Origin of the sequence: Rhizobium album, from assembly GCF_003122325.1 — a bacterium.
GTDB classification, from domain to species: domain Bacteria; phylum Pseudomonadota; class Alphaproteobacteria; order Rhizobiales; family Rhizobiaceae; genus Metarhizobium; species Metarhizobium album.
Genome location: NZ_QFBC01000016.1, coordinates 115,344 through 168,537, shown reverse-complemented (window position 1 = coordinate 168,537; position 53,194 = coordinate 115,344). Strand labels below are relative to the sequence as shown.

The following is a 53,194-nucleotide window of genomic DNA, read 5'->3' as shown; positions in this document are numbered from 1 at the left end:
CATCTTGGGCTTTCATTCCCGCTTCACACCACGCCGTTACCGACGTCGCATGGGGAAAGTGGCGACAGAGTTGAACACTACTCATGGACCCATGGGTCACTCCTTTCATGCGACTTTCACGTCGCACCGCTTGCTTGAAGGTCATCCACACCGGAGAGGCGAAACCCCTCGCCATCCCCTCGGACCATAGAAGGAGAACGTTCATGCCCGAATAGGGCTGCCCGTTATGCCGTAGCGGCCGCGTAATCCGGCCTTGAGTGTTGGCTGCGTTCCACGGCTTCATCCAGGGACGAACCCCTTTCTCCAGATCAGCAACGATCCGGTCGGTGATCCTCGTGTAGATATCGCCGCGCTCGCCTTCGGTTTTCTTGCTCACGTCTCAAACCTCCTATTCCGAGCCGCGCCTATCGCGGCCCGTCGCGGAGGTCCGAGGGCAGGAGCGGAAGGGCTTGGAGCGCACCGGAACGGCCGAAACAGCGTGGAGGACGGCGAAGCCGTTGCACCTCACAAGCCGGCTCCTGCAGGACCGCCGACAGGGACGGGCCGCGATAGGCCGGTTCCTCATTTCCTTGCCTGTTTTTCCCCGGGGCGGCGCGACATGCGAAAAGGCCGGCCCCTCTTGGGAGCCGGCCGATGGAAGCTGGAAAGATGAGGGTAGGGCGGCACGTGGGCGCCGCCCGGGCCGCTTTACCCGAGGGCGGCCATTTGCGCCTCGGCCGCCTTGCGGTCGAGATTGGCGCCGGGGTTTTCGACCGGGCGATCGAAGGGCTTCCAGGTCTCGCCGACGACCTGCTCGTAGGCTGCGACGGCGCCCTCGGCCGCCATCCTGAGCGAATGAGCCTGGATACCCATGTCGGCTGCGAATTCGCGCTTGCGCTGGGCGGCGCCATCGTAGCCGACCGGGCCATCGAGATCCTCGTCGCGGGCATCATTGGATGCCTTGGCCGTGGCGTCGCGGGCTTCTGTGACCGCACGAGAGTAGAACTGCCCGGCGCCATGTGCCGATCCGACGAAGGCGCCGACGATGCGCTGGAGATGGATCTGCATCGCCCGTTCGCCGAGGCCCTCCGCCAGGCTGTCGGCAGTCTCGACGATCAGTCGCTCATGCAGGTCGCGGATGCCGTCGCTGTCGACCAGTGCGGTCCCGAAGCTTTCGGCGATCTTGAGCGCCTGGGCGCTGTCGGGGCAGGTGAGGCGGACCATTTCGAGGTTTGCGCCCTTGCGGAGCTGCACGACGCGGGCGGAAGAGCGGTTGGGGGTCGCGGGCTTGGCCATATCGGTTTCCTTTTCGGTTCCCTCCGAAGCGGTTCCGGCCCCGTGCCGGTCTGCCCTTCGGTGCGGTCAAAAGGAACCGGCGAGGGACGGGCGATTTCAGAGGTCCGGAGCGGCTGAGTGAGCGGAGCGGGCTTGCGACCAAGCGGGGGCACCCAGCGCGGGACGCGGGTTCGCTTTGCGCAGCGAGGCTGTTTCGGCCGCCCCGCGGCGCGACAGCGGCCTTGAAACGACCGGCCGCCGGTTCAGACCGCAACGAACACGAAGGGCAGACCGGCACGGGGCTGAGACTCTCCCCGAGGCCGAATTTGGGAAACGATGGCCATCCTCGCAAAGCCCCTCATCGAACACGCGGGCGCACTCCGCCAATGCGCTACCGTCGACCGCCTCTCACGCAGCCTCTCGCCAAGCAGAATCGCCGCGTTTCTGCCGTAACGTGGTGATGGCGCGGTCCTGACGCTCCAGCTTTCGGGTGAGCGCCTCGAGTTCGCTGCGCCGCTCGAATGACAGGCGATCGACGTGATCTTGAAACAGCATCTCATCGGAACGGGTCCATCGTGAGCCGGAGCGCTTGTGCGTGCGGTTTCTGGCTTTCGCCTTTTCGGTCACAGCCAGGCGCTCAGCGCGTGCGGCAATCTGCCGATGGATGAGATCGAGGTGATGGCGCGTTTCGCGCCGCGCCACCTCCATGCGGGCAAGGAGCACCCACGGACTGATCGGGTTCATGTCCCGGTCCTCCTCCGCCGCCAGCCGATGAAGTCCGAAGGACCGTCATAGACGGCGTGACGTTCACCATCGATGACGAAGCCGAACGGCCCACGGGTTGCATATTCGGCGCTCGGAACAAGAAAGCGCCGCTCGTCGGCACGTTGGTCCCGCACGCCGCCGCGCGTGGCGACCACCTCCGTCATATCGGCATGGTGGCTGGAATAGATCGCCGAGACGACGACCCAGTCGCCGGCATGCCTGCGCTCGAAGGCTTGCCGGTCCTTCCTCCAGGATTGGCCGGACCCGAGTTCGCGCCCGTGGATCTCTTCCCATGCGGTCGGCCAGCTGTTGCGGAATGTCTCGTCCGCACATTTGCGCTCGTATGAGGTGAAGAGCTCCGGGAAGGAGAGGGCGACGATGGCCCATTCGGCATCCTCCTCGTACCAGTGCGAGGACTTTCGCAGCAACGGGGAGACGCGAAGATTCCGTTCGGCCGACAGATGAAACCCGCCATGGCCAGCCGTCATATGGGACACGATCCCCTCCGCGTAGACGGTCGCAAGCTGCGACGGTCCCCAGGGCGTACTGGCCGTCATGCGGGTCTGGATCCGCCTCAGGGCGGATAACTCGCGCTTGTGCTGGGCCGTCTCGAAGACCCGGGCGCGAAAAGCCGCCTCATCCTCGAGGCGGCCATCATGACCGTAGAAATCTGCGCGCGTCAGCTCGGAAAGCGGACGGTTAAGCCGCCAGGTGCTCGCGAGGAAGCTCGCGCCATCGCGCGCCGGCACCATTGCCAGATGCGTATCGCCGATCCGGGCGACCGGAAATCCCTCGGCGCTGATGCCGAATTCTACTCCCATCGTCTCAGAGATCGAAGGCGTTTCATCCTGACGTTCGGGGGCATTCATGCGGCCGCCCTCCCTTCGACATGCGCAGCCGCAACCTCGTCGGCGGTCACCTCTTCGAGCACAGCGTTTGGATATCCATGCTCTTTAAGCCAGGCCGCAGCCGCCTCGCGATTGTCGGCGAGGTGGACGAGTTCGGCACTCGATCCGGCGCGATCGAAGACGCGGATCGAACCGAGGGCGGGGCGCTCGAGCACCTTGAAGGTGAGATCGGAATCGAGGCCAAAAGTTCGGTGGATGCGCATGACGATGGTGTTCCCGCTGCCGAAATCCGCCTCGTGCAGCGTGAAATATGCCGGCGAGGTGTAGTTTCCGGATTGGCGCGGACCCTCTTTGCGGATCAGCCGGCCCTTGCTGTTGCGGGTCAGCCAGGCCGCGAGCTTCTTTTTGAAGCGCTCGGGTGGGCGGGGCGTGCCGTCGGACCAGGTAACGATGGAGCCGATCGGGGCGCGGTCGTAAATCAGGGACGCAGACATTGGACATCTCCTCGAAATTCTGCGGTTCATGGAAACGAACCGCCGCCGGTGATGGTCGGCGGCGGGGGTCGATCGGAAAAGTTGGAAGAGCGGCGGCTATTCTGCCGCGATGCCGTAGGCGGTTTCGTCCTCGTCGGTGGCGCGGTCATCGGCCTCCGGATCAGCGACATCAAGATCGGGCGCCTCGTCGGCGAGGCTGCCATCGGCAAGCTCGCCTTCAAGACCATCTGCTGTTTCCCCAGTGGCGGCAGCGGCGTCATCCTCCACCGCCTCGCCTTGCTTGATCAGCTCGGCGAGATCCCTCGGATCGGGGGCGAACAGGGCCGCCGCATGGACGAAGTGCCCGTCCTTGAAGTGCTCGACCAGTGCGGCACGGGTCTCGCGGACCTTCGGGCGCGGGAGAACCGAGGTGCCTTTGCACGAGGCTTCAAGCGCCTGCCGCGACAGGCAAAGCAGGAAATCCTCCGTGCCCATGTTCGGGAGATATCCGTCCGCACCGATGGCGTCGCCGGCTATGCGCGAGACGATACCGCTGTTCGACATGCCGCGGCGGCACGACAGCACATCGACCAGCATCGAGCGGGCGGCAATCCGCAAGGTGTCGCGGTCGAAGGCGAGCTTGCCGTCAGCGTCGAGCAACCGAGCCACATGGCGGGCGAACCGCTTCGCGCCGAAGACGTGGTCGTTTGCCCCGGAGTCGACCCGGACATTCATGCCGGCAAAGGCGAGGACAAGGAGGGCCATCAGCGTGTCGTCCTCGATCGGTGCGCGGGCGAGCGCCTCGTGGAGTGCATCGGTCCTGAGGTCACCGATCATGTCGTGGCCCTTCTGCGTGACGTCAGGACGCTGCTTCGGCGCGTCGATCACATCATCGCCACCGGCGCCGCCACCTTCGGCGACCGCTCCCTTGCCCTTGGCCTTCTTCTCCTCGGGCATCCGGTAGTGCACGGTCTGAACCTTGCCGTTCCGATCCAGATACATGGCTGTGTGGTCGCCCTTGCCTGGCTTGCCATAGACGCGGCTCGCCTTCTGCGGCAGCTTGGCCTCGCCCCATTGAGAAACCTCGGCGATCATTCCCTTCTTGGGCAGATTGTTCGTCATCCACTCCTGCTGGGCGCCGAGATATGCTTCGACATTGGTGGTGTAGCGGCTGTCCTCATCGGCGGGAGCGAACAGATCCTCGATCCATGCGATGCCGTAGGCTTCCCGGAGTTCGTCACCGAAGCTCGCATCCTTGGCATACATCCGGGTCTTGGTCAGCGCATTGGCGATCTGCCACCACTGGGCAGGCTGGCCCTTCTTCGGCTTCTGCGCCTTCCAGACTTCCTTCTGCTCATCGAGATGTGCTGCCGCGATCGTGCGGAGCTGTTGCTCATTCGGCATATCGCCGAACGCCATCTGGTCGAGCATCGCCGGAAGGACGTTCGCAAGGAGCCTCAGCTTGCGGATCTGTCGGACGGGCAGGGCAAGTGCCACCGCGATTGCTTCCTCGGTCCAGTCGAGTGCGACGAGGCGTTCGATGCCGCGCCACTGGTCTACGGGGTTCAGAGGCTCACGTGCGATGTTCTCGACCATCGATCGCATCGCGCCATTGTCATTGGCAGCTTCGACGACGAGAACTTCGATTTCCTCGAGGCCTGCGGCGATCGCCATGCGGGTGCGGCGATGGCCGGCTTCGATGACGTAGCCGTTGCCACCACCGACCTCTGCAAAAATGACGGGCGGCTGGATGATGCCGACCGCCTTGATTGTGGCGAGCAGCAACGCATCGGCCTGCGGCGTGGACTTCGACTGGCGGGTATTGTCGGGATTGTCCTTCAACGAGCGCGGATCGACCTTCATGATGTGCATGAGATTTTCCTCTTCCGGGATGCGGGGACGCGGCCTCTTGCCGGTCCTTCCTGTCTTCATTTCTTTCCGAAGACATCTCCCGGACCGCAGGACGGGCGGACTGGCGCAACTGCGGCCGAGCATCCCTGCTGCGAAGGACAAGCGGGGCTCTTGAGCCCTGCGCGGGACGAGTGGCCGGGATGCGGAGGCGGCGGTTGAGCGTAAGCGGCGACGGGACGACCGATCTGCGAGCGGTTCCTTCCCTCGTCCTTCTCCTCCCTTCTTCACTCACACTAGTTCCGTGCGACCGGGCGGAGCCGTAGACAGGCCGCAGATCAGGGAGATTTACGATGCGCGCTGCGAGAGAGATATTCGCCTTTCACGTCGTTCCGGGAACGGACGAAATCCTGGGATTCGCCGAGACCTTGGGGATCGCCCGCCAAGAGGTGTCACAGCATTTCGAGGGGCTGAGAGCCATGGAGGCGAGTATCGATGCCGGAATTGCGATCTACAAGGTCGGCCTGAAAGATCCGCGCCTTTCCGACATCGTGGCTATCCTGAACAACCCGGAGGATGCGAGCGACCGGTTGATCGAAACGATCGAGCGTGTCGAGACGATTTCATGTGCGCGGCAAAACCACGGAAAGACATGATCGTCATGGGCGATACCGACGGACGGAAATCAGGGCAAAAAAAGAGGGCCACGAGAAACTCGGGCCCTATAGGTATGAAGGTAATTTAAACCTCCAGAGGGGAACAGCTGCTGCGGCGGCACTGGGAGGAAAACCGCCATGTGCATCAGCTGTGTGCGTTATGATCGATTTTTGATCAGCGGGGAATGATTTTTTGTGCAACGCAGCTATGCAAATGCTGCGCCGCATTCAAATGACGCTCCCGATCAAGCAGCTTCTGCCGGACCGTCGGCGCACTCGACCGCCGCGGCAGCGAGCGCATCATCGACATCGCGGAGCCGCCGGCGCTTGTCGGCAAGTTCGTCGGCAAAGGCGAAAACACCGCCTTCACGCGAGCGATAGGAAGCAAGCCTCCGACGCGCTTCCTCCAGATGACGGCGAGTGCGTTCCCTTTCCTCGTCGAACCCGCCGAGCGCATGTTCGAGCCGGGAAATCGCGCCGAGAGGCGTCACCGTCACCGCAAGATCAATCTCGTAATCCGCACCGGTGCGCTGCAGCGTGGTGGCGTAACGATACCCATCGCCCTTTCCGAAGCGCTCGCCTTCATAGACGAGATCGAAGCCGCCGATGCTCGCCAGATGAACCTCACCCTCCTGCTGCAGCTGGAGAAGTGTCAGGATCTCCTTCATCAGCGCGCGGCCGGCGTCCTTGCGTTCCTGGTAGGCTTTGCCGAGAACGGTGATCGAGAACGCGTCGCCCGTGGTCGGCACAAGCCGGTCTATATCCTGGCCGATCTCCGCGATGCGGCGGGTCGAGACCTCGATGTCGCGCTCCGCATCGCGCGTCTGTCGGCGCACCGCATATTGGTCGTCGTCGTGGGCGGCGCGCAGCCGTTCCAGCCGAGCGATGTCGGCCTCCAGTCCCGCTTTCTGCATCAGCCGTTCGTCGCCGGAGGCAATCGCCTTGGCCATGGCGAACTGGTTGGCCTGCCCTTCACCGAGATCCTCAAGCCGGCGGATCGATGTATCACCGCTGAGCGCTGCCGCGATGAAGCGGGCCTTGCGCTCGTTGTTCTGCCACATGGAAGCGTCAAGCGACCCTTCGGTGGCATAGGCGAAGATATCGACCACATCGTGCTGATTGCCCTGCCGGACAATACGGCCCTCGCGCTGCGCGATGTGAGACGGCAGCCACGGCACATCGAGATGGTGCAGTGCTTTCAGGCGCAGTTGCGCATTGACGCCCGTTCCCATCGTCTCGGAACGGCCGATCAGGAACCGAACCCGGCCGGCGCGCACATCGCCGAAGAGCCGCTGCTTGGCCTCGGTCTTCTTGAAGTCCTGCATGAAGGCGATTTCGCAACCCGGAACACCGAGCCGGACGAGCTCGTCGCGGATCCAGCGGTAAGCGGAAAAGCCGCGGGTCTTCTCGACATTGATGGTGCCGAGGTCGGAAAAGATCATCTGCGCCGCACCTGGCAGCTCGTAAGCCTTGCCGTCCGGGCGAAGATATCTGGCCTCGCTGGTCTCCTGCCAGATCCGGAAGGCGTTGCGGACGAGAAGGTTGAGCTTGTTGTCCTCCTCGTTGTCATTGGCCGGGATGACGAGGCGCAGATCGATCGCCGCATGGCGGCCGTCGGTGATGACCGAGAGCAGGATATCGTCACCAGGTTGCACCGGTCCCTCGCGCATCTCGATCGCCTTGATGCGGGCATCGAGGATCTGCTGATAGGCCTTGAAGGCCGGCGTCGGCTTGGCGGTGAGAATCTGCCGCCTTCCGGTGGAGATTGTTGGTACCCTGACATATTCGCGAAGATCCTCCGGCATGACGACGTCGGCAAAGGCGCGGAACATCGCGATCAGTTCCGGCACATTGACGAAGCTCGCAAAGCGGCTGACCGGCTTATATTTGCCGGAGGGCTGGATTTCGAGCTCGGTGGTCGTGTCGCCGAAGCACGATGCCCAGGCATCGAATTCGTGCAGGCCACGTTCGGCGAGCGCTGCGTGCCCGAGCAGGCGCTGGATAGAGAACATCTCGCCGAGCGTGTTGGTGATCGGCGTGCCGGAAGCGAGCACCAGCGCCCGGCCGGGATTCTTGGTTTCGATGAAGCGGGATTTGACGTAGAGGTTCCAGGCGCGCTGCGAGCCGTTCGGATCGATACCCTTCAACGTCGACATGTTGGTCGCGAAGGAAAGCTTCCGGAACTCCTGCGCCTCGTCGACAATGATCTGGTCGACACCGATTTCCGAGATTGTGAGAAGATCGTCCTTGCGAGTCGCGAGGCCCTCCAGGCGTTCCTGCAGACCCTCTTTCAGTCGTTCGAGGCGCTTGCGCGAGACGCGATCCTCGCTGTCGACCTTGGTCAGCAGATCCTCATAGAGCTCGAGCTCGTCGTGGATCATCTGCTGTTCAAAGGCCGACGGCACAGCGATGAACCTGAACGCCGAGTGCGTGATGATGATCGCATCCCAGGTGGCGGTCGCCGCCCGGCTCAAGAATCGCGCCCGCTTGTCCTTGGTGAAGTTGGTCTCGTCCGCTACCAGGATGTGGGCATTGGGATAGAGCGCGAGAAACTCGCGCGCCGCCTGCGCAAGGCAATGGCCGGGGACGACCAGCATCGCCTTGGCGATCAGCCCGAGCCGACGCTGCTCCATGATGGCAGCGGCCATCGTCATCGTCTTGCCCGCGCCGACCGCGTGGGCGAGGTAGGTCGAGCCGGAGGAGATGATCCGCCAGACGCCGCGTTTCTGGTGCCCATAAAGAGAAAAGGCGCCCGAGGCGCCAGGAAGTTTGAGATGGGAACCGTCGAACCGTCGGGGCGCGAGATTGTTGAACCGGTCGTTATAGACCCGCGCCAGCCGGTCGGTGCGATCGGGATCGGTCCACACCCAGTCCTGAAAGGCTTGCTTGATCTTCTGCAGCTTGTTACGCGTGGCCTCGGTATCGATGACGTTGAGCACGCGCCGTTCGCCGCCGGCGTCCTTGAAGACGTCGAAGATCTGTGGAACGCGGCTGTTCAGCGCATCGGCGAGCAGCTCACCAGCGTCGCGTCGGCTGGTGCCCCATTCGAATGTGCCGGCGGCACTGTAGCCAAGCTGCCGCGCCTCCACGGTCCAGCTGCCAAGCTCCGGCATATGGTGGATCCTGATGTCTGCGCCCATCATCTGCTTGACGAAAGCCACGACATCGCTCGCCGGAATCCACGGCGCACCGAGACGTGCGGTGATGTCGGAGGGGCGAAGGTCGGCTGGTTGGACCGCCTGAAGCGCACGAACGTTGCGCTCGTAGGCCGGATCCAGTCCCGCGGCGGCTTCCGCGATAGAGAGCTTGGTGCGGACCGGGCCGGCGAGATAGGCATCCGCCGTCTGCCAAGAGCCATCGGCAGGATCCCGGAAGATCGCATCGCCGAGTTCGTCGACCACCGCATCGGTATATCTGTGCAGCAGTTCGGCGATATGGTCGATATCGACGCGGCCGCGTTCGTTGAGCACCACGGCCAGAGCGTCCGCGGCGCTGGTGATTTCGGGCGGGGCAGGAGGCGAAATCACCCGCTCGGAGAAAATCGGCCCTGGTTTTGCGGTGTCGGTGTCGAGATCGTAGTCCTCGATCGAGGCGACCAGCCAGCAATCGGGGTCGTCAAGAAAGGGCTGCAGGTTCGGGCGGCGATGCGTCTCACGCACCTCGCCGGTTTCTTCATCCTCGCTGATCGACACGGTGGTGTGGTTGATCGGCCCGAAGTCGCGCACGAAGCTCGACCAGGCGATCCTCAGGCGCACTTGGCAGTCGCGCCAGGGCCGATCCTGTTCCTGGGCCTTCAGCACATCGCGCACGGCATCGCGGATCGGGATCAATTTCTTGATGATGCGGACGTGCTTTTGCGGCATGCCGTCGCCGGTGCGGCCCTTGCGCACCTGGACTTCGACCGGCGCGCCGTCGACCATCTGCATGAGACCGCGCCTGATGTCGATGAAGAAGCTACCCTCCCGGACCTGTCGACTGTCGGGGCGAAGGTCGACGATCTCGCCGAGCTCGGTCTCGAGGTCGATGTCGATCTCGGTCGGCTCACCGTCATAGCGGCCTTCGGGAAGCAGGCGGACGGCTTCCTGGAGCGCTGCCTCAATCTCCTCGCCAACACGTGGTCGGCAGGTGTAGGTCTCACCAAAGGGGCCGGAGGTCAGGGCATGATCGCCGAGGACGAAATCAGGATGCCGCGCAAACCAGCGGTTCACCCGAATTGCGCCGTCGTCTTGCGTCGCCGGTCGCACCTCCTCAAGGTCGAGCCAGGAGAGGTCTCCCTCGGCCTCCCCGGTCTTGCGCTTGCGGAAGAAGAGCAGGTCGACCACGACATCCGTGCCGGCTTCCCGTCGGAAACTGCCTTCCGGCAAGCGGATCGCGGCGATCAGGTCGGCGGTTTTGGCGATGTGCTCGCGTGCTGTCGCATCCGCCTTGTCCATCGTGCCGGCGCTGGTGACGAAGGCGGCGAGCGCGCCGGGTTTCAGGAGATCGATCGAACGGGCGATGAAATAGTCATGCAGCCGCAAGCCCAGCGAGCGATAGGCCCGGTCGGATCGGACGGTCCGGTCGGAGAAAGGCGGATTGCCGATGGCGAGATCGTAAATCGGCGCCAGATCGGCGCGCGCAAAGTCGCCGTTGATGATCCGCGCCTTCGGCTGCAGCAGGCGGACGATCCTGGCGGTGACAGGGTCAAGCTCGATACCGGTGAAGAAACTCCGATCGCGCAATGGTTCTGGCATCAGCGCGGGGAACAGGCCGGTACCGATGCCAGGCTCGAGCACGCGGCCGCCACGCCAGCCCAGGCGCTGCAACCCCGCCCAGATGGACCGGATGATGAACTCCGGCGTGAAATGCGCATACTGGGTGCATCGGGCAAGGGACGCGTAGTCTGCCTCCGAAACCGCACTCTGGAGCGAAGTGCCAAGCTCGCTCCAGCCGGCGCGGAAGTCTGGCTCGCCCGGACGACGGAATATCGCGTTCGCAAGTTCCGAGGCGCCAAAGCCTGTAAAGCGGATCAACCGCTGCTGCTCTTCGCGAGTGGCCGGCCGGTCCTGTTTCTCGATCGCACCGGCGACCAGGATCGCGGCGACGTTGATGCGCGCCCGGTCCTTCCACGTCGCCGTAAGATCGCGATCGGCATCATCTAGGTAGAAGTTGGACCGGCCGCCCTGTCGCCGCGGCGCCGGACGCTTTGCCGTCGCGACCGGCAAGGCCGGTGCAGAAGAGGGCGGTGTCGGCTCCGGGTCGTCGTCATTTGCCGCGACGGCATCGAAACCGCCAAACGCTGTGACGCCGAGGCCAAAGCCGGACGACAGCGCGCTGCTGCCGAACATGTCGAGAGTGAAGGGATCGTTGCTCATGAAGTTCTCCTCGGGAAACGGCGAGCGTCAGCGCCCCGCGGGAAAGCATGCGGGATTGAAGTACGCTCTGGTTCAGGGATTGGTGGCCTGACGGGGCCGGTGGTCTCAGTGGTCAGGACTTCGCGGTCAGGGTGAGCTGCATCGAGTCCTGATGAAATACGATGCGAAGGTGCGTCGCCTCCGGAGCCGCCGCCATCATCGGTTCCAGCTGTTCCGCGTCGATGAAATCGACGCCATCGTCGCCGCCGAATGTCCGGCGTTTGACGTCGAACCAGTCGTCATTGGTGCTGGGATCGCACTCCTCGGCATAGACGACCAAGGGCTTGGCACCATCGAGCAGCTGGCCATTGGACATCAGATAAACGCCGTGATCGCCGACGAGCCAGAGGCCCGGCTTCTGGTCCTTGCCAGGGCGCAGGCCGTAATAGGGATCACGAAAGCCACCATTGGCCTCCGCGTCGGTGCGACCGCGGGCAATCGCGTCGCGAACGGATGTGAGAGGAAAGGAAAGCATGGCACGGCCTCCTTCATGCGGCGATCGACGAGGGAAGGTGGCGCAGCTGTACCGGGAGCTTGGCTGCGATTTCATCGTCAGAGAGATCGTCCAGCAGCTTCAGGGTGCTGCCCGTCTGGCCGCCGTAAAGCATGATCGTACGCTTGCCGCGCGACTCCTCCGGCCAGCGATCGCCGGCATAGCCACGATAGTCATCGGCCGTGATGCTCCAGATATGCTCCAGGCGTTCTTCGCGTGTCATGGCGCGCACCGGCCGGCTCTCCCGCTCGATGATTTCGACCCGCATGCGTTCGACGGCCTGGCTGTCTGAAAGATCGCAATAGCCATGGAAATGCCGGATGACGCCGTCGATCCGCATCGCGAAGAACACCGATGTCACCGATCCGGTCAGAAACTCGCGCATCGCGAACATCGATCCGCGGATCCAGAGCGGCGGCAGGATTTCGAACATGTAGTCATGCTCGGTATCGGCGATCTCGAACCATTCGCCGGCATAGAGCGGGGCAGCGTCATCCTCCCAGCGGTTCGGACGCCGGGCGTGGCGATCGAACATCCGGAACATTTGCTGGCGTGAGGCGACGCCCTGGAAGACCTTGCGGATTGCGGAAGAGCGGTTCATCTGCGGCTCCTTCGGAGTGGTCCGGACCGAAGCGCGGCACTGTCCTTCCGACCTTGCCATCCTCTTCAGTCCTTCATGACATCTCCCGGGCCGCCGGCATCGCGACCGGCCGGGTCAAGGGCCGGCTCTGCCGGGCGAAGCTTCCCTTGACGCGGGCGGCGGGAATGCGGCACGCCGCCTTCTTTCCTCTCCCTCCTTTCTTTGTCCCTGATTTTCAGGGCCTCGTTCCAGTCGTCCGCCGGCGGGCGAAGGCGAGACCAGTTGCAGCCGACGTCGTCAGCGAGCGCCCGTAACCGCTCGGCAAACATCTCGCCTTGCGGATTGGCGTCTGTCGCCGCAACCAGTAGAGCCTCGGGCCGCGATGCCATCTGCCGCAGCGCCGCCTCCGTCGACGGCGACCATCCGCCGCCGGTGCTGAGATAGAGCGTTCCATCCCGCAACCCCTCGATGGCGGCGAGGCTCATGGCGTCGATCGCAGCTTCCGTGACAGCCATGCGCAACGCCGTGTCCTGCCCCAGGCGGAAGAGAACCTTCGTCCCTCCGGAGGCAAAACCGCGATACTCGGGACCCCGCGCCTCCCAACCGGTGACGGCTCCGGCGCTGTCGGTATGCGCTGCCCACATGCTGGCATATGGCCCCTCGCGCAGACGATCTTGCCGGATCGCGGCGCGAAGCAAAGATGCCGGCAGGAAACGCTGACCATCGAGATAAGCCCAGGTCGACGAACCGGGCCATGGACGGCGGCGTGTTTGCCATCGCTCGGATAAAGAGAGGTCGTAGTCTTGCTCCATCTTTGGAGACCGCCATTCCGGTTCCGTGATCGAAAAACCGACGAGCGCGGCAACACGTCCGGCGCATTCGAGAAAGTCGACATGGTCGAGATGCGCGACGAGACCGAACACGTCGCCCCTTGCATCGCTGAGCGGATCGAACCATCCGCGCCCCTCATGGGTGACGATGACGATCTCGCTCCCCCGTCGAAACTTCACTGCCCGCCGCGTGCTTTCCTTCATATCGATGGCGAAGCCCGTCTGCTCGAGAACGGCAGCACACTTCACCCGTTCGCGGAGCGCCTCTATTTCTCTTCTGTCCATGCCTCTTCTTCCTCGCATTTCCTTGCCCGTCTCTTCTCGGGCACGCTTCCACCAGCCGCGAAGAGCAAAGGCCGCCAGGGCGCGGCTGACAATTGTCGGATCATGCAATGCCCGGGTCGGCCGCGGCGAAGCCTCCCTTGCGGCCTGCCGCTCGCAAGCGGCACTCAGGAACGGCGGCTCAATGAGCCGCCCATGGGAAAAATTCATGGACGATCTCCAGATCGTCGTCGGCGTCGATTTCGTCGGACGGAAGGACGCCGTATTCGCCGTCGACCGTGAACAGAGTGACCGGCACCATCAGGTCGCGGGAAAGCTGGAATGCGTGGGACTGGGCGAGAGAAAGATCGTGCGACATTTGAAGTGGCTCCATCGGGAGCGGGCCAATTCCCGCTCGATGGCTCCTCACAAGGCCCGGGGACGGGCGCGATCACCGCGAAGCGAAGCCGGAGCGGCCGCAGCTTGCTAGCGGACCCCCTGCGGGTTGATCGTGGAAGATCCGGCACCGGGCCAGGACGCCATCCAAAAGAGCGGGATTGGTTTGCTCCAGCTGGAAACGCTTTGTTGGGTACGGCATTCGCACTTGAGCCAGATGCTTCCCGCGGCTCTCGGCAACAAGATCGCTTCCGTTTTCAAGTCAAGAGCGGGCGTCGGGAGTGATTTGCCCCTCAATCGGGGTTAGGGAGGTTCGCCTTCTGGAGCGCCTCCGCAATCGATTTTGCCTCCAGCGTGCGTAAAGCGCTTCGCAGGCAGTTTTCGATATCAACAACGCTCTTACCCTCAAGGGATGCGATCTCGGCGACGGTTCTGCCTCGAGAAATCCATCGGATGGAGGTCTTTTCAAGCGGCGAAAGTATCCATTCCTTCATGACAAAAATCGCGGTTGGTTGCGCCGTGGTCGGCGGAGGGTGTGGCACCGAGTGCCCCCATTGAAACATCGGTGGGAGGCGAGTTGGCGACGCCCCAAGAAAAAGGGCTGCCGCCGGGACCTGGTCGACGGCAGCCAGTTGCCTCGGGAGGAGGCTGGGAATCTGAAATCTCTTCTTCGGCCCCTATTGTGTTATGTTATAACAGATCACATAAGGCGATTTATGGAACTGATGGTGATCATAGATGGTGCCGGCAACTCTCGACCGCCAACAACCGCTGGGTTGGCCTGCTGCTTCTCCTTTTTCCAGCCCGGGATCCTTGCGAATTCCGTGGCTTCGCGAGGCTGTCTTTCGTTTCATTAAACAAGTCGCGGTTCCGAATATTGGCAGCGCTTATGATCCATCACTATCCACATTCCTGAGCATCAATTGCGGTGGCCGGAGAATATCTCGGAGCGCCTTATACTTGAAATCGATAGATCAAATATGTAGACATCTATCCTATGGATTTGCACGGAATTGACCTCAATTTGCTTGTCGCGTTTGAAGCGCTCATGGCGGAGCGAAGCGTGACGCGCGCCGGAACCAGGATCGGCCGCACACAACCTGCCATGAGTGCGGCACTGTCTCGGCTCCGTTCTCTCTTGAATGATGAGCTGTTCGTCAGGGCGCCGAACGGTCTTCAGCCCACGGCTAGAGCGTTGGATCTTTCAGAACCGATCAGCCGCGCATTGTCCGAGATACAACGCACCCTCGAGTTTACGCAGATCTTTGATCCGACTACCTCGACAATCTCGATCTCGCTCGGATTATCAGATCACCCTGCGTTCGCCTTTTTGCCCCACTTGGTAGCATTGCTAAGAGAAAAGGCCCCTGGAATGCCCCTCAGCGTTCGAAACTTCGTTGATCGCAACGATGCTGTCGTCATGTTGGATGCCAACGAGGTCGATGTCACGATTGGTGTTCCCCCAGCGGCGTCCGCCCGCATCATCAATGCGAATCTTTTTCATGAGCGCTTCGTCTGCATCGCGAGAAAGGATCACATTATCGCGGGAAAGCCACTTGATATGCAGACGTTCCTTGAGCAATCACACTTGCTTGTATCACCCGAGAATGAACGCTTCGGAGTTGTCGATGCCGCGTTGGCCAAGATGGGGCTAAAAAGGCGGCTCGGCCTTACTCTCCCTCATATGTATGCTGCCCCGGCCTTGGTGGCGTCGTCTGACATGATCTCTACAGTGCTAGAGGGAGTTGTCAAAGCGTCGGGGCATGCGGATAAGCTTTGCGTCATGACGCCACCAATCGACCTTGAGCCGGTGCAGTTCACTTTATCCTGGCACCGTCGCAACGACACTCACCCTGCGCAGCGCTGGCTAAGAGACCTTATTTTAGCTGCTGCTCCATCATGAAGCTGCTGCAACCTGTGTTTTAAAAAATCTCCTCCTATCGAACGGCACCTAATTGCCTCAATGGGATTGAAAAAGGCCGTCCACCTTCTCATCGACGTCTGCTCATCACCCTTTTACGACGATGCCCCAAAACAGTCTCCTGTGCGCGCAACGCCAGCGCCATTTTATCGATGGATGAAAGCATTGTTCTGCGACGAAGGCAGGCTGAAAGATCATTCCCTAAATACCTAGGTTTCAGGGTTTCGCGGCAACAGATCCTTGGTTCACCGGCAATCGGCTTGAGAAGCGGCAGGTTTTCAAAGGTCGCCCCGTTCCCCTCTGGACGGAGCACGTTCGCACCGCCATGGGTACCGTGGCTTTGGCGGCATCAAGCGAAGTTGCAGCCGCCCAAGAATTGGACACGCCGTTGCTGCCTCCTAAGAAGCCACTACCGACAGTGGACGCTCGCTTTCCCGTTGAGGTGGCGCCAGGAGTTTTCGTCCTGCTCGACAAACGAATTCCACTTGTTCCCAACATTGGGATCGTCGTCGGGCGTGAGACCGTGTTGGTAATCGACTGCGGCCTCGGCATAGACAGTGCGGAATCAGTCTTGGCACTGGCAAAAAAACTGGCCCCCGGTCGCCAAGTGGCACTGACTGTCACACACGCCCATCCAGAACACGGCTTTGGCGCGCAAGTTTTCAAGTCCGATGCCCGAATCTATTACAATTCCCTGCAGCGTGACTACTTCGCGCAGTCGGGACAAAAACTCTTGGACGGCTTCAGGGCAGGCGTGCTACCGGCGGAGCAAAAGCATTTGCTCGATAACGTGGTCTTGACACCACCTCATCAAGTTTATGACCAGCAACGTGTCAAAGTCGATCTCGGTGGACGTGAGGTGGAACTGAGAACATGGGGTAAAGCGCATACTCCAGGTGATCAAATTGCCTTTCTCCCCGCCGAACGAATCGTTTTTATGGGCGACCTAGCGGAAGAAAGGATGTTTCCGATCGTACCGCTTTTTCCACCCATGATCACCGCGGAAGATATGAACATCGCTCAGTGGGAGGTCGCGTTGAATGACGTTCTCCGGCTGCAACCAAGTCTAGTTGTGCCGGGACATGGTAGCCTGGGCGGACCAGAGACAATCTCGGAAGTGTTGGGCTATTTCCAGGAGGTGCGGCGGCTAGTCCAGTCAGCAAACTTACCGGAGCGGAGACTTCTGGAAGTGATCCGGGCTAAATATCCAACTTGGGAAAACCCCGAATTCATCGAGCCAGCGACCGTATACTTCTCACAAGAAACATAAGCACGGGCGGTTGAATGGTGGGCGAGTTGTTAGAGAGCTACTCGCCCACCATGAGACGGAGGCTCGGCAGCGAAGCGCACAAACCTCCGACCCAAGCGCCGACGGATTGGCATTGTCCGAACGACGTATGCCATTGCATTTACGCCAAAATCCCCCTGCACCAACCAACGCCACAGAGGTGCCATATGCGGCGCTTTTCGTCTGGAACGTAACCCAGGCTTGCACATGAGCCAAGTCGCCAAATTCTCTCCATCAGCAGTGTAAATGATTCGACATAACACATATCGATTTCCACCACTTCGGTCGCTGGGGTAACTTCGCAATAACTTTTCAAGCAATCAGAGCTGTACGATGTCGCTTTTGAAAATTACCGGGGGTATCTTGGCCGCAATCATCTCCTCGGCCTCCGCCGCCGAAGCGCAGACCACTATTTCGCAGGAACAGGCCGCGGCGTTGGTGAAACCAATATATGCGGCCTTAACGGCCACTTCGTCGTCGGATATGCGTGCCTTTTTGGAGAAAGCAACCACGGAGGATTGGCAAAACTGTGCAACCAACGACAGTTGCGAGACCAGAGATGAAACAATCGCACGCTGGAGTGGGCGCATAACTCGCGTACCCGACTTTACCTTCGAAATCCAAGAGGTTTTAGTAAGCGGCAGCAAAATCATTGTTCGCAGTCAGGCGACGGGCACACCCTCTGATCCGTTCATGGGTGTCGCCACCGATGGGCGCTCCTTTCATCTAATGACGGTAGATATACACGAGGTATCGGACGGAAAAATCATCAGGACTTATCACGTAGAGGACTGGTCCAGAGCTTTGAGACAGCTCAAAGGGGAAATGTAGCATCCCCCGACTGGCTCTCGCAAATCCGCCAAATAGGACTCGCTGACAATTGAGAGCCGGGATCGTTCAACGAAATGCGACGAAAGCTTCCGGAATGAAATCGCGTTCTGACAAGCATATGGTCTTCGGTAGAGAGCCGCCAATAGTCGATGCTCGTTTCCCCATGGAGATATCATCCGGTGTTTTTCTTATCCCGGATAAACGGATCCCGCTGATTCCCAATATCGGAATTATTGTTGGGCGTGAATATGCACTCGTCGTCGATTGCGGTTTAGTGGTAGACGGCGCAGAAAGCATATTGGCCGTCACACGCGATCTTGCGCCAGGAAGAAAAAACATCCTTACGATTACGCATGCGCATCCAGAGCACGGATACGGTGCCCACGCGTTCAGCAAAGATGCCGTTATATTTTATAATGCTGCGCAAAAAGACTATCTGCTTTCCTCTGGTTCACATCTACTGAAAGCTTTTCGATCATATTTTCTGCCCACCTCCCATCACTACTTGCTTGATGGAATCGAAATCACTGAGCCGCACCAAACATACGCAGGGAGCGAAGTTTCGATAGATCTGGGTGGACGAACCGCGCTACTACGGACATGGGGAACCAGTCACTCGCCAGGGGATCAGATAGTTTTTCTTCCTGAGGAACGTATTCTCTTCGCTGGCGATCTGGTTGTGGAGCGGATGTTCCCGATCGTACCATTTTTTCCTCCTTTGATTGGTGTGCCCGACATCAATCTTGCTCAATGGGAATGTGCACTTGAAGAAATGGTCGAAATGGCGCCGAAATTAGTCGTCCCAGGACATGGAAACTTGGGAGATACTGATATTGTCGAACAAGTGATTGGATATTTTCCGCTCCTGCGAAGACTTTCGCAAGACACGAAAAAGACGGCCGCTGAGAAAGTTGCGAGCATTCGGCAATTTCAGCCGACTTGGGAAAATCCGGAGTTTATCGGCCCGGCACTAGGGTACCTGGATCAAATGACCAAATCAGTACATCCCGTTCAATTCTTATAGTTAGTTCAACCGTCGACCAAATAATTATCGTGCCGCGTGGCTCGTCCGCGTCGCTGTAAATTGCATGCAGCGCAAGCACAAGAGCACTTGCGCCGCCAAAGTCGATAGAAGTGAACGATGTTTACCTTATCGCATGTCATAAGACCTTATGTCCGTTTTCGTGGCTGAGGTGGCTTGCCTACCGATCGTCCGAGGGTTGCTCGGATAACCGAACCGATCCCGATCACATTAGGACAGCCAATTCCATGTTATCAGCTTAAGAATGCGATAGGCGATCAACGGAACGGTCATTCGTTAGCGGGATCGGTTCTCATGCCCAAAGCATTGAACCCGGACATCAGAGAGGTGTTTCCCTTGCGTAGTGACCAACGCGCTGGGCAGAAACGAACACTGCCACTCTGATAGACGGCAGGAAGAACGCACCAGTAGCGTTATTTCGGCCGGGGCATTTCGCTTTGTTTCAGCGTCGGCTATGGGTTGGATGAACGCTTATGCAAAATGGGCAGAAATATTGATAACGGGTCACCAAGCCGGTCCTACACAAGAAGACGCTTCGGCTCTCGCCGAGAAACTACGACATACGCTTGGAAAGTTTGTCCGTGCAATCCGATTGCAAGCTGAAACACCGACGACGTCTCAGTCTGAGACGCTCGCCCTTTTAGAAAGTAATGGTCCTTTGAGCGTGGCAGAACTAGCAAGCTTCCGCAACGTCAGGCATCAAAGCATGCGCCTTGTCGTCACGCAGCTGGAAGGGAACGGGCTCGTCGGCAGATTACCTAACCCTGCGGACGGTCGCAGCCAGCTCCTGTCCATCACCGCGAAGGGGCAGGATCAACTGTCCCAATCCAGGGGAATCAGGACTTCGAAGATCGCGGCCCTCATCGAAGAGAGGCTGTCCGACCAGGAAAGGCAGACACTTCAGGCCGCAATCGCTATCCTAGACCGGCTATCCTAGAGCATTTCCAGATGAAGCGAGATCGCTTCATCATCGGACAATGCGGAAAAAACAAAAGGATAGAGCATTTTAGTTGATCCGGTTTTCACCGGAAATGCTCTAGTTCCCAAGGTCATGCCTTTGCCAGAGCAGCAACGACATTGGCCAAGGTGTTGAGCCCCCAATGCTCTGCATACTTGCCGTCCTGAACACGCACGATATCGATGACGCTGATGGCGACCTCTTTCCCCGTCGGCGCAACGCCCATCAATGTGCCCGAATGAGTGCCGCTGATGGTCTTACGGGTCGTCACCTTGTTTCCTTCGGCGATCTGATCGTGGATTGTTACCTTCAAGTCCGACAATGCGGGACGGAGAATTTTCTGGAATGTGCTCCACATGCTCTGTGGGCCGTTCGGCATCCCCGAAGGTGCGGCATGATTGATGAAGTCAGAAGCCATCAAGGCGTGGAATTCCTCTTCATTTCCGTTCTGAATTACCTCGATGTTGAAGCGGCGAACCACTTCCTTGTTCTCGGCGGACATGAGAGCCCCTTCGCAAAAAGAGTGATCGAATATATACAGTAGGACTGTATATATTCGAAATAGGCCTTGTTGGCCGTTTTTGCAAGGGATGCGCAAAATCTCGCGTTCGACAGAGTTGATAGCCGTTCCATGCCGACAGCGGACTTCAGCGCTGCGTTCGCGCCCCATAATTCCATGCCAGAAGTTCCTCAACCCGACTCAGCTTGCTGATTGCAGCCTTGTGTCGTACCTCATGAGGGCGGGTCAACGTGGTCGGGGCCAAGCTACCGACGCGATCTTCCCTCGATGGAGACGATGATCTCTCCTTCCGGCCGACCACCGCCCTCATGGTACAGTGCCCCATGGAACCTACGAAGAGACGTTCGCAAATCACAAGGATTGTCAGTGCCGCCTTTCGACCTTTGACAATGTCGATGAGCCAGTTCGTCGAGCTACTGACGTCGAAGTCGACGAAAGTGTGATGCCTTTTCGATTGTCTTCGGGGATCCGCATCAACCCGTCTGTCTTCAGATTGGGGAAGAAGGCCTCGTATTTCGCCTTCATCAGAGCGCGTACCTCTTTCCGTCCTTTTCTGCCAGACATCGACAAAAACCAACGAAGGCTGCCCAAAACCGATATTCTCTTCTTCTTGAGATCGTTAGTCAGCGCCGACCGTACTCGTACGTCGGGTCGCGATAGATCGTATGATAGTGTCCGAGCCCTCGGGCATTTCTGCCGACATTGCCGCCGGTCGAGACCAGCTCGATGATCAGCGTTGGCCCCTGAATGCGCATATATACAGGCGTGTTGACTTCATCCGTTCCGCGCCATGCGAAATGAACCTGGTCTAACTGAGCTTCGATTTCCTGCATTCGGGCGGCTGCGTTCCGCTCGGGCTGTATCTCGACCCACATCTGGATCGCATTCAGCAGGGCTGCGCGTTGCGGTGCCGACATCTCTGACGCCGACATGCCGATCCGGTGCGGGATATATCCGTCGTCTCCGGGGCCTGCCTGCACGTCTCCCGGCACACTCCCGGCGTCGGCCTGCTCCTTCTGGTCGTCGTCAAGAGTTTGATAGACGGCATGTCCCGCACGGTGCATGTCGACCACGGCTTCGTATTCAGCCCCGTCCAATCGGAAGATTGCGGGTTCGGTGCCGACAAAACTGGGCGAGATGGTCGAAATCTGCCCCTTGTTGAATGATATGTTCAAGGCGAGGTGGTGGCCTCCGAAGCTCCAGCCCCACAAATCCCGGCCTGAAGGAGTACCGTAGAACGATATCCAGTAATTCTCCGGAAACCAGCCGTTCCGCTCGGCGCCCGGCGCTTGGCTCAGGAAGGCTTCAGCTGCGAGAACATCGGTCAGTCGGCCATACCCCTTTTCTCCGAGAGAAGCGGAAAGGAAGTCGAACAGAAGCGCCCGCTGCGCATCGCTCATCTCGCCGATTGATATGCCCGGTCGCGTGAAGAACCCGGCCGGCAAGTTCGACCATTCCGTCCGTTCACCAGCATCCCAATCGAACAGGAACGCCTGCTGTGCCTTTGCATCGAAGCTCGTTATCAGCCGCTGGGCCAGGGAAACCACGACTTGCCCGGACCGTGCTCGATATTTCGGAATGGGTACGAGTTGCTGATGTGTGTGTACGGGCGCCTGGTGCGCGTCTGATACATCTACCATTGTCCCGGCGACAACGAGAGCAACCGAAAGCAAGGCACAGTAGCGCCAGCGACGAAAAGGTGTTCCCGTATGATTGCGGGATCTATCGGTTGATCGCAAAACGTATGCTCCTGTACGATTTCCCTACGGCCACGCTACCTGTGCTCGCACCGCCGACGAAATTGACAAAACATATGTGGCCGTATCGGCTTGCCTGATGACGAGGCCCGCGCTGACATCGCAGATGCCTCCTGCACATCCATAAACCCCGACATACTTCTCGACAATTCAGGCGGTCCTCTTCATCCTCATGGCGAAATGATGTCGGATGCGATAGCCTTCAAGGACGACGAGGGGTGTGAAGTGCACGACCGCGCCGAGAGGACTATTCCAGTCATTGAGGCTCGCCCAATGTACCAGTGTCAGTACGGCGGATACGTATACCCAACGTTGAAGGGCTTTCCAATGGCGCCCCATCTTGCGAACGGCGAAATCGACCGACGTGGCAGCCAGCGGAACGAAGATCGCGAAGGCCAGCCATCCCGTGAGGATGTACAGTCGCGGCAGTTCGTCCAGGACCTGTGCGAGCGAGCCTTTGTCAGCCACATAGAATACGGTGTGCATGGCGGCGTAGGCGAACGAGGCAACGCCGAAATAGCGTCGGTTTCGCCTCATCCAGCGGACGAGTGCGCTATTCTTGAAAAACATGGATAGCGGAGTGATCATCAGTGTGAAGATCAGAAGTCGCGCAGCCCATTCTCCGCTGGGATGAACGAGAATGTGAACGATACTCGGATTTGATGAGGCCAACACCAGATAGGTCCAAAAGATTGGAAAGATCGATAAGAGGCCCCAGAGCCAGTATGGCGAAAACCGTGTGAACATTTTGCGTCCTGTGATTGGTTCGAGTCAGTTCTGCATCAAGCGGGCCGATCTATCGTGCCTGTCGCATGCCCTTTCGCCAAAAGCCGCGCGTCGAACTGCTGATCGCAGGCGTATGAAGCGTGTCGTCACCATTCATAAGAACGGCCCGATCTACTCGGCAGTGTGTACGCTGCCGAGCCGGGCCTCAGTTCGTGAGATGACAATTTCCCCCTGCCGACCGACCTCAGCCTTGCGGCCGGTGTTTCAAGGTGCCTTGGAAAACCAAGTGGTTTGTCAGCGCTCCCTTAACGCTTGTCCTTGGGAATTGATATCAACCCGTCGATTCCGAGCTTGGTGAAGAATTCTTCCTGTTTCGCCTGCGTCAGGGCGTGCATTTCGTCTGTTCCCTTTTCCTGGAAGTCGACGAAAACGCGCGAAGGGCGCTCGCCGTGCGGCAACGCTAGGACGTCTCGAACAGCGTCGCCGACCGCCTGAACCCCGCCCGACCCGCCATTGGCGGCATCTATTGCGTCCAGTTTATCTCCAAGACCAAAAACAGTGTTTGGGAGATCTCCATACTGCGTCTGGACTGCGACGGTTTCTGGACCGCGAGCGTCGGCGAAATGTTCAGTGCCGCTGGTGAACGCGCCAGGAACAACAATGACAGTCTCGACTCCAAAACGGGTAACTTCGAAACTCATGGCTTCGGCGAGCGCCTCGCCAGCGGCCTTGCTGGCGACATATGGGGTCATAAACGGTTCGATCAGCTTCGCTGTTGTCGATCCGGTGTAAACCAGAAGGCCCCTTCCCTGCCGGCGCATGACGGGGAGGACAGCGCGATTGACCCGCAGCCAAGAGACGACATTGGTGTCAAAAATCTGGAGAAGTTGAGATGGTGAAAATGCTTCGCCCATCCCGATCATCAGCATGCCGGCGTTGTTAACTGCGACGTCCAGACGCCCCTCTTCGAAGAGGATCTGGTCGACAGCCGCCTTACAGCTGATTTCGGACAGCACGTCGAGTTCGATCACGCGAAGATCGACACTATTTTGCTGTGAAAAATGTGCGAGTTCCTCTCGGCGAGCCTTATTGCGGCCGGCAATGTCTCGCATGGACGCGTAGACAACATGCCCTGCCAAAGCCAGCGATTCCACTATGGCTCGGCCGATGCCAGATCCCGAACCTGTTACCAAAACGACTTTGCGTTCCATCCTACTCTCCTGACTTTCAAGCTATCCCACCATTCGCGCGAATGACTTGGCCGTTAATCCAGCCTGAGTCCGGCGACGCCAGGAACGCGATGATATTGGCTATATCTTCCGGTTGCCCAAGTCGGCCCGCGGGAGCCATGGCTGCCATGCGCTGAACCAACTCCTCGGATTTGCCAGCCATAAACAACTCGGTCTCGACGGGGCCGGGAGCGACGACGTTGACAGTGATGCCGCGGCTGCCAAGTTCTTTCGCCGCAACGCGAGCGATGCCTTCGACGGCACCCTTTGTCGCATTGTAGACTGAGTATCCCGGTGCATTCAGCGCCAACGTCGTACTCGAAAGAAGTACCAGTCTGCCTCCATCGGGCAGGCGTCGGGCGGCCTCGCGGGACACATAGAATGTCCCACGTAGATTGGCAGAAACCACGCGCTCGAATTCCGCATCGTCGACTTGGGCAAGCGGCATAGCCGACATCACTCCGGCGTTGCTGACCACAACGTCAATTTTTCCAAACGCGGCTGCGGATTCATCGAAGAGGCGCACCACGTCGGCGGAAATCGACACATCGGCCTGAATCGCTTTGGCCTTGCCGCCCATCTTGGTGACTTCAGACACAACAAGTTCAGCGTCCGTAGCTGCACGGTTGTAGTTGACGACGACGGAATAGCCCGCCGCCGCGAGTTTAAGGGCTACAGACCGGCCGATGCCGCGCGACGCACCTGTTACAAGCGCAATTCGACTGTCCATTTGTTATCTCCACCATCCTAGTTCGACGGACAACGCCGTCGTACTAAAAGTGAGCTTACGCCTGAGATAACTCAAATCGATTTTCTTTATATGTATATATCCATGCAGTTTATATGCGTATGTGGATCACTCCACTGCGATACGCGCACCGCTAGGGGAAGATCACTCCTGGAGTTTCAGGTCTTCGGTATAGCGTAAGGCGATATCAAGAACGAATTTTGGAATGAGGTCTTCTCAATTTCGGCTGCTAGGTTCGGCGACGCTTTCGGGATGGGAGGATGAGATGGACGTGAGCATACCTCAAACCTATGTTTCGCCATTTGGTTGGGAAATCGACATTCACTGGAATTATCACGCGATCCTCATGTTCTCGGTATGGGGCGTCTGTGTTCCGGCAATCCTGTTCCTCACCCGCTTCGCAAAGCCGGCGCCGACACTCAACGGCAGTATGTCCCGTCCGCAAGAGCCGCTGATCTGGTTTAATTTTCACAAATATGGCCTCTACTGCTGCATGTCTGCCTCGATTGGGGGAGGATTGCTGGCAGTCATCGTAAGCAACGGTGTGAGCGGATCTATTCATTCCTTCCTGGGTATCGCCACAGTTGTCTTTGGAGCCTTGCAGTTGGTCATCGCTGCGATGCGTGGCTCCCGAGGGGGCAAATTTGCCCCCGGCGTGAACCTCGATGATCCCCTGACCTGGCGCGGCGATCATTACGACATGACGCCACGACGCTTGTGGTTCGAGGCGGCGCACAAGACGGTGGGATACGCCACGCTTTTCTCAGCGACAGGTGCGATCGCGACAGGGCTCGCGCAGTACTGGATGATCGAGATAGGCATCATGGCTGCTACGGTTTTTGTCACCGGCGTGATTGCGGCAATCGTGTTTGAAGGATTAGGTAAGCGGCACGACACCTATCAGTCCTACTATGGTAATCACCCGGATCATCCCCACAACAAAAGCAAATTGGTCACTCTGGCAGACGAGCAAACGTGATGATCGTGTGCGGCCTCCGCATCGGTCGCGGTGTCTTTGGCTGAGAAGTTGAAGTGAACCATTCCTCCAACCGCATCTGAGGAGATCTCAATGTGTCAACTGTGCGACGCGGCCCATCCCGCACAAGCCGGCGGTGATCTCGCTCAAAGCGGCGTTGGAGCAGCAAGAGAGATACGCCCCCATCCCGCCCGCATCGAATATCTCATTCACGACGCGCATCTGGTGACGATGGACGATGCTCTGGGCGATTTCCCGCGAGGTTCCGTCCATATTCGCGACGGAACTATCGTCGCCGTCGGCACCGACATTTCCGCGCCGGAGGCGGAGCGCATCAATGGCCGAGGCATGATCGTTTTGCCGGGATTGATCGACACACATTGGCATATGTGGCATACGCTCCTGCGCAGTTTCTCAGGGACCACGCCTGAGACGGGGTTTTACCCGACCATTACGCGATTTGCTGCCTCGATGACGCCCGACGACATGTACGACAGCACGCGCCTTGCCGCTGCAGAGGCGATATACGGGGGAATTACCACCGTCCACGACTGGTGCCATAACATTCGCGGCGCGGAACATGCGGCGGCAGACGTGGCTGCGATTGCGGATTCCGGTCTTCGAGCGCGCTGGACCTTCGGGCAGAGAATCGATCAACCGGACGCAGAGACAATCCGGCTCGATATTCTTCGTTCGATGAAATCGGACTGGAATAGCCATTCCGGATCCAACCTGATCGAAATCGGCATGGGCTGGCGTGGTCTTTTCAGAAGCGAGTGGCTCCCCGAGGCGGTATACCGGACGGAATTCGAAACAGCCCGCGAACTCGGACTGCCGATCTCGGCCCATATCGCCAGTACGGCTTCACGCGTCGGTCATATCGCCAAGCACTTCGAGAAAGGCTTGCTCGGCCCTGATGTCAACATCGTGCATGCCTGCGGGGCCAACATGGACGAGATCGCGATGATCCGGGACAGCGGAGCCACGGTCAGTCTGACGGTTCTTTCGGAGCTGCGCGGCGGATGGGGTGTTCCCAAGCTTCACGAGTTGAGGCAGGCCGGCGTGGCCGTGGGGCTGGGCGTTGATACGGCGCCGCTCGTCGGAGAGGCGAATCTGTTTAAAGTCATGGCCATAGCTGTGGCGATGGAAAACGGAATTAGCCAAAGCGAATTTCGTATGATCCCGCGAGATGCCCTCAGGCTGGCAACGATTGGAGGTGCGGACGTTCTGGGCATCGCAAATCGGGTCGGGTCGCTCACTCCCGGAAAAAGGGCCGACGTCATCGCCATCTCCACGGATGCGTTGAACATGACGCCACTGAACGATCCTATCCATGCTGTCGTCGAATGTGCGAGGCCGGAGAATGTCGACACGGTCCTGATCGACGGTATCGTTCGCAAACGGCATGGAAAGCTGACCACGATGGATTCCGAAGAAGTCATGCTTCGGGCTCGCAAATCCGCCACCGATCTCAGACAGCGCGCCGCCTGGCGGTAGCACATTGTAACATCCTGATCGAGACTGATCAAATTCCGGAAAGAGCGAAATGCCATGAGCTTGAGTCTCACAATTGCCTGCCGAGCCTATGACCGGGTTATCCCCTTGATGGACGGGCGTGTCCGAGTCGAGGGCTGCAATACCACCGTCGTCCCGTTAAAGATGGAGGAAATACTGAGCAGGGCCTATGGCCGGGCGGAGTTCGACGTGGCCGAACTTTCGATGAGCAGTCATATCATCACCACGGAACTCGGGATATCGCCGTATGTCGCCATTCCGGTTTTCATTTCCCGCATGTTCCGACACTCCGCCATTTACATCCGGACCGATCGAGGCATTTCCCGGCCTGAAGACTTGCTGGGCAAGCTGGTCGGCGTTCCCGAATATCAGATGACGGCCGCACTCTGGGTGCGCGGCATGCTGTCGGACGTGTATGGGGTGGCTTCAGATAAGATATCGTGGCGCACAGGCGGGCTGTCCCAGCCTGGCCGGCAGGAAAAGTTCGGTCTTACGTTCGGCGCACCTTTCGACGTCAAACCCATTCCCGCGGATCAGACTTTGGATGCGATGTTCGCCCGCGGCGATCTGGATGCAATCGTTAGCGCTCGAGCGCCATCATGCTACCTTAATCGGTCAGCTCCGGTGGATCGCTTGTTCCGGGACTTCGTCTCCGAGGAGAAATCGTATTTCCGAAAGACGGGGCTTTTTCCAATAATGCATGTCATTGGTGTGCGGCGCGATCTCGTGGAGCGCAATCCGTGGCTGCCGACATCTGTTTTCAAGGCGTTCGCCGCGTCGAAGACGGCGTGCATGGCCGCCATCGAGGACGACAACGCCTTGCAGGTCACGATGCCGTGGGCTCTGCAGAACTACGCCGAGGCCAAGGACGTGATGGGGCGTGAATTCTGGCCCTATGGGGTCGGGCAAAACCAAAACGCTCTCTCCGCCATGATCCGCTACTCACGAGAGCAGGGACTGACACATAAGATCGACGATATAGCCGACCTGTTCACACCCTGCGAGGAGGAGATCGCGGGTGCGTAAGCCGTCGATATAACTTTCGTTGATGGCGATGCATACTCTAATTCGATTTGAGCAGAGCCGGCAGAAAGGCGCCTAATGCCATCCGGAGGACAGTAACATCGAGGATTTCGATCATCTGCGGAAGATGCCGGAAAATCCCCTGATACTGACATTGGGAGGCTCGCATGCGTCGATATCTCGATCGCCGTCTTAAGCTTCAGATGCTGAGAGTTGTCGATGCAATTGAAGCGCAGGGTAGTATTCTCAAGGCATCAGCCAAACTCGGAATGAGCCAGCCGGCCTTGACGAAAACGTTGCGAGAACTTGAGGAAATAACCCAAATTCAGCTGTTCGAGCGGCATACCCGTGGGGTCCGTGTCACCGACGCAGGCATTCAGGTGCTGAAGAGTGGGCGCAAGATCCTGGCGGAGGTGGTTCGACTTGATGAGGAGCTCGACCTTATACACAATCCGGAACGCGGCAGAATATCGGTAGGAGCGCTGCCGGTAACGGCAACGGGACTATTGCCAGGTGTGTTGATGCAGGTCAAGGATCGTCATCCTGATCTACAGGTGCGGTTACATGAGGGCCGAACGGAAGAGCTGCTTCCCAAGCTGGTTTCAGGTGAACTAGATCTTATCGTCGGACGACTTTACGAGCCCATTCGGCCGGACGGACTTTTGCGTGAGCCACTTTGGGTAGAGCCTATATCCCTCCTTGCCCGGACGGATCATCCCATCTTTTCGGAAGTGACGATTACAAAGGAACATATCCGTTCCTATGAACTGGTCTTTCCAACGGTGTCACAACGCATCGGCCAGGAAATCGAGCATGTTCTCGCGGATCTGGATGTTGAGCCAATGACTGGCTTGCGATCGAATGCCTACGGGTTCATACGCGAGATGCTGCTCGGCACGAATGTCATCGCCGCGATGCCACGCCTGATGATGGTCGGCGACCTTCTCCGAGGAACGCTGAAAGTGATTTCGGTGCCTTTGCGGGCACCGATCCGGCCAGCGGGTCTGATCATGACCAAAACATCGCCCTTACCATTGCCTGCCAAAGCATTCGTTGACTGTTTGCGTCACTATATCGATGAGATTTCTGATCAAGGTCTCGTTTCCAAACTCGGCGTCACCACCGAGACAACCGACATTAACGTCGATATCGCTAACCCTGTCGACGTTTTCGAGGCGCTATAGCTAGTCGATATATCGCACTACCAATTAGTCATTCCCCTCGCCTAAGCCCTACAGGCTACAACCTCATTCACCAATCAGCGCACCATCTAAACGGCCCAGGCAGGCCTTATTTGATGGGTGCGCGCATGACCGAGCGGGGTGGAGATAATCATGTCAACAGAGCCGATGCACGACATCGCTCATCTTGGCCATTTGGAACTTCTCACCAATAAGATGGCTGAGTCCGCAGCGTTCTTTATCGACGTCATGGGCATGACCGTTTCGGGACGGGAGGGAAACTCCCTATACCTTCGCGGATGGGATGATTATGAACGGTATTCCCTGAAACTGACCGAATCCAGCACGACCGGAATGGGACATGTTGCGTTCCGGACCTGGAGCCAACAGGCTCTGGAGCGGCGTGTAAAAGCGCTCGAGCGAACAGGCCTTGGCATTGGTTGGACGGATGGCGACCTCGGGCACGGCCGCTCCTACCGTTTTCACGATCCGGACGGTCACGTCGTCGAACTTTATTACGACACTGAATATTTCAAGCCTGAACCGGATCAAAAGCCTTACCTCAAAAATCAGGCGCAACGGTATCCAGCACGCGGCATCAATGTCCGCAGGATTGACCATTTTAACTGCTTTGCCTCAGACATCAGGGCAAATCGAGAATTTTTCGAACAGAACCTCGGCTTCCGGCTGACAGAGCAAATTGTACTTGATGACGGCAGCGAAGCCGGCATGTGGATGACCGCGACCAACAAGAGCTACGATTTTGCCTATACAAAAGAGGCGCATGGTGTCCGCGGCCGCTTCCACCATGTGACCTATGCCGTCGACAGCCGCGATGATGTGCTGCGAGCAGCGGATATCTTTATGGAGAACGGCGTCCATATCGAAACAGGACCTCATAAGCACGGGGTTCAACAGACCCTTTTCCTCTACGTGTACGAGCCCGCCGGCAACCGCGTCGAGGTGGCGAACGCCGGAGCGCGGCTCATTCTTGCCCCCGATTGGAAGCCGATCGTCTGGACGGAGGCAGAACGCAAAAGGGGCCAGGCGTGGGGTCTCAAAACTATCGAGAGTTTTCATACACACGGAACGCCGCCATTGCCGGCGGATCTGAAGAAAGGCGTCAGTGAATGAGCAGCCCCTCACCAACCGCACTCGTGGTCAGTGCGCATTCGGCCGACTTCGTCTGGCGTGCAGGAGGCGCAATCGCCCTTCACTCTGCCAAGGGTGTAGCCGTGACCGTTGTCTGCCTGTCGTACGGCGAACGCGGTGAATCTGCAAAACTCTGGAAACAATCCGGGATGACGCTCAACCGGGTGAAGCGCGATCGCCAGGTTGAGGCTGAAGAAGCCGCGGTTGCTCTTGGCGTATCAGATATCCAGTTCTGGGATCTCGGAGACTATCCGATTGAGCTCGAAAAAGAGAGCCTGTTCCGTCTTGTTGATGTCTATCGAAAGATTCGTCCAGCATTCATGCTGACGCATTCGCGGCTCGATCCCTACAATCACGATCATCCCGCCGTGAGCGACTTTGCACAAAATGCGCGGATCGTCGCCCAAGCGCATGGACACAATCCGAGCGAAGCCGTTATAGGCGCACCGCAGGTCCTGCTGTTCGAGCCCCATCAGCCGGAACAATGCCGCTGGATGCCCAACGTCCTGCTCGACATCGGGGAGGTCTGGGACCGCAAGAAAGCGGCTATCGAATGCATGAAGGGACAGGAGCACCTGTGGGAATACTACACCCGTGTGGCGCTCCAACGCGGCGCCCAGGCGGCTCGAAACTCCGATAAAAAGATCACCTACGGCGAAGCCTACGAAGCCGTCTTCCCGCATGTCGTCGGGAGTCTGCTGCCATGAGCGTCGTGTATACGAATCCTCCACGGCTCGATGAAGCGATCATTCGTGGCTACCAGGCGTTTGGCGTGGCGACGGTGCATGAAGCGCAAGGCAGGACCGGCATGTTAGGTAGCCATATGCGACCGATTTTCTCCGGAGCTCGCCTTGCTGGATCTGCTGTGACCGTCAGTATTCCGCCGGCGGACAACTGGATGATTCACGTTGCCGTAGAGCAATGCGGGCCCGGCGACGTACTTGTGGTTTCTCCGACCTCGCGAAGTGATCAAGGATATTTCGGAGAGTTGCTCGCGTCATCCCTGCGCAGCCGAGGCGTTCTCGGCTTGATCATCGAGGCCGGGTGCCGCGACGTCCGGGAATTGAAAGAGATAAACTTTCCCGTTTGGTCAAAGGCGATTTCAGCGCAGGGGACCGTCAAGGAGACCCTGGGATCTGTGAACGTTCCGATTGTCTGCGGGGGGCAACTGGTCGAGCCGGGAGACCTCGTTGTCGCCGATGACGATGGCGTTGTCGTCGTGCCCTACCGGCACGCCGCGGACATACTCGCCAGATCGAAAGCGCGGGAAGCAAAAGAGGAGGCCACGCGCGCGCGCTTGAAAGCCGGAGAACTGGGCCTCGATATCTACGACATGCGCGATGCTTTGAAGACGAAAGGCCTGACCTACCTCGAATGGGGGGGTGACGCCAAGTGACCAGCTATTCGAGCCGAAATGCCAACCACCGACCGCTGAGCGTCACTATCGGCGACTATCCCCAGACGCGCCGCCTTAAGCAGGCTATGGTCGCAAGCCAGACGCAATCTTTTGACTTCATCGACGTGAAGCCCATAAGCCGGGCATTCGCTCCCATGGTGCGCAAGCTCGCCTACGACATCTCGGAGATGGCGATCGTTACCTATTTCCTGGCACGCGCTGCCGGGGTACCCATCGTGCTGCTGCCGGTGGCTCTCGCAGCCCGCTATCAGGAAGAAGCATTGCTTTGCCGAGCGAACGACCGGTCGATCAATGGGCCGGAAAGCCTTGCGGGCAAGCGTGTTGGCGTGCGCGCATACAGCCAGACGACGGCCGTCTGGATCCGCGGCATACTTGGCGACGAGTTCGGACTCCAGACCGAAGACTTGCAATGGAGCGTTGCCGAGGGTTCGCACGTCGAGGGGATTGAAGATCCCGCTCACGTTCGCCGTATCCCCGACGGTGGAAATCTTGTTGACCTTTTGCTGGATGGTGAGCTGGACGCTGTGATACTCGGCAACGATGTGCCGAGTGACACACGTCTCAGGACGGTGTTTCCAGATACCGGCGCCGCCGCGCGGAAGTTTCACACAAGACACGGGTTCAAGCCTGTAAATCATGTGCTCGTCGCCAAACGGAGCATCGCCAACGACGAAACGGAAACCGTTCTTTCCTTTGTCGCTGGCTTGCAGGAATCGGCGGACGCCATCGCCGCGACCACGGGTGTTGTCCTGCCATGCGGTCGAGATGAACTCGACCCGCCCTTGGACCTTGTGCTTCGTTACTCCCGCGAACAGGGCCTGGTCCCGCATTCAATGGTCCTTGACGATCTTTGGGAGGCAAGCCCGGGCGAGTTGTTGAGAATGAGAACAACGCAATGACGGCATTTTCCATCATAGGCTATGGCGAAGTTGGTGAGCATTTCGCAGCGGACCTCAGCAAATCTGGGGCCGATGCCATCGCTGTCTTCGACATAGACAGCCGGGCATGTGAACGCGCTTTCAGGGCGCATCTGAAGGTGGCGGACACTGCGAGTGAAGCTGTCATGCAGGCTGATGTGGTTTTTGTGTGTGTGACTGCGGGAGCTGTATTGCAGGCGATCGAAGGCATTCAATATGGTCTGGCGCATGGTCCCTTGGTCGTTGACATCAACTCGGTGTCTCCAGACACAAAACGCGGGGCATGCCGGATCGTGGAGGCCTTCGGTGGCCGCTACGTAGAGGCGGCGGTGATGAGTAGTGTTCCGCCGAAAGGCATCCGCACTCCCATGTTGCTTGGGGGTCGCCATGCTGCCGAGTTCCTATCCGTTATGGAAAGGTTTGGCATGGACCTCACCATTTTCAGCCAGCAGATCGGGGCAGCTTCGGCGGTCAAAATGTGCCGATCAGTCTTCATCAAGGGACTGGAAGCAATAGCGCTGGAGTCACTTCTGGCAGCCAGCCACTACGACGTGGTGGACCCTGTCTTGAACTCGCTCGCAGACACGATACCCGGGGCCGACTGGACGGCGCTTACTCAATATATGATCGAGCGGACGCTCTTGCATGGGAAACGGCGAGCCGAAGAGATGCGCGCCGTGTCTGAGACGGTACGTCAATCCGGTTTGGAACCGCTCCTCTCCGAAGCCATCGCCAAACGACAGGACTGGGCATCAGCCGGCCGACGTCTGTTGAAGAAAGGCGCCTCCAAAACAGACCTCCAAAGCCTTCTGCTGTCTATCAACCACTCTCTGGTTCGAAAGTCGCGGCCGGCAGCAACCCGCTCATCCACACCTTCACTATCCGAAAAGACATCGAGGGCCTCGTCATGAATGCAATTCCTCTCAACCTCCCAACCCGTCGCGGACTTTATTATGGTGGCGAGTGGCATGCCCCCAAGACAAACCGCTATCTTCAGTCCAAGAGCCCATCAACCGGCGAACTACTCGGCGAGATTGCCGATGGGACATCCGATGATGCCGAGGCGGTGATTGCCGCCGCGCAGCAAGGATTCCGAACATGGCGGGATGTTCCGCCTCTGGAGCGTGCCAAGATTCTGCGTGAGGCCGGTGCCCTCATCCGCAAGCATGGGGATGAACTTGCCCTGATTGACTCGGCGGACGGGGGTAACCCTTTTCATGAGATGCGCAGCGACGCAGCAAAGGCGGCGGGCCAGTTTGATTTCTTCGCTGGCCTCGTGACGGAAATGAAAGGCGACTCGATACCGATGGGTCCGGGTGTCGTGAACTTCACCACGCGCGAGCCTCTCGGCGTCGTGGCAAGAATTGTGGCGTTCAACCATCCCTTCATGTTCACCGCCGCCAAGGCGGCCGCCCCGCTCGCGGCCGGAAACAGTGTCATTATGAAGCCACCGGAAGTCGCATCGCTATCCGCGATCCGGCTGGCAGAAATCATCGGCCACCTTTTCCCAGCCGGCGTTTTCAACGTCGCAATCGGCGGCCGCGAAATGGGCGCTGCTCTGTCCACCCACCCCGACATTGCGATGGTCACTCTCATCGGAAGCGTACCGACAGGCCGCGCCATAATGAAAGCTGCTTCCGAGACGTTGAAGCCTCTTCTTTTTGAACTCGGCGGAAAAAACGCACTCATTGCTTTTCCCGATGCCGATCCGGATGAAGTTGCTAGCGCGGTCATCGGTGGGATGAATTTCACATGGTGCGGCCAGTCCTGCGGTTCCACCAGCCGGGCATTCATTCACGAATCGATCTACGCAGCTGTTGTCGAAAAACTACCAAAGCATGTCGCCAAGTATCGTCCGGGTCTTCCGACAGATCCAGCAACGACGATGGGAGCAATCGTCAGCAGAGAACAGTATGAGAAAGTCCTGCGATATATCGACGTCGCGAAGGCAGACGGAGCCAAACTGCTGCTCGGTGGCAAGCGCCCCGATGATCCAAAACTTGCGGAAGGCAATTTCGTCGAGCCGACAGTGTTCGTCGACGTCAACCAGACAATGCGTATCGCAAACGAAGAGGTTTTTGGCCCGATCCTGTCAGTCCTGCCCTGGTCGGACGAAAAGCAGATGCTGCGCGATGTGAATGCCGTCGAGTACGGCCTGACCTGCTCTATCTGGACCAACGACCTGAAGGCCGCGCACCGCGCCGCCGCAGGCGTGGAAGCCGGATTCGTCTGGGTCAACGAGGTCGCCAAGCATTTTCTTGGGACCCCATTCGGCGGCTACAAGCAGTCGGGAATCGGCCGGGAAGAATGCCTGTCGGAACTGCTCGCTTTCACACGTGAGAAAAACATCCACGTCCGTTTCGCAGGCTAACCCCCCGCACTCGTGTGGCTGCGGGGACATATCACACCATGGGAGGAAAACATGGGCATCGGAACAAAATCAGCGTTCAGCAAGAGCCTATCCAGGCGGAAAGTTCTTACGCAGGCGGCGGGCGTGGGCGCCGGGCTGCTGATGGCGCCGAGTCTTATTCGGTCGGCATCAGCAGCCGGCGATCCAATCAGGATCGGATTCGTCACGCCGCAGACCGGCGCCATGGCAACCTTCTCCACCGGGCTGGATTTCGTGTTGGAGTCTTTCCGTCAAGCGATCGGCGAAGGTATCAAAGTCGGCGATGCCGTGCGGCCAGTGGAAATTTTGGTCCGCGACAGCCAATCCAGTTCCAGCCGATCTGCAGAAGTCGCCGCTGAACTCATCACCAACGACAATGTTGTTCTAATGCTTGCATCGAGCTCCAGTGACACCGTCGGGCCAGTGGCCGACCAATGCGAGTTGAACGGAGTTCCCTGCATATCGACGGATGTGCCTTGGGAACCTTATTTCTTTGGTCGCGGAGGCAACCCCGAGACCGGTTTCGACTATACGTACCACTTCTTCTGGGGTGTCGATCAGATTATTCAGACCTTTACTTCCCTTTGGAGTAAAATCGAAACCAACAAGGTCGTCGGAGCTCTTTGGTCGAACGATACCGATGGTGTGGCGATATCCAACCCGGAGCATGGCTTTCCGCCACGTTTCAAGGCCGCCGGATACGAATTGTTCGACGCGGGGCTGTTTACACCTGGTGCCGCCGACTACACGGCGCAGATCGCAAAGCTCAAGGAAGCCAAATGCGAGATTCTGACCGGTGTGTTCAATCCCGGAGACTTCGCAACCTTCTGGTCTCAGGCGGGTCAGCAAGGCTACCATCCTAAGATTGCGACGATCGCCAAGGCGCTGCTGTTTCCTGCGTCGATTGAAGCAGTTGGCGAGCGAGGATATGGCTTGTCGACGGAAGTTTGGTGGTCACCGAACCATCCTTTCAAATCGGGCTTGTCGGGTCAGTCGGCACGTGACTTCTGCGCCGCCTATACGGACAAAACGAAGCGCCAGTGGGTGCAGCCACTCGGCTTCAAATACGCGTTGCTTGAGGTTGCCGTCGACGTGCTGAAGAGGACGAAAGACATCAATGATCCGAAATCGATTGTCGAGGCGATTACCGCCACGGACTACCAATCGATCGTCGGGTCCGTTCGCTGGCAGGGCGGTCCAGTGAAGAATGTCTCACTGACGCCTCTGGTGGGTGGCCAATGGAGCAAAGGTAACGGCTTCCCTTACGATCTCGACATCGTCGACAACGCCGCGTATCCGGGCATCGCAACGAAACGGCCCTTTGCGCCTATCGCCTGGTAAGTGTGGTAGGAACGCGGAAGGCTTTGACCGATGGCGGCTATTTTGGCGCTGCGCGCCCTTACGAAAAGTTTCGGTGCCATTACGATTGCACGTGATCTCAATCTCGAGATTCAAGAAGGTGAAGCTGTTGGCATTCTCGGCCCAAATGGGGCCGGGAAGACGACTATCCTCGCCTTGATGACCGGCGCACTCAGGCCGGACAATGGCAGCATAGAATACGAAGGACTAGATATTCGGGGGATGTCCGTTGAGGAGCGATGCCGTCTGGGGATGGCACGCGCCTTCCAGATTCCGCAGCCTTTCGGTGGAATGACTGTGTTCGAGAATGTCATGGTCGCCGCCCGCCACGGCGCTGGCCTCAATGCAAAAGAAGCTCAGGCTATCAGTCTCGAACTCCTCGAGCGTTCTGGATTGCTTCCTTTTGCAAACTTGGCAGCGGGAAAACTGACCTTGCTGAACCGCAAGCGTCTGGAACTTACCCGGGCCCTCGCAACAAAACCAAAGGTGCTTCTCCTCGATGAGATTGCCGGCGGCCTCAGCCAGCTTGAAAGCGAGGACCTGATTAATCTCATCCTCCAAGTCAAGGAATCCGGCGTAACCATCGTCTGGATCGAGCACGTATTGCACGCGCTCCTGTCGGTCGTTAGCCGAACGCTTGTGCTTTATCAGGGCAACTTCATAGCAGACGGCGACCCCCACAAAGTGCTCGCAGATCCTAAAGTTTCAGAAATCTATATGGGGATCGAGGTCGATGGGTGACACGCCACTTCTTTCGCTCAAGGGACTGAGTGCCTTCTATGGGGATTTCCAGGCCCTGTTTGATATCGACCTCGATATCGGTGGGGGCCAAGTTGCCGCCATGGTCGGTGCGAACGGTGCAGGCAAAAGCACGCTCATGCAGTCGCTTGTCGGACTTGTTGCCGTGAAGGCCGGTTCCATAAGTCTTTCCGGCGAAGACATTACGCGTGTCGCGGCGCATCATCGGGTTGACCTTGGTATTGCGCTGGTGCCAGAAGGCCGGCGCCTGTTCGTGTCGCTGACCGTGGAAGAAAATCTGTTGATCGGCGCGAGATCCGGTCGACCGGGTCCCTGGAATCTTGGGGCCATCTACGGGCTTTTTCCAATGCTGGCGGAACGTCGAAAGGCCGCCATTACGACGCTGTCGGGGGGGCAGCAGCAGATGGTTGCCATCGGACGCGCGCTCATGTCCAACCCGGACCTCCTGCTCTGCGACGAACTCAGTCTGGGCCTGGCCCCGATCGTTGTTCGCGAGATTTATTCGGCCCTTCGCAGTATCGTTCGCGACGGCCTGTCGGCGATCGTCGTGGAGCAGGATATTCAGCAAGCGACACAAATCGCTGACCGCCTCTATTGCATGCGCCAAGGCAGGATCGTTCTCGGCGGTGCTCCACACCAATTCAGCCGTCAGGACATCGCTGCCTCGTACTTCGGAGTTTGATCATGGTATGGCTCAACACTGTCATCCAAGGCACCATGCTCGGCGGCCTTTACGCGATGTTCGCAATCGGACTGTCCCTCATTTTTGGGGTAATGAAACTGGTGAATATCGCCCATGGCGATCTCATCGTTCTGTCCGCCTATCTGGCACTCGTCATCACGCAGACAATGGGTGTAGATCCCTTTGTCTCGCTGCTGATCGTCGTGCCAATTATTGCAACGGTCGGCTATCTCCTGCAGCGTGGCCTTTTCAATCGGACTTTGGGAGATGATCTCCTTCCGCCCATTCTTGTCTCTTTTGGTCTGTCCATCATTATCCAGAACGGCGTTCTCGTCGCCTTTTCGGGTGACGACCGACGGTTGCAGGCCGGTCCGCTGGAGGTCGCGAGCTTACGGATCGGGGACACTGTCGCCATCGGCCTGCTGCCTCTACTGCAATTCGTCATTGCGGTCGCCGTGATTGTCGTTCTGCATCTCCTTATCAGACGTACGAAAACCGGTCGAGGATTGCGCGCGGTGTCAGACGATCAGGCGATGGCGCAGGTGATGGGGTTCAACAATCGTCATATGTACGGAGTTGCGATGGCCCTGTCGCTTGGCATCACGGCTGTTGCTGGTGTTCTCATCGCAATACGCGGAAACTTTGATCCATCCGCAGGACCCGCTCGGCTGATCTACGGCTTCGAGGCCGTCATCATCGGAGGCGTTGGTAATATCTGGGGCACTTTGCTGGGCGGGATTGTACTTGGCGTTGTCCAAGCAATTGGTGGAGCGATCGATCCTCGATTCCAGATCCTCGCCGGCCACCTCGTTTTTCTTCTCGTTCTGGCGTTGCGACCCAGCGGTCTTTTCGGAGTGAAAGCATGAAATCAAATAGTGTTTCCGCGACACGCCACTCGCGCACGACCCATTTGGCGCTTGTTTTTGTCGGCGTTTGCGCGCTCGTTTTCGCTTCAGCGCCTTTATGGGCCGGGGCGAATATCCTTCGCCTACTAACGGACTTCTTCCTCTATCTGTCGCTCGCCTGTCTCTGGAACTTCTTGGTCGGGTACGCTGGACTGGTGTCGATCGGTCAGCAGGCATTCGTCGGTCTGGGGGCCTATGGTCTATTCACGCTTTCGCGTTACACCGGATTAAACCCGCTCGTCAGCGTCTTGATCGCAAGCGTTGTCGTTGCCGCTCTCTCCATCCCTTTCGCTGCACTGCTATTTCGTCTCAAGGGAGCCTACTTTGCCATCAGTTCATGGGTCCTGGCAGAAGTATTGCGTCTCACTGCGCAGTTCATCCCCCAGATTGGGGGATCGTCAGGGATGAGCTTGCCAATCGAGGCAGCGCGTGCGTTGGGCGCGCAGCCCGCAGTTCGCTTCACCACCATTTACCTAGCGGCTTTCATCGCCCTGTTGATGATACTGAGCGGTATCTATTTTACACTGCAGTCCCGCACAGGACTTGCCCTGACCGCTATACGCGACAATGAGCTTGCAGCGCGAAGCAACGGCGTTAACGCCAACCGAACGAAACTAATCGTCTATGTTCTCACGGCGTTCGGTACGGCCGCTACCGGTGGCCTAATCTTTCTTCAACGGCTTCGCGTCACACCAGATTCAGCGTTCAGTATCAGCGACTGGACGGCACTCGTTATATTCATGGTCGTGATTGGAGGCGTTGGCACGTTCGAGGGGCCGATCATTGGTGCTGTGCTTTTCTTCCTTCTGCGCGGGACACTGGCTGATTTCGGTCCGTTCTACATGATTTCGTTGGGCGCAGTTGCAATCCTGATCATGATTTACAATCCCCGGGGCCTTTGGGGGCATGTGCGGGACCGCTGGCACCTGCAATTGTTGCCGCTCAATTTTCGGATCCTTTCGAAGCAGGACTCCTGATCCAACAGCGGCCGCCGCATTTTGCTTTGTTGTCCCGGTGCGAACGCTATTACTAAGCCTGATAGCGATGCTTATATTTCCGATGCCTCAAACCCAACCTCCCAGGTCTATCAGTTAACCCGCCCCCATCGCAGATCGCTGATGGGGGCGGGTTCTTGTATGGTACAGGAGGAAAGAAATGTATCTGGGAGTGGACATAGGCGGCACATTCACCGACCTGGTGCTGTTGGATGAAAAGGGTCAGTTGACGACAACAAAGGCCCTTTCTACGCCAGGTGAGCTGGAGGTTGGTGTGTTCAACGCCATCCAGAATGCTGCCGAGCAGATCGGGCTTGATGGCGACGGTCTCCTGGCACGCGTTTCATCATTTGGGCATGGCACGACGCAGGCCACGAATGCCGTCATCGAGCGGACAGGCGCTGCGACCGGGCTTTTGACGACTCGCGGCTTCGGAAGCACGCTGTCTCTGCAACGCTTGATGGGTTTTACGACGGGTGTGCCCACTGACCGGCTGGGTTGGTATTCACGCAGACGCAATCCTGCGCCAATTGTTCCAACTCACCTCACACGGGAAATCGCTGAGCGCGTCGATCACGCGGGGCAAATTCTGCTCGAAATTCAGGAAGACGACATTCGCCGTGCGACGCAGGAATTGCTTGATGCGGGCGTACAGACATTTGCGGTCGCATTCCTTTGGTCGTTTCGCAATCCCAAGCACGAACGTCTGGCCGGGGCCATCATCCGCGAAATGGCGCCGTCTGCCTATGTAACGCTATCTCATGAAGTGGCGCCCGTGATGGGCGAGTATGAGCGAACGGCAACAGCAGCCTTGAATTCCTATCTCGCCCCCAAAGTCGTCTCCTATCTCGACGGTATCGAACAGATGTTGCGGGGCCGAGGTTATAAAGGTTCTTTCTCCATTCTCAATTCGGCAGGTGGGGTCATGCCCGTCTCCGAAGCGGCTCACCGACCAGTCACACTAGTTACTTCTGGACCAACGGGCGGTGTCATGGGCTCCGTCCATGTCGGTAAACGCTTGGGCTATGACAATATCATCGCAACTGACATGGGTGGAACATCGTTTGATGTTGCGATTGTAGTCGATGGCAAACCGCTGATTTCCAAGAACCACGAAGCGGGTGGCTTTCACATCGCAACGCCGATGATTGAAGTTCGGTCCATCGGAGCAGGTGGTGGCTCGATTGCTCGTGTCGTCGGAGGCCAGTTGAAGGTTGGACCTGATAGTGCTGGTGCGAAGCCGGGCCCGGTTTGCTATGGGCGTGGTGGCAAGCTCGCAACCGTGACCGACGCGGACATTGTTCTCGGAATCATTGACCCCGATACATTCCTCGGGGGAAAGATGAAGCTTGATCGAAAAGCTGCCGCCCTTGCAATCGAAGAGCAGATCGCTCAGCCACTGAACATGACCGTCGAGCAAGCTGCGGCCGGCATCCGTCGTATTGTTGACTCCCAGATGGCCGATATGCTGCGGGAAGCCACGATCGGCCGTGGATATGATCCACGAGATTTCGTAATCTTCGCCTATGGAGGTGCCGGTCCAGTGCATTGTGCAGGGTACGGCGCCGAGCTGGGCGTGCCCAAGATGGTCGTGCCGGTCACGTCCATGGCACATTCTGCATTCGGTGCACTCGCTGCCGACGTTCAGTCTTCCAGCCAAGCGCCGCTTCTTATGCGCGGTGGAGGTGGGTCCAAAGCGGCCTGGGACGGGCTCGATGCAAACGCAATCGAGCGTGCGTTCGCTGACCCGCTGGCATCTTGCCTCAAAACAATGGAGCGCGCCGGGGTGGACGGAAAGGATGTAAGGGTCCTCCGAGCCATCGACATGCGCTATCGAAGACAAACAAACGATCTCATAATTAGCGTTTCCAACGACCCGATTGAGGCGGCTTCGCTCGAGGATATCGTGGCGCGGTTTGAGGAAACCTATGAGCAGATTTATGGTCCTGGCTCGGCGTTTCGTGAGGCTGGGATCGAAATAACAAATGTGCGCGTTGAGGCGTTTGGCACCTCCCGTCGGCCAGAAGTCCATATCAGTTCGGGTTCTCAGGAACCGAAACCAGCTCTTCGCCGGATTTACGAGCCGAATACAGACAGCTGGATGGACGCCAAAGTCTTCTATTGGCGCGATCTTCCCAAGGAATTCGTGATCCAAGGGCCGGCGGTGGTTGAGCATCCTGAAACGTCCGTCTTCGTTGCCGCGGGCCAAATCGCGCACGTCGACGAAGGCCATAACATCATCATCGAGAGCGAGGAGCGCGTCTGATGCTAACCAGAAACCAGAAAATCGATCCCATCACGTTCGAAGTGGTGCGTAACAAACTGCAGGCGATTACCGAGGAACAAGCGATCACGCTGCGTTCGGCATCCGGTTCGCCGGTCGTGACCGATGCAACCGACTTCAACAATGGTCTTTATCTCGCCGACGGCTCTATCGTTACGATGGGGCCACAGGTGATTTTCCATACCGGGACGATGTCCACGGTCATCCGCTCGATCCTGGAGAACTACTCCGATAATCCGGGCATCAACCACGGCGACTTGTTCATCCTCAACGATCCCTATCGGGGTGGGCTTCATCAGCCCGACATGTCGATCGTTGCGCCGATCTTCTTCGAAGGGCGGCACGTCGCTTGGGCCGGGACCTGCGCCCACGAGCTTGATGTTGGAGGCATGAGCTTCGGCTCGTGGGCGCTCGGTGCAACGGAAATCCAGCAAGAGGCGATGCTGCTGCCCGGAATTAAGTTAGTTGAAGGAGGCAATCTGCGCCAGGATCTGTGGCAAATGATCATGGGCATGTCGCGACTACCGGATGTGATCGGCTTGGACTTGAAGGCCATGATCGCAGCAAATAACGTCGCAGTGAAGCGCCTGACAGAACTGATGAATCGCTATGGCGTCTTGCAAGTCGAGCAGATCATGCGTGAGGAAATCGACACGACGGAAAAGCAGTTCCGGGCGATCCTTTCCGAACTGCCGGACGGGGTTTATCGCGCTCGTGACTATATCGAGCACGACGGACATACAAATGCACTTTATGAAGTCTGCGTGGCCGCCACGAAGACGGGCGATAGCCTGACGATCGATTTTGAAGGCACGTCGCCGCAGGCTCCAGGGTTTATCAACTGCACGCGGTCGGGGATGCGTGGTGCGGCATTCGCTGGACTACTGCCAATTCTGGCGCCGACGCTGCGATGGAACGAGGGGGTCATTCGCTCGATTGAATTCAAGGCCCCGGAAGGTATCCTGTGCAATGCGACCCGGCCTGCGCCGGTGTCTGCAGCCACGATTTCGGCAGCCTGGATTGTGCAGAATGTCGTTGTCACGGCCTTGTCACGCATGGTGTCCTTCTCTGAAAAATATGCTGACGAGGGTCAGGCCGTAACCAAGGGCCATATGATGGTGATGACCCTGGCGGGAAAAGACAGGGACGGCGGGCTCTTTGGCACTTTCCTTCTCGACGCCACGGCTGGTGGTGGAGGCGCGTACAGGGATCACGATGGTCTGGATGGGTCGGGGGATCATTGCGTTCCACGCCCCGCTATAACCAATGTCGAATCTTCCGAGGCAAGCGGGCCCTACATCTATCTGTATCGTTCTTTCGTTCCGGACACCGGTGGTCCCGGTCGGACGCGCGGGGGAACGAGTACTTCCCTGGCGATTGCGCCGTATGAAACCGACGGTTTGAATGCCATGTTGGTCGGCCATGGGATTGAAGTGCCAAATTCAGTTGGCCTGTTCGGTGGTAGACCCGGCGCGTGCGGACGTAATTTCGTCCATAGAAATGCCGGCGACAGCAGAAAGATTGCCACGATGGCCGGGAACCTGGCCGATATTGTCGCGAACGATGTAGAGGATCTCGGGCCGAAGCCAGGCAGGTTCTTTCTCACCAATAGGGACGTACTCGGATATTCATTTCAGGGTGGCGGCGGTTTCGGCGATCCGCTGAAGCGTGACCCGGCACTGGTTCTGTCGGATGTAGTGAATAATCACGTTAGCGTGGAAGCTGCCCGAACCCAGTATGGCGTTGTCGTCCTGAACGGGGATTTGGATCAAGCTGCAACCGACAACGAAAGAAAGGCAATTCGACAGCGACGGTTGAATGGATCCGCCCCAACAAAGTCTGCGGCCGAGGGAGATCTTTCGGCTCGGAATGGGCGCTTTGTATGTTCGTGTGGTTGTGATTTGGGTTCCTTGGATTCGAACTGGAAGGATAGGAGCCACTCCGTCACAGTAGCCGCAAGCGAACTGGGTGAACACGTTCGAACTCATAGCGATTTGGAGCTACGCGAGTTCTACTGCGAGGATTGCGGCTCGCTTTTGGAGTCTGAAGTTGTAAGGCGGGACGAGCCGTCGCTCGCGAGCTTCAATCTGGTGGCGTGAAATAGCTTCGGTCTAAAGATGGAGTAAGAACAAGAGGGGCGTGTTCCTGCCGGAGCACGCCCCCAATTTTACAATGCACGTCCATTTGCAAGAGTAGCTCATCGCGTACAGATCAGCGAAATCCAAACAGATGCATCATCCGTTCCCACGTCTTCCCAAAACGCTTGGCCACGACGTCCCAAGGCGCATTTCCCTGAACGTATTCCCCTGCGTTGCGGGCCTCGATCTCGGCCTGAAGGATGACAAACGTAAAGTCACATAGAACGAACATCTCAATACTCCACCCAAAGCTGATCGCATTAATGCAACCAGGCGCCGCGAGCGTAATTCGGGTCTCCAAAGTACTGATATGAATAAAAAGCGATCCGATATCAGAATTGGTTATAATAATATAGATTATTTTCGTGATTGGCCTTGTGTCGCAATCACCCATAAGTATTTTCTTGAGCATAAGTCGCTTAAGACTAGCAAAAACAATTTCGCTATAACTTAACGCGATACCTTGACGGCTATTTTTGATGCCATGCCTGCCCGAGTACTCTCCTAAAGGTAAATGACCGAATGCACAGAGGTGCCTTTGGACCAAATGGGAGGAAGCCATGCGGAAATTGTTGGCAGCATTTGTTATCGCAATAGCGGCAGCTGTGACTGGGGCGGGAGGGTCGTCCGCGCAAGAGTATACGATGAAGTTCGGCACGACATCTGTTAACGATCCCCAGACAGCTTTCCTGAAAATGTACAAGGAAGATCTGGAGCGCGCTACAGGCGGCCGCATCAAGGTCGACCTCTATCCTCAGGGACAGCTCGGCAACGCGCCGCGCATGATTGAAGCAGTCCAGATTGGATCGCTCGAGGCGACGATGGTTCCTCTCGATTTTTACGTCGGTGTCGATCCGCGTTTCGGCGTTTTCGGCGCCCCCATGCTGTTTCGCGACGAACCTCAAGCTCAGAAAACGATCCATGACCCCGAGGTTGAGAAGGCGCTGTTTTCAATCGCAAGAACCAAAGGGCTTCAGGGTCTGGGCGCTGAGGTCATCGGTTTTCACGGTTTCGGTGCCAGTACCGCAATCCTTACCCTGAACGACTTCAAGGGCAAGAAGCTTCGGATCAACGGGACTCCCTTCGAAAAGATGGAGATGGCGCTCTTGGGCGCTACGGGCGTTGGAATGCCATTGAGCGAGGTTATGCCAGCTCTGAGTCAAGGGACGGTCGACGGCATTGCGAGCCACATTTCAGTATTCGTCTCCTTCAAGATGAATGATGTCGCCGGCACTTTCCTGGATACCAGAGCATCTGTTGTCGCCTCGCTGGCCGTGGTGAGCAGCACGTGGTTCGACGGGCTTCCCCCGGATCTTCAGAAGGCAGTCTTGGCGTCGGCAACGAACATCCGCCCCGCTCTCGATCGCTGGACTGCGGAATTCAACGAGGGGCAATTGCGGCAGTGGACCGACATGGGCGGAAAGATTGTCACGCTGAGCCCTGACGAGCACGCCAAGCTGGAGCAGTTGTTCACGCCAGTTGGAGACGGGGTCACCAAGGAACAGAGCGAGTCGGCAGCCATGCTCAAGCTCGTCCGTGACGCTGCAGCGCGCAACTGAGCACTACCCGGCGACGGTCAGCATTCCGTCGCCACATGACCAATCCCGTTTTGCCAGGCGACCCGACCTGCCTGCTGACGATTCAACGATGAATAGGTGTACCCGATATGATTGAACTTGATAGCTCTTATGACTGCCTCGTGATCGGCGCAGGCCACCACGGAATGATCCTGTCTTCTTATCTTGCGAGAAGTGGATTGAAAGTTGCGCTCCTCGAGCGGCGCCTCATGTATGGAGGCGGTCTGGCAACAAGCGAAGTGACGCAACCTGGCTTCTATCATAACCTGCATTCGATCAATCATTTCGAGATCTCCAATGCACCTTGGTTCAAGGACTTGGGCCTTGATCGTCGCGTCAAATACATCACGCCGCGATATGAGTTCGGTCAGGCGCACCTTGATGGTACCGCTCTCGTTTTCAGCCGCGATCTGGAAGAAACCGTTGCCAACATGGCACGTTTTTCGCGGAAGGACGCCGAGACGTTTCGCAAGTGGAATGCGCGCGCTGAGGAGATGACGGCGAAAATCCTGATGCGCGAGCGGTTTGCCGAGCCTATGAGCCAGGCAGAGCGCGAGGGCCTGCTGTCTCGAACCGAGATCGGCCGTGAATTCCTGGAAATCTGCCAACGCCAGCCTCTCGACCTTGTCGAGGAGTTGTTCGAGAATGAGCACATCCGCCTCCTATTCCTTTTCAAGGTCTCGCTGTTTGGTACGTGGTTGACCGATACCATGTCGAAAACCAGCCCGATGGGCTCGGTGGTTCGCGCATTCGATCTGCAGAGCGGTTACCAGCTTTGTGAGGGCGGATCCTTCAATCTCGCTCGAGGTCTGATGGAAAGCTTTATCGCTGCAGGCGGAACGTACGTACCTCAAGCCGCTATCGAGCGTATCGTCGTCGAAGGCGGGCGGGCCACCGGCGTGGAATTGTCCGACGGCCGGACTATCCGCGCCAACCAGGCCGTGGTCAGTACCCTGAACGTCCACCAGACGTTCGAGCAGTTGGTTGGCCGAGAGCAGTTGCCGACGACTTTCTCGTCGAAGCTCGACAAGTTCAACTATACAGACTGGACTCTCTTCGGCGTGCATTTCGCGCTCAACGAAACGCCGCGTTTCACGGCAGCTTCCTTCGACCCGAATATCGAGCGTTGCCAGAAATGGAGCCTTGGCGCGGAAACGATGGAAGACCTTGTGTCGGCATTCGAAGACGTCAAGGCAAACAGGCCACCTCGCATCATCCAGTTTGGATCGGGTGCGCTTAGCATGATCGATCCGACCCAGGCGCCGCCCGGTAAGCACACCACCTACGCGTGGCATGTGATGCCCTATGATCCGGATCTCAGCGGCCGCGACCATGAGAGCTGGAAGGCGGAATTTTCCGACCAGATCATTGAGACATTCCGCAAATACTGCCCCAACATGACGAAGGACAATATCCTCGCGACCCACACCTACACTGCGAAGGAATACTATCAAGAACTGCCCAACATGCACCGTGGCGACATCTTCATGGGTACCTTCAGCAGCGATCAGGTCATGTACAACCACTTCGGTTATCGATCGCCCATTCCGAACCTCTACTACGCTGGCTCAGGCTCGCATCCAGGCGGGGGAGTCTCCGGCGGGTCCGGCTACATCGCCGCCGGGCTCATCGCCAAAGATCTCGACATCAAGCCTTGGTGGACGCCCTACGATGCCAGGGCTTCGCTCGAAAGCCTGGCATCGTAGGGCCGCACCAATCGCAAAAGGACATCCGACATGAATAGTCACGTTCAACTCGCTCGTCTTCCGGAAGACTTGGTTCTGCCCACGAAGCGCGGCCTCTATTATGGAGGCAACTGGCACGCCGGCACTGGCGAGGAAGTCGAGATCTTCAGCCCTGGGACAGGCCAATCGCTCGGAAAAGTCACTCAGGCCTCGGTCGCAGACGTCGATGCGGCAGTGGCGGCGGCGGCAATTGCCTTCAAGGAATGGAGGCGCGTCAAGCCTATGGAGCGAGCGAAGATCCTGCGCCGCGTGGCCGAGATCTTGCGCGCCAATTCGCGCGAACTCGCGTTTATCGACTCTGCCGCGACCGGAAATCCGGTTCGCGAGATGATGTATGACGCAAGTGTTGCCGCAATGGGTATGGAGTTCTACGCGGGGCTGGTGACGGAGATGAAAGGCTCGACGGTCCCTATGGGCCCCGAGATGCTCAACTACTCAATCCGGCAACCCTATGGCGTTGTCGGCAAGATCATTCCTTTCAACCATCCAATTATGTTCTGCGGCTATCGCGCCGCCGCACCACTCGCCGCTGGGAACACCGTGGTGATCAAGCCACCAGATCAGGCGCCTTTGTCGGCGCTCAGGTTCGCAGAGTTGATCGAAGGGCTGTTTCCAGATGGCGTGGTCAATATTGTACCGGGAACCCGCGAGGCAGGTGCACGACTTGCCGAACACCCGGATGTGGCAAAAGTGGCGTTGATCGGCAGTGTTCCGGCTGGCCGTGCGGTGATGAAGGCCGCTTCGGCTACCGTGAAGTCCGTGATGCTGGAACTCGGTGGCAAGAACGCCCTGATCGGCTTTCCGGACGCGGACCCGAAAGAGGTCGCCGCGGGCCTCGTCGGCGGGATGAACTTCACGTGGTGCGGGCAATCCTGCGGCTCAATGAGCCGCGCGTTTATCCATGACGCGATCTATGACGAAGTTGTCGCCCATGTGAAGGAGCTTTGCGACGCGCTTAAGCCAGGCAACCCTACTGACATGGAGACCGATATGGGCGCCATCGTCAGCAAGGCCCAGTTCGACAAGATCATGAATTATATTGAGATTGGCAAATCGGAAGGCGGCCGTCTCCTCTGCGGCGGCAAACGTCCCGATGATCCTTCCCTCGACAACGGTTATTACATCCTGCCCACGGTTTTCGTCGACATGGATCCGACGATGACGATTGCAAGGGAAGAGATCTTCGGGCCTGTCACGTCCGTTTTCAGATGGTCAGATTATGATCAGATGATGAGCGATGTGAACTCGGTTGAATATGGGCTGACTTGCTCGATCTGGACACGAAATCTCGATGTCGCGCACCGAACCGCAGCCGACGTCGATGCCGGATTCGTCTGGATCAACCAAGCATCGATGCACTTTCCCGGTGTTTCCTTTGGGGGGTTCAAACAGTCCGGGATCGGGCGTGAAGAGGGCATCGAAGAACTCTTCGCCTACTCCCAGGAAAAGAGCGTCACCCTCAAGCTAAAGAGCTGACCGACAGAATCACCGCCTCGATGCCCGACGTGTCGGGGCGGACACACGAACGACCATACCCTTGGCCGGTGCCATCGCTGGTCGCCACCGCTGGTAACGTGGAAGTATTAAGAGGCATGGACATGGCAGACTATGGTGAATTGAAAGAGCGCGTCGCGATTATCACTGGCGGAGGTCAAGGGCTCGGGCGAGCATTCGCCCTCGCATTCGCCGCGCAAGGTGCCATTCCGGTAATCGCTGACATGAATGCGGACCGTGCTGAAAGCGTCGCTGAAGAAGTGCGACAGATGGGTGGTCAAGCCCTGGCCGTCCATACCGACGTATCCGATGTAAAGTCCGTCCAGGATATGGCGGACGCGGTCATGAGGACGTTTGGCCGCATCGATATCCTGATCAACAACGCCGCGATCTTCTCGACACTCAAGATGCGGCCTTTCTATGAAATCCCCATTGCCGAATGGAATCAGGTCCTGGACGTCAACATAAACGGCGCCCTACACAGTGCCCGGGCGGTCTGCCGGCCGATGATGGAAGCGGGTTGGGGACGCATCATCAATGTCTCTTCCGCGTCAGTGAAAGAAGGGCGCGCCAACTACATGCACTATACGACTTCAAAATCCGCCTTGATTGGCATGACGCGGTCGATGGCGCGCGAGCTTGGCAGTCGTGGAATCACTGTCAACGCACTCCTTCCCGGAGCGACCCTGACGGAGGTCGAGCGTGAAACTGTTTCACCTGCGCAGATGGAGCAGATGGTAGGTCGCCGGTGCATTCCGCGCGAGGAAACCGCAGGAGACCTTGTCGGAACCGTGCTCTTCCTCGCATCGGATGCAGCTGCGTTCTTAACTGGCCAATGCGTCACCGTGGACGGCGGAATGACTCATAGCTGAGCGGAGCATCTTCAGGCGACGCATGAACACATGCAATCGCTGACGTTGTGGAGGAAGTCGTGATGAGAGCAGCGCGTATCCATGCCTACGGCGGATGGGAAGATATCCGTTACGACGAAATTCCAGTTCCTGAGCCCGGAGCCGACGAATTACTGGTGCGCGTGAAGACGGCATCGATCAATCCACTTGATGTCAAGCTCGTCAAAGGGACCGTTCAGGATCGTTTTCCTATCAATCTACCTTACACGCTGGGGACAGACATAGCTGGCGTCGTAGAGAAGGCTGGCCCACTGGCTGCTCGTTTTGCGGTCGGTGATACTGTCTTTGGACGGCTCGCCCCTATGAAGGGCGGCGGCTTCGCAGAATTTGCGGTCATGCCGGCGATCGACGTCGGTCTGGCGCCAAAATCACTTTTACCTGGCGAAATAGCAGGTTTGCCTGCCGCGTGCGGTACCGCTTGGGAGGGCGTATTCGAGCTTGGCAAGCTGAAAAAAGGACAGTCGGTGCTGGTCCATGCCGGGGCTGGTGGTGTTGGTTCTTACGCGGTGCAACTCGCCAAATTGGCCGGCGCTTATGTGTTCGCCACGGCTTCCGGTGACGGGCTGCAAATCGCCCGAAGCCGCGGTGCCGACCACGTCATCGACTATCGAAACGAGGATTTTGTCCAAGTCTGTCGCGAGGTCGACCTGGTAATCGACACGATCGGGGGAGCAACCCAGGAGCGATCGTTCGGAGTGTTGAAGCACGGCGGAACGCTGGTTTGCGTAACCGAAGCAGCAGACGGGCGTAAGGCCGCGGAGAAGGATATCAAGACCCACCGCCTCGTCCACCAGATGCGTGGATCACGCCTCGAATTGATGGCCGCGTTGATGGAACAGGGAAAACTGACCTGCCACGTGGATAGCGTTTTTCCTTTTGAGGAAATCCCGGCGGCGATCGCCCGGAACGCCACACGACAAGCGAAGGGGAAGATCCTGATTCATATGGGGTCATAGCACGCTGACATTTACTAGAGGGAGGATAGCAAATGACACAGATCTTATTCCGCCGGATGCTGCGAGACATTCCTCGCATCGCAATCGGCCTAATAATTCTCGTGGCAATCGCCATCAATGCGGCGAACATCATCGGTCGCTACATATTCCAATCTCCGCTTGATTGGGCGGAGGAAGTCCTGACCTATTTGATGATCTGGGGTGTCTGCCTTGGCGCGTCAGCGGTGACCTATGAAAACCGCCACCTCAACATGGATCTGTTCGTCGCGAACCTTGATCCTCGGCTGAAGCTCGGACTCGACATTGTGAGGACAACTGCGATCGCAGGGTTGGGACTTTATGTAGCCGTTAATGCCTGGAAGGTGGTCAATTTGATGTCCGCAAATGGCCAGGTCAGCGCTGTCGCAGGAGTCCCCATTGATCTTGTCTACCTGGCGTTCGTCGTCGGTTTTATTCTCATGGCGTTATCGGCCATTGCCGGCAATCTCGACACTGACGGGAGAGCCACCTCCACCCCTGAAAGCGGATCCTGACATGTTTATGATAATGTGCGCCCTTCCGCTCATTCTGTTGATGTGCGGTTTCCCCCTGTTTCTTGTCCTCCTGGCTACGGTCACCAGCGCTATCGTATTCCTGGGGTCGATGCCCCCCACCGCCGTGCCGCAGATCATGTTTTCGAGTATTGGCCAATTCTCGCTTCTGGCGGTACCGTTCTTCATATTTGCCGGAGAACTGATGGGCCGTGGCGGCATGGCGCGTCGTTTGGTACGGCTGCCGATTGCTCTGTTTAGCGGTGTTCGCGGTGCAACGCCGATCACCGCCGTAGGCGCCACCACGCTCTATGGATCAATTTCTGGTTCGACTGCGGCCACCGTCGCAGCAATTGGGCCGATCTTTTACCCTCAACTCAGGCAGAAAGGCTATGATGAGAAGTTTTCGGCTGGTCTCATTACGTGCGCCGGCTATCTGGACAATATCATCCCACCCTCGATCGCCATGATCTTATATTGTGTCGCCGCTGAGCAATCAGTCGTAAAGTTATTCTATGCAGGGATCATACCGGGCATCGTGCTTGCCATCATTATGGCATTTTACATTTTTGGTTATGCCTGGCTCAAACAGATCGATGCCGGATCGCGCCCGCAAATCAAGGAAATTCTCATCGCTTTTAAAGAGGGTTTCTGGGCCATCATGATGCCAGTAATCGTCTTTGGCGGGATTTACGGCGGCATGTTTACCCCAACGGAAGCTGCCGGCATCGCCTGTGTCTACGCTATCGTTGTCACGATGTTCGTGCACAGGGAACTCCAGTGGCGGGATTTCTGGAAAGTTGCCATCAGTTCGATGTATCTGACATCGCAGGTTTTCTTGATTGTTGCTCTTGCGGGGGTATTCTCATGGATATTGACGACCAGCGGACTTGCCGGCTCCGCAGTAGCGGCAATCGGCGACCTGAATCTGCCATCGTGGGCAATTCTTATTGTCATCAATCTGTTCTTGCTAGCTGTCGGTTGCGTTATTGACACTGCGTCAGCGATCCTCGTTCTTACGCCACTACTCCTCCCGATTGCGAAGCATATGAATGTCGATCCCATTCATTTTGGCATCATCATGGTGACGAATCTCAGCATCGGAACGTTTACCCCTCCTTTTGGTATAAACATCTTCGTTGCGCAGTCTATTTTTGACTTTCCTTTGAAAAGCATCTACCGGGGACTTGTGCCATTCATCCTGGTGGCGATCCTCGGCCTGGCGGTTATTACCTTCGTTCCCACCCTTTCCTTATGGCTCCTCGCCAAATAGGAGACGCGATCCCGGCCTCGCCTGAGCCCGGTTCCAGCGAGGCCGGTATTCCTCTAATGCAACTGAATGTCGTCGCGCAAACCGCCTCCCGACGTATCGGATTCAAATGCCAATCAGGCGGTGGCTCTTAGCTTAGAAGCTGGGTGATCGCCCGACCTACCGTCAACCTTGAATTGGGCGATAAGCTCAAACAGCGTGC

At 58.0% G+C, this 53,194-nt stretch carries 49 protein-coding genes (1 of these 49 running past the window's edge); 30 read left to right on the top strand and 19 right to left on the bottom strand.

Annotation, left to right across the window (positions count from 1 at the left end; all coding sequences use genetic code 11):
• The 6 genes from DEM27_RS26300 to DEM27_RS26275 form a co-directional block, all read right to left on the bottom strand.
• A partial coding sequence (locus DEM27_RS26300; RefSeq protein WP_245446125.1) for an ArdC-like ssDNA-binding domain-containing protein occupies positions 1-376 on the bottom strand: 376 nt, incomplete at its 3' end.
• A 311-nt stretch (positions 377-687) separates the two neighbouring features.
• The gene (locus DEM27_RS26295; RefSeq protein ID WP_109461205.1) at positions 688-1,275 is read right to left on the bottom strand and encodes a hypothetical protein; all 588 of its coding nucleotides are present in this window, start codon (positions 1,273-1,275) and stop codon (positions 688-690) included.
• A 387-nt stretch (positions 1,276-1,662) separates the two neighbouring features.
• The gene (locus DEM27_RS26290; RefSeq protein WP_109461204.1) at positions 1,663-1,998 is read right to left on the bottom strand and encodes a hypothetical protein; all 336 of its coding nucleotides are present in this window, start codon (positions 1,996-1,998) and stop codon (positions 1,663-1,665) included.
• Positions 1,995-2,888 carry a DUF7007 domain-containing protein gene (locus DEM27_RS26285; RefSeq protein WP_109461203.1) on the bottom strand — a complete coding sequence of 298 codons (894 nt, stop codon included), beginning with the start codon at positions 2,886-2,888 and terminating at the stop codon, positions 1,995-1,997. The genes DEM27_RS26290 and DEM27_RS26285 overlap by 4 nt, the downstream gene beginning before the upstream one ends.
• Positions 2,885-3,361: a hypothetical protein gene (locus tag DEM27_RS26280; protein WP_109461202.1), complete on the bottom strand. Its 477-nt coding sequence runs from the start codon at positions 3,359-3,361 to the stop codon at positions 2,885-2,887. Before DEM27_RS26280 ends, DEM27_RS26285 begins: the two co-directional genes overlap by 4 nt.
• A gap of 96 nt (positions 3,362-3,457) precedes the next feature.
• Positions 3,458-5,212 carry a ParB N-terminal domain-containing protein gene (locus tag DEM27_RS26275; protein WP_109461224.1) on the bottom strand — a complete coding sequence of 585 codons (1,755 nt, stop codon included), beginning with the start codon at positions 5,210-5,212 and terminating at the stop codon, positions 3,458-3,460.
• Between the two features lie 329 nt (positions 5,213-5,541).
• On the opposite strand from DEM27_RS26275, the gene DEM27_RS26270 reads away from it, so the two are divergent.
• Complete coding sequence (locus DEM27_RS26270) at positions 5,542-5,844, top strand: hypothetical protein (RefSeq protein WP_109461201.1); 303 nt, start codon at positions 5,542-5,544, stop codon at positions 5,842-5,844.
• Positions 5,845-6,089: 245 nt separating this feature from the next.
• On the opposite strand, the gene DEM27_RS26265 is transcribed toward DEM27_RS26270, so the two are convergent.
• The 6 genes from DEM27_RS26265 to DEM27_RS26240 form a co-directional block, all read right to left on the bottom strand.
• The gene (locus tag DEM27_RS26265; RefSeq protein ID WP_109461200.1) at positions 6,090-11,198 is read right to left on the bottom strand and encodes a DEAD/DEAH box helicase family protein; all 5,109 of its coding nucleotides are present in this window, start codon (positions 11,196-11,198) and stop codon (positions 6,090-6,092) included.
• A 112-nt stretch (positions 11,199-11,310) separates the two neighbouring features.
• Positions 11,311-11,712: a DUF3085 domain-containing protein gene (locus DEM27_RS26260; protein WP_109461199.1), complete on the bottom strand. Its 402-nt coding sequence runs from the start codon at positions 11,710-11,712 to the stop codon at positions 11,311-11,313.
• A 13-nt stretch (positions 11,713-11,725) separates the two neighbouring features.
• Positions 11,726-12,331 carry a DUF1419 domain-containing protein gene (locus DEM27_RS26255; RefSeq protein WP_109461198.1) on the bottom strand — a complete coding sequence of 202 codons (606 nt, stop codon included), beginning with the start codon at positions 12,329-12,331 and terminating at the stop codon, positions 11,726-11,728.
• A 65-nt stretch (positions 12,332-12,396) separates the two neighbouring features.
• Positions 12,397-13,425, bottom strand: a complete 1,029-nt coding sequence (locus DEM27_RS26250) for a DUF3991 and toprim domain-containing protein (RefSeq protein WP_109461223.1) — start codon at positions 13,423-13,425, stop codon at positions 12,397-12,399.
• 178 nt (positions 13,426-13,603) lie between these two features.
• Positions 13,604-13,780 carry a hypothetical protein gene (locus DEM27_RS34185; protein ID WP_162854294.1) on the bottom strand — a complete coding sequence of 59 codons (177 nt, stop codon included), beginning with the start codon at positions 13,778-13,780 and terminating at the stop codon, positions 13,604-13,606.
• 310 nt (positions 13,781-14,090) lie between these two features.
• The gene (locus DEM27_RS26240; protein WP_109461197.1) at positions 14,091-14,291 is read right to left on the bottom strand and encodes a helix-turn-helix domain-containing protein; all 201 of its coding nucleotides are present in this window, start codon (positions 14,289-14,291) and stop codon (positions 14,091-14,093) included.
• 503 nt (positions 14,292-14,794) lie between these two features.
• On the opposite strand from DEM27_RS26240, the gene DEM27_RS26235 reads away from it, so the two are divergent.
• From DEM27_RS26235 to DEM27_RS26215, 5 genes are all read left to right on the top strand, one after another.
• A complete protein-coding gene (locus DEM27_RS26235) occupies positions 14,795-15,700 on the top strand; it encodes a LysR family transcriptional regulator (RefSeq protein WP_109461196.1) in 906 nt (301 codons plus the stop codon).
• 343 nt (positions 15,701-16,043) lie between these two features.
• Entirely contained in the window at positions 16,044-16,988 is a 945-nt protein-coding gene (locus DEM27_RS26230; protein WP_109461195.1) for an MBL fold metallo-hydrolase, read from the top strand.
• 351 nt (positions 16,989-17,339) lie between these two features.
• Positions 17,340-17,837 carry an ester cyclase gene (locus DEM27_RS26225; protein ID WP_109461194.1) on the top strand — a complete coding sequence of 166 codons (498 nt, stop codon included), beginning with the start codon at positions 17,340-17,342 and terminating at the stop codon, positions 17,835-17,837.
• 94 nt (positions 17,838-17,931) lie between these two features.
• Entirely contained in the window at positions 17,932-18,861 is a 930-nt protein-coding gene (locus DEM27_RS26220) for an MBL fold metallo-hydrolase (RefSeq protein ID WP_245446123.1), read from the top strand.
• Between the two features lie 361 nt (positions 18,862-19,222).
• The gene (locus tag DEM27_RS26215) at positions 19,223-19,816 is read left to right on the top strand and encodes a MarR family winged helix-turn-helix transcriptional regulator (RefSeq protein ID WP_205908965.1); all 594 of its coding nucleotides are present in this window, start codon (positions 19,223-19,225) and stop codon (positions 19,814-19,816) included.
• A 112-nt stretch (positions 19,817-19,928) separates the two neighbouring features.
• Here the strand turns inward: DEM27_RS26215 and DEM27_RS26210 are convergent, their stop codons facing one another.
• The 5 genes from DEM27_RS26210 to DEM27_RS26190 all read right to left on the bottom strand — a co-directional run bounded on the left by DEM27_RS26210 (position 19,929) and on the right by DEM27_RS26190 (position 24,799).
• A complete protein-coding gene (locus DEM27_RS26210; protein ID WP_109461192.1) occupies positions 19,929-20,339 on the bottom strand; it encodes an ester cyclase in 411 nt (136 codons plus the stop codon).
• 641 nt (positions 20,340-20,980) lie between these two features.
• On the bottom strand, positions 20,981-21,904 hold the full coding sequence (locus tag DEM27_RS26205; RefSeq protein ID WP_165823614.1) for a DUF3500 domain-containing protein: 924 nt from the start codon (positions 21,902-21,904) through the stop codon (positions 20,981-20,983).
• A gap of 360 nt (positions 21,905-22,264) precedes the next feature.
• Positions 22,265-22,861, bottom strand: a complete 597-nt coding sequence (locus tag DEM27_RS26200; protein WP_109461190.1) for a protein-methionine-sulfoxide reductase heme-binding subunit MsrQ — start codon at positions 22,859-22,861, stop codon at positions 22,265-22,267.
• Between the two features lie 284 nt (positions 22,862-23,145).
• Positions 23,146-24,051: an SDR family NAD(P)-dependent oxidoreductase gene (locus DEM27_RS26195; protein WP_109461189.1), complete on the bottom strand. Its 906-nt coding sequence runs from the start codon at positions 24,049-24,051 to the stop codon at positions 23,146-23,148.
• A 16-nt stretch (positions 24,052-24,067) separates the two neighbouring features.
• Positions 24,068-24,799, bottom strand: a complete 732-nt coding sequence (locus DEM27_RS26190) for an SDR family oxidoreductase (RefSeq protein WP_109461188.1) — start codon at positions 24,797-24,799, stop codon at positions 24,068-24,070.
• 283 nt (positions 24,800-25,082) lie between these two features.
• On the opposite strand from DEM27_RS26190, the gene DEM27_RS26185 reads away from it, so the two are divergent.
• The 17 genes from DEM27_RS26185 to DEM27_RS26105 all read left to right on the top strand — a co-directional run bounded on the left by DEM27_RS26185 (position 25,083) and on the right by DEM27_RS26105 (position 44,470).
• Positions 25,083-25,796: a cytochrome b561 domain-containing protein gene (locus DEM27_RS26185; RefSeq protein ID WP_109461187.1), complete on the top strand. Its 714-nt coding sequence runs from the start codon at positions 25,083-25,085 to the stop codon at positions 25,794-25,796.
• A gap of 90 nt (positions 25,797-25,886) precedes the next feature.
• Positions 25,887-27,290, top strand: coding sequence for an amidohydrolase family protein (locus DEM27_RS26180; protein WP_109461186.1), 1,404 nt, complete (start codon positions 25,887-25,889; stop codon positions 27,288-27,290).
• A gap of 54 nt (positions 27,291-27,344) precedes the next feature.
• On the top strand, positions 27,345-28,334 hold the full coding sequence (locus DEM27_RS26175) for a substrate-binding domain-containing protein (RefSeq protein WP_109461185.1): 990 nt from the start codon (positions 27,345-27,347) through the stop codon (positions 28,332-28,334).
• Between the two features lie 164 nt (positions 28,335-28,498).
• Positions 28,499-29,515, top strand: a complete 1,017-nt coding sequence (locus tag DEM27_RS26170) for a LysR family transcriptional regulator (protein ID WP_109461184.1) — start codon at positions 28,499-28,501, stop codon at positions 29,513-29,515.
• A 150-nt stretch (positions 29,516-29,665) separates the two neighbouring features.
• Positions 29,666-30,646 carry a catechol 2,3-dioxygenase gene (locus tag DEM27_RS26165; protein ID WP_109461183.1) on the top strand — a complete coding sequence of 327 codons (981 nt, stop codon included), beginning with the start codon at positions 29,666-29,668 and terminating at the stop codon, positions 30,644-30,646.
• Positions 30,643-31,371: a PIG-L deacetylase family protein gene (locus DEM27_RS26160; protein ID WP_109461182.1), complete on the top strand. Its 729-nt coding sequence runs from the start codon at positions 30,643-30,645 to the stop codon at positions 31,369-31,371. The genes DEM27_RS26165 and DEM27_RS26160 overlap by 4 nt, the downstream gene beginning before the upstream one ends.
• Complete coding sequence (locus DEM27_RS26155; RefSeq protein ID WP_109461181.1) at positions 31,368-32,060, top strand: 4-carboxy-4-hydroxy-2-oxoadipate aldolase/oxaloacetate decarboxylase; 693 nt, start codon at positions 31,368-31,370, stop codon at positions 32,058-32,060. The genes DEM27_RS26160 and DEM27_RS26155 overlap by 4 nt, the downstream gene beginning before the upstream one ends.
• Complete coding sequence (locus DEM27_RS26150; protein WP_205908964.1) at positions 32,057-32,980, top strand: substrate-binding domain-containing protein; 924 nt, start codon at positions 32,057-32,059, stop codon at positions 32,978-32,980. The genes DEM27_RS26155 and DEM27_RS26150 overlap by 4 nt, the downstream gene beginning before the upstream one ends.
• Positions 32,977-33,909, top strand: coding sequence for a prephenate dehydrogenase/arogenate dehydrogenase family protein (locus DEM27_RS26145; protein WP_109461180.1), 933 nt, complete (start codon positions 32,977-32,979; stop codon positions 33,907-33,909). The genes DEM27_RS26150 and DEM27_RS26145 overlap by 4 nt, the downstream gene beginning before the upstream one ends.
• Positions 33,906-35,369, top strand: coding sequence for an aldehyde dehydrogenase family protein (locus DEM27_RS26140; RefSeq protein ID WP_109461179.1), 1,464 nt, complete (start codon positions 33,906-33,908; stop codon positions 35,367-35,369). Before DEM27_RS26145 ends, DEM27_RS26140 begins: the two co-directional genes overlap by 4 nt.
• A 51-nt stretch (positions 35,370-35,420) precedes the next feature.
• The gene (locus DEM27_RS26135) at positions 35,421-36,728 is read left to right on the top strand and encodes an ABC transporter substrate-binding protein (RefSeq protein WP_109461178.1); all 1,308 of its coding nucleotides are present in this window, start codon (positions 35,421-35,423) and stop codon (positions 36,726-36,728) included.
• Between the two features lie 30 nt (positions 36,729-36,758).
• Positions 36,759-37,487: an ABC transporter ATP-binding protein gene (locus DEM27_RS26130; protein WP_109461177.1), complete on the top strand. Its 729-nt coding sequence runs from the start codon at positions 36,759-36,761 to the stop codon at positions 37,485-37,487.
• Entirely contained in the window at positions 37,480-38,187 is a 708-nt protein-coding gene (locus DEM27_RS26125; protein WP_109461176.1) for an ABC transporter ATP-binding protein, read from the top strand. The genes DEM27_RS26130 and DEM27_RS26125 overlap by 8 nt, the downstream gene beginning before the upstream one ends.
• A 2-nt stretch (positions 38,188-38,189) precedes the next feature.
• A complete protein-coding gene (locus DEM27_RS26120; RefSeq protein WP_109461175.1) occupies positions 38,190-39,053 on the top strand; it encodes a branched-chain amino acid ABC transporter permease in 864 nt (287 codons plus the stop codon).
• Positions 39,050-40,069 (top strand): branched-chain amino acid ABC transporter permease, encoded by a 1,020-nt coding sequence (locus tag DEM27_RS26115; protein WP_109461174.1) that lies wholly within the window; start codon positions 39,050-39,052, stop codon positions 40,067-40,069. The genes DEM27_RS26120 and DEM27_RS26115 overlap by 4 nt, the downstream gene beginning before the upstream one ends.
• A gap of 178 nt (positions 40,070-40,247) precedes the next feature.
• Complete coding sequence (locus DEM27_RS26110) at positions 40,248-42,353, top strand: hydantoinase/oxoprolinase family protein (RefSeq protein WP_109461173.1); 2,106 nt, start codon at positions 40,248-40,250, stop codon at positions 42,351-42,353.
• Entirely contained in the window at positions 42,353-44,470 is a 2,118-nt protein-coding gene (locus DEM27_RS26105) for a hydantoinase B/oxoprolinase family protein (protein ID WP_109461172.1), read from the top strand. Before DEM27_RS26110 ends, DEM27_RS26105 begins: the two co-directional genes overlap by 1 nt.
• A gap of 112 nt (positions 44,471-44,582) precedes the next feature.
• On the opposite strand, the gene DEM27_RS26100 is transcribed toward DEM27_RS26105, so the two are convergent.
• Positions 44,583-45,167: a hypothetical protein gene (locus tag DEM27_RS26100; protein ID WP_165823612.1), complete on the bottom strand. Its 585-nt coding sequence runs from the start codon at positions 45,165-45,167 to the stop codon at positions 44,583-44,585.
• Between DEM27_RS26100 and DEM27_RS26095 the strand changes: the two genes are divergently transcribed.
• From DEM27_RS26095 to DEM27_RS26065, 7 genes are all read left to right on the top strand, one after another.
• Positions 45,154-46,068: a TRAP transporter substrate-binding protein gene (locus DEM27_RS26095; RefSeq protein WP_165823610.1), complete on the top strand. Its 915-nt coding sequence runs from the start codon at positions 45,154-45,156 to the stop codon at positions 46,066-46,068. The genes DEM27_RS26100 and DEM27_RS26095 overlap by 14 nt on opposite strands.
• Positions 46,069-46,175: 107 nt before the next feature.
• The gene (locus DEM27_RS26090; protein WP_109461169.1) at positions 46,176-47,792 is read left to right on the top strand and encodes a phytoene desaturase family protein; all 1,617 of its coding nucleotides are present in this window, start codon (positions 46,176-46,178) and stop codon (positions 47,790-47,792) included.
• Positions 47,793-47,822: 30 nt separating this feature from the next.
• Positions 47,823-49,307 (top strand): aldehyde dehydrogenase family protein, encoded by a 1,485-nt coding sequence (locus DEM27_RS26085; RefSeq protein ID WP_109461168.1) that lies wholly within the window; start codon positions 47,823-47,825, stop codon positions 49,305-49,307.
• A 122-nt stretch (positions 49,308-49,429) separates the two neighbouring features.
• On the top strand, positions 49,430-50,197 hold the full coding sequence (locus DEM27_RS26080) for an SDR family NAD(P)-dependent oxidoreductase (RefSeq protein WP_109461220.1): 768 nt from the start codon (positions 49,430-49,432) through the stop codon (positions 50,195-50,197).
• A gap of 62 nt (positions 50,198-50,259) precedes the next feature.
• Positions 50,260-51,192, top strand: a complete 933-nt coding sequence (locus DEM27_RS26075) for an NADP-dependent oxidoreductase (RefSeq protein WP_109461167.1) — start codon at positions 50,260-50,262, stop codon at positions 51,190-51,192.
• 32 nt (positions 51,193-51,224) lie between these two features.
• Positions 51,225-51,725, top strand: coding sequence for a TRAP transporter small permease (locus DEM27_RS26070; RefSeq protein ID WP_109461166.1), 501 nt, complete (start codon positions 51,225-51,227; stop codon positions 51,723-51,725).
• Between the two features lies 1 nt (position 51,726).
• Positions 51,727-52,995: a TRAP transporter large permease gene (locus tag DEM27_RS26065; protein ID WP_165823608.1), complete on the top strand. Its 1,269-nt coding sequence runs from the start codon at positions 51,727-51,729 to the stop codon at positions 52,993-52,995.
• 113 nt (positions 52,996-53,108) lie between these two features.
• On the opposite strand, the gene DEM27_RS26060 is transcribed toward DEM27_RS26065, so the two are convergent.
• Positions 53,109-53,194 carry the 3' end of a methyl-accepting chemotaxis protein gene (locus DEM27_RS26060; RefSeq protein WP_109461164.1) on the bottom strand. 1,588 nt of this gene lie beyond the right edge of the window, so 86 of the gene's 1,674 nt are visible here — the last part of the coding sequence; the start codon falls outside the window, past its right edge — the gene reads right to left on this strand; it ends in the stop codon at positions 53,109-53,111.

What these genes read in the sequence shown, in the direction of transcription:
- DEM27_RS26160 (WP_109461182.1), top strand. Translation starts at nt 30,643, where the DNA reads ATGAGCAGCCCCTCACCAACCGCACTCGTGGTCAGTGCGCATTCGGCC.
- DEM27_RS26210 (WP_109461192.1), bottom strand. Translation starts at nt 20,339, where the DNA reads ATGTCCGCCGAGAACAAGGAAGTGGTTCGCCGCTTCAACATCGAGGTA.
- DEM27_RS26290 (WP_109461204.1), bottom strand. Translation starts at nt 1,998, where the DNA reads ATGAACCCGATCAGTCCGTGGGTGCTCCTTGCCCGCATGGAGGTGGCG.
- DEM27_RS26295 (WP_109461205.1), bottom strand. Translation starts at nt 1,275, where the DNA reads ATGGCCAAGCCCGCGACCCCCAACCGCTCTTCCGCCCGCGTCGTGCAG.
- DEM27_RS26250 (WP_109461223.1), bottom strand. Translation starts at nt 13,425, where the DNA reads ATGGACAGAAGAGAAATAGAGGCGCTCCGCGAACGGGTGAAGTGTGCT.
- DEM27_RS26135 (WP_109461178.1), top strand. Translation starts at nt 35,421, where the DNA reads ATGGGCATCGGAACAAAATCAGCGTTCAGCAAGAGCCTATCCAGGCGG.
- DEM27_RS26155 (WP_109461181.1), top strand. Translation starts at nt 31,368, where the DNA reads ATGAGCGTCGTGTATACGAATCCTCCACGGCTCGATGAAGCGATCATT.
- DEM27_RS26270 (WP_109461201.1), top strand. Translation starts at nt 5,542, where the DNA reads ATGCGCGCTGCGAGAGAGATATTCGCCTTTCACGTCGTTCCGGGAACG.
- DEM27_RS26105 (WP_109461172.1), top strand. Translation starts at nt 42,353, where the DNA reads ATGCTAACCAGAAACCAGAAAATCGATCCCATCACGTTCGAAGTGGTG.
- DEM27_RS26165 (WP_109461183.1), top strand. Translation starts at nt 29,666, where the DNA reads ATGTCAACAGAGCCGATGCACGACATCGCTCATCTTGGCCATTTGGAA.
- DEM27_RS26080 (WP_109461220.1), top strand. Translation starts at nt 49,430, where the DNA reads ATGGCAGACTATGGTGAATTGAAAGAGCGCGTCGCGATTATCACTGGC.
- DEM27_RS26175 (WP_109461185.1), top strand. Translation starts at nt 27,345, where the DNA reads ATGAGCTTGAGTCTCACAATTGCCTGCCGAGCCTATGACCGGGTTATC.
- DEM27_RS26195 (WP_109461189.1), bottom strand. Translation starts at nt 24,051, where the DNA reads ATGGAACGCAAAGTCGTTTTGGTAACAGGTTCGGGATCTGGCATCGGC.
- DEM27_RS26170 (WP_109461184.1), top strand. Translation starts at nt 28,499, where the DNA reads ATGCGTCGATATCTCGATCGCCGTCTTAAGCTTCAGATGCTGAGAGTT.
- DEM27_RS26130 (WP_109461177.1), top strand. Translation starts at nt 36,759, where the DNA reads ATGGCGGCTATTTTGGCGCTGCGCGCCCTTACGAAAAGTTTCGGTGCC.
- DEM27_RS26085 (WP_109461168.1), top strand. Translation starts at nt 47,823, where the DNA reads ATGAATAGTCACGTTCAACTCGCTCGTCTTCCGGAAGACTTGGTTCTG.
- DEM27_RS26185 (WP_109461187.1), top strand. Translation starts at nt 25,083, where the DNA reads ATGGACGTGAGCATACCTCAAACCTATGTTTCGCCATTTGGTTGGGAA.
- DEM27_RS26140 (WP_109461179.1), top strand. Translation starts at nt 33,906, where the DNA reads ATGAATGCAATTCCTCTCAACCTCCCAACCCGTCGCGGACTTTATTAT.
- DEM27_RS26285 (WP_109461203.1), bottom strand. Translation starts at nt 2,888, where the DNA reads ATGAATGCCCCCGAACGTCAGGATGAAACGCCTTCGATCTCTGAGACG.
- DEM27_RS26145 (WP_109461180.1), top strand. Translation starts at nt 32,977, where the DNA reads ATGACGGCATTTTCCATCATAGGCTATGGCGAAGTTGGTGAGCATTTC.
- DEM27_RS26110 (WP_109461173.1), top strand. Translation starts at nt 40,248, where the DNA reads ATGTATCTGGGAGTGGACATAGGCGGCACATTCACCGACCTGGTGCTG.
- DEM27_RS26180 (WP_109461186.1), top strand. Translation starts at nt 25,887, where the DNA reads ATGTGTCAACTGTGCGACGCGGCCCATCCCGCACAAGCCGGCGGTGAT.
- DEM27_RS34185 (WP_162854294.1), bottom strand. Translation starts at nt 13,780, where the DNA reads ATGTCGCACGATCTTTCTCTCGCCCAGTCCCACGCATTCCAGCTTTCC.
- DEM27_RS26255 (WP_109461198.1), bottom strand. Translation starts at nt 12,331, where the DNA reads ATGAACCGCTCTTCCGCAATCCGCAAGGTCTTCCAGGGCGTCGCCTCA.
- DEM27_RS26115 (WP_109461174.1), top strand. Translation starts at nt 39,050, where the DNA reads ATGAAATCAAATAGTGTTTCCGCGACACGCCACTCGCGCACGACCCAT.
- DEM27_RS26070 (WP_109461166.1), top strand. Translation starts at nt 51,225, where the DNA reads ATGACACAGATCTTATTCCGCCGGATGCTGCGAGACATTCCTCGCATC.
- DEM27_RS26120 (WP_109461175.1), top strand. Translation starts at nt 38,190, where the DNA reads ATGGTATGGCTCAACACTGTCATCCAAGGCACCATGCTCGGCGGCCTT.
- DEM27_RS26220 (WP_245446123.1), top strand. Translation starts at nt 17,932, where the DNA reads ATGAAATCGCGTTCTGACAAGCATATGGTCTTCGGTAGAGAGCCGCCA.
- DEM27_RS26065 (WP_165823608.1), top strand. Translation starts at nt 51,727, where the DNA reads ATGTTTATGATAATGTGCGCCCTTCCGCTCATTCTGTTGATGTGCGGT.
- DEM27_RS26090 (WP_109461169.1), top strand. Translation starts at nt 46,176, where the DNA reads ATGATTGAACTTGATAGCTCTTATGACTGCCTCGTGATCGGCGCAGGC.
- DEM27_RS26240 (WP_109461197.1), bottom strand. Translation starts at nt 14,291, where the DNA reads ATGAAGGAATGGATACTTTCGCCGCTTGAAAAGACCTCCATCCGATGG.
- DEM27_RS26275 (WP_109461224.1), bottom strand. Translation starts at nt 5,212, where the DNA reads ATGCACATCATGAAGGTCGATCCGCGCTCGTTGAAGGACAATCCCGAC.
- DEM27_RS26125 (WP_109461176.1), top strand. Translation starts at nt 37,480, where the DNA reads ATGGGTGACACGCCACTTCTTTCGCTCAAGGGACTGAGTGCCTTCTAT.
- DEM27_RS26095 (WP_165823610.1), top strand. Translation starts at nt 45,154, where the DNA reads ATGAAGTTCGGCACGACATCTGTTAACGATCCCCAGACAGCTTTCCTG.
- DEM27_RS26280 (WP_109461202.1), bottom strand. Translation starts at nt 3,361, where the DNA reads ATGTCTGCGTCCCTGATTTACGACCGCGCCCCGATCGGCTCCATCGTT.
- DEM27_RS26075 (WP_109461167.1), top strand. Translation starts at nt 50,260, where the DNA reads ATGAGAGCAGCGCGTATCCATGCCTACGGCGGATGGGAAGATATCCGT.
- DEM27_RS26265 (WP_109461200.1), bottom strand. Translation starts at nt 11,198, where the DNA reads ATGAGCAACGATCCCTTCACTCTCGACATGTTCGGCAGCAGCGCGCTG.
- DEM27_RS26260 (WP_109461199.1), bottom strand. Translation starts at nt 11,712, where the DNA reads ATGCTTTCCTTTCCTCTCACATCCGTTCGCGACGCGATTGCCCGCGGT.
- DEM27_RS26235 (WP_109461196.1), top strand. Translation starts at nt 14,795, where the DNA reads ATGGATTTGCACGGAATTGACCTCAATTTGCTTGTCGCGTTTGAAGCG.
- DEM27_RS26190 (WP_109461188.1), bottom strand. Translation starts at nt 24,799, where the DNA reads ATGGACAGTCGAATTGCGCTTGTAACAGGTGCGTCGCGCGGCATCGGC.
- DEM27_RS26230 (WP_109461195.1), top strand. Translation starts at nt 16,044, where the DNA reads ATGGGTACCGTGGCTTTGGCGGCATCAAGCGAAGTTGCAGCCGCCCAA.
- DEM27_RS26225 (WP_109461194.1), top strand. Translation starts at nt 17,340, where the DNA reads ATGTCGCTTTTGAAAATTACCGGGGGTATCTTGGCCGCAATCATCTCC.
- DEM27_RS26200 (WP_109461190.1), bottom strand. Translation starts at nt 22,861, where the DNA reads ATGTTCACACGGTTTTCGCCATACTGGCTCTGGGGCCTCTTATCGATC.